55 protein-coding genes and 1 pseudogene (2 of these 56 cut by a window edge) are annotated in these 56758 nt (G+C 61.9%); 32 read left to right on the top strand and 24 right to left on the bottom strand.

Annotation, left to right across the window (positions count from 1 at the left end; translation table 11 throughout):
- The 7 genes and pseudogenes from RL_RS12555 to RL_RS12530 all read left to right on the top strand — a co-directional run.
- Positions 1–140 carry the final stretch of a multicopper oxidase family protein gene (locus tag RL_RS12555; RefSeq protein WP_011652002.1) on the top strand. Its footprint begins 1207 nt before the window's first position, so 140 of the gene's 1347 nt are visible here — the last part of the coding sequence; its start codon lies beyond the left edge, outside the window; the stop codon is at positions 138–140.
- A gap of 32 nt (positions 141–172) precedes the next feature.
- Positions 173–652, top strand: coding sequence for a cupredoxin domain-containing protein (locus tag RL_RS12550; protein ID WP_011652001.1), 480 nt, complete (start codon positions 173–175; stop codon positions 650–652).
- Between the two features lie 22 nt (positions 653–674).
- A complete protein-coding gene (locus RL_RS12545) occupies positions 675–962 on the top strand; it encodes a copper-binding protein (RefSeq protein WP_011652000.1) in 288 nt (95 codons plus the stop codon).
- Between the two features lie 55 nt (positions 963–1017).
- Positions 1018–1476, top strand: a complete 459-nt coding sequence (locus RL_RS12540; protein WP_011651999.1) for a DUF411 domain-containing protein — start codon at positions 1018–1020, stop codon at positions 1474–1476.
- Positions 1477–1550: 74 nt separating this feature from the next.
- Positions 1551–1651: pseudogene (locus RL_RS39075) on the top strand (AhpC/TSA family protein); the annotation flags it as partial.
- A gap of 87 nt (positions 1652–1738) precedes the next feature.
- Positions 1739–2068: a hypothetical protein gene (locus RL_RS12535; RefSeq protein ID WP_011651998.1), complete on the top strand. Its 330-nt coding sequence runs from the start codon at positions 1739–1741 to the stop codon at positions 2066–2068.
- 277 nt (positions 2069–2345) lie between these two features.
- Positions 2346–2879, top strand: a complete 534-nt coding sequence (locus RL_RS12530; RefSeq protein ID WP_028744401.1) for a YidB family protein — start codon at positions 2346–2348, stop codon at positions 2877–2879.
- Positions 2880–2905: 26 nt separating this feature from the next.
- Here RL_RS12530 and RL_RS12525 read toward each other — a convergent pair whose 3' ends face one another.
- Positions 2906–4414 carry a winged helix-turn-helix domain-containing tetratricopeptide repeat protein gene (locus RL_RS12525; protein WP_011651996.1) on the bottom strand — a complete coding sequence of 503 codons (1509 nt, stop codon included), beginning with the start codon at positions 4412–4414 and terminating at the stop codon, positions 2906–2908.
- A gap of 159 nt (positions 4415–4573) precedes the next feature.
- Here RL_RS12525 and plsY point away from each other — a divergent pair, with 159 nt between their 5' ends.
- Positions 4574–5233 carry a glycerol-3-phosphate 1-O-acyltransferase PlsY gene (gene plsY / locus RL_RS12520; RefSeq protein WP_011651995.1) on the top strand — a complete coding sequence of 220 codons (660 nt, stop codon included), beginning with the start codon at positions 4574–4576 and terminating at the stop codon, positions 5231–5233.
- A 51-nt stretch (positions 5234–5284) separates the two neighbouring features.
- On the opposite strand, the gene RL_RS12515 is transcribed toward plsY, so the two are convergent.
- Complete coding sequence (locus RL_RS12515) at positions 5285–6196, bottom strand: agmatinase (RefSeq protein ID WP_011651994.1); 912 nt, start codon at positions 6194–6196, stop codon at positions 5285–5287.
- A 200-nt stretch (positions 6197–6396) separates the two neighbouring features.
- Here RL_RS12515 and RL_RS12510 point away from each other — a divergent pair, with 200 nt between their 5' ends.
- The 3 genes from RL_RS12510 (at position 6397) to RL_RS12500 (ending at position 8890) form a co-directional block, all read left to right on the top strand.
- On the top strand, positions 6397–7605 hold the full coding sequence (locus RL_RS12510; RefSeq protein WP_049778376.1) for an MFS transporter: 1209 nt from the start codon (positions 6397–6399) through the stop codon (positions 7603–7605).
- A gap of 116 nt (positions 7606–7721) precedes the next feature.
- On the top strand, positions 7722–8213 hold the full coding sequence (locus RL_RS12505) for a MarR family winged helix-turn-helix transcriptional regulator (RefSeq protein ID WP_011651992.1): 492 nt from the start codon (positions 7722–7724) through the stop codon (positions 8211–8213).
- Positions 8210–8890, top strand: coding sequence for a GNAT family N-acetyltransferase (locus RL_RS12500; RefSeq protein ID WP_011651991.1), 681 nt, complete (start codon positions 8210–8212; stop codon positions 8888–8890). Before RL_RS12505 ends, RL_RS12500 begins: the two co-directional genes overlap by 4 nt.
- A 14-nt stretch (positions 8891–8904) precedes the next feature.
- On the opposite strand, the gene RL_RS12495 is transcribed toward RL_RS12500, so the two are convergent.
- Positions 8905–11823 (bottom strand): M16 family metallopeptidase, encoded by a 2919-nt coding sequence (locus RL_RS12495; protein ID WP_011651990.1) that lies wholly within the window; start codon positions 11821–11823, stop codon positions 8905–8907.
- A 229-nt stretch (positions 11824–12052) separates the two neighbouring features.
- Here RL_RS12495 and RL_RS12490 point away from each other — a divergent pair, with 229 nt between their 5' ends.
- Positions 12053–13033: a substrate-binding domain-containing protein gene (locus RL_RS12490; protein ID WP_011651989.1), complete on the top strand. Its 981-nt coding sequence runs from the start codon at positions 12053–12055 to the stop codon at positions 13031–13033.
- A 71-nt stretch (positions 13034–13104) separates the two neighbouring features.
- On the opposite strand, the gene RL_RS12485 is transcribed toward RL_RS12490, so the two are convergent.
- The 6 genes from RL_RS12485 to RL_RS12460 form a co-directional block, all read right to left on the bottom strand.
- Positions 13105–14370 carry an ABC transporter substrate-binding protein gene (locus RL_RS12485; RefSeq protein ID WP_011651988.1) on the bottom strand — a complete coding sequence of 422 codons (1266 nt, stop codon included), beginning with the start codon at positions 14368–14370 and terminating at the stop codon, positions 13105–13107.
- A gap of 26 nt (positions 14371–14396) precedes the next feature.
- A complete protein-coding gene (locus RL_RS12480) occupies positions 14397–15233 on the bottom strand; it encodes a carbohydrate ABC transporter permease (RefSeq protein WP_011651987.1) in 837 nt (278 codons plus the stop codon).
- Complete coding sequence (locus RL_RS12475; RefSeq protein WP_011651986.1) at positions 15230–16153, bottom strand: carbohydrate ABC transporter permease; 924 nt, start codon at positions 16151–16153, stop codon at positions 15230–15232. Before RL_RS12475 ends, RL_RS12480 begins: the two co-directional genes overlap by 4 nt.
- A complete protein-coding gene (locus tag RL_RS12470) occupies positions 16146–17372 on the bottom strand; it encodes an ABC transporter ATP-binding protein (RefSeq protein WP_011651985.1) in 1227 nt (408 codons plus the stop codon). Before RL_RS12470 ends, RL_RS12475 begins: the two co-directional genes overlap by 8 nt.
- On the bottom strand, positions 17369–18199 hold the full coding sequence (locus tag RL_RS12465; protein ID WP_011651984.1) for a metallophosphoesterase family protein: 831 nt from the start codon (positions 18197–18199) through the stop codon (positions 17369–17371). Before RL_RS12465 ends, RL_RS12470 begins: the two co-directional genes overlap by 4 nt.
- A gap of 220 nt (positions 18200–18419) precedes the next feature.
- Complete coding sequence (locus tag RL_RS12460) at positions 18420–18815, bottom strand: hypothetical protein (RefSeq protein ID WP_011651983.1); 396 nt, start codon at positions 18813–18815, stop codon at positions 18420–18422.
- 156 nt (positions 18816–18971) lie between these two features.
- On the opposite strand from RL_RS12460, the gene RL_RS12455 reads away from it, so the two are divergent.
- Both RL_RS12455 and RL_RS12450 read left to right on the top strand, forming a co-directional pair.
- Positions 18972–19274 (top strand): hypothetical protein, encoded by a 303-nt coding sequence (locus RL_RS12455; protein ID WP_011651982.1) that lies wholly within the window; start codon positions 18972–18974, stop codon positions 19272–19274.
- Between the two features lie 152 nt (positions 19275–19426).
- Complete coding sequence (locus RL_RS12450; RefSeq protein ID WP_003539671.1) at positions 19427–19615, top strand: hypothetical protein; 189 nt, start codon at positions 19427–19429, stop codon at positions 19613–19615.
- Between the two features lie 14 nt (positions 19616–19629).
- Here RL_RS12450 and RL_RS12445 read toward each other — a convergent pair whose 3' ends face one another.
- Positions 19630–22002: an alpha-amylase family glycosyl hydrolase gene (locus RL_RS12445; RefSeq protein WP_011651980.1), complete on the bottom strand. Its 2373-nt coding sequence runs from the start codon at positions 22000–22002 to the stop codon at positions 19630–19632.
- Between the two features lie 257 nt (positions 22003–22259).
- Here RL_RS12445 and RL_RS12440 point away from each other — a divergent pair, with 257 nt between their 5' ends.
- The 5 genes from RL_RS12440 (at position 22260) to RL_RS12420 (ending at position 26928) form a co-directional block, all read left to right on the top strand.
- Positions 22260–24122 (top strand): calcium-binding protein, encoded by a 1863-nt coding sequence (locus RL_RS12440; RefSeq protein ID WP_011651979.1) that lies wholly within the window; start codon positions 22260–22262, stop codon positions 24120–24122.
- Between the two features lie 129 nt (positions 24123–24251).
- Positions 24252–24554 (top strand): membrane protein, encoded by a 303-nt coding sequence (locus RL_RS12435; protein ID WP_011651978.1) that lies wholly within the window; start codon positions 24252–24254, stop codon positions 24552–24554.
- A gap of 78 nt (positions 24555–24632) precedes the next feature.
- Complete coding sequence (locus RL_RS12430) at positions 24633–25139, top strand: winged helix-turn-helix transcriptional regulator (protein WP_011651977.1); 507 nt, start codon at positions 24633–24635, stop codon at positions 25137–25139.
- 13 nt (positions 25140–25152) lie between these two features.
- Entirely contained in the window at positions 25153–26418 is a 1266-nt protein-coding gene (gene fabF, locus RL_RS12425; protein ID WP_011651976.1) for a beta-ketoacyl-ACP synthase II, read from the top strand.
- Positions 26419–26499: 81 nt separating this feature from the next.
- Complete coding sequence (locus tag RL_RS12420) at positions 26500–26928, top strand: DUF4864 domain-containing protein (protein WP_011651975.1); 429 nt, start codon at positions 26500–26502, stop codon at positions 26926–26928.
- 31 nt (positions 26929–26959) lie between these two features.
- On the opposite strand, the gene tgt is transcribed toward RL_RS12420, so the two are convergent.
- The 5 genes from tgt to coaD form a co-directional block, all read right to left on the bottom strand.
- A complete protein-coding gene (tgt, locus tag RL_RS12415) occupies positions 26960–28090 on the bottom strand; it encodes a tRNA guanosine(34) transglycosylase Tgt (protein ID WP_011651974.1) in 1131 nt (376 codons plus the stop codon).
- Entirely contained in the window at positions 28087–29172 is a 1086-nt protein-coding gene (queA, locus tag RL_RS12410) for a tRNA preQ1(34) S-adenosylmethionine ribosyltransferase-isomerase QueA (protein WP_011651973.1), read from the bottom strand. Before queA ends, tgt begins: the two co-directional genes overlap by 4 nt.
- Before the next feature lie 75 nt (positions 29173–29247).
- A complete protein-coding gene (locus RL_RS12405) occupies positions 29248–29757 on the bottom strand; it encodes a peptidylprolyl isomerase (protein ID WP_003539661.1) in 510 nt (169 codons plus the stop codon).
- 29 nt (positions 29758–29786) lie between these two features.
- Complete coding sequence (locus RL_RS12400) at positions 29787–30359, bottom strand: peptidylprolyl isomerase (RefSeq protein ID WP_011651972.1); 573 nt, start codon at positions 30357–30359, stop codon at positions 29787–29789.
- A gap of 42 nt (positions 30360–30401) precedes the next feature.
- Positions 30402–30896, bottom strand: a complete 495-nt coding sequence (gene coaD, locus RL_RS12395; protein WP_011651971.1) for a pantetheine-phosphate adenylyltransferase — start codon at positions 30894–30896, stop codon at positions 30402–30404.
- Between the two features lie 406 nt (positions 30897–31302).
- Between coaD and RL_RS41135 the strand changes: the two genes are divergently transcribed.
- The 3 genes from RL_RS41135 to RL_RS41005 all read left to right on the top strand — a co-directional run bounded on the left by RL_RS41135 (position 31303) and on the right by RL_RS41005 (position 32042).
- On the top strand, positions 31303–31581 hold the full coding sequence (locus tag RL_RS41135; RefSeq protein ID WP_028744078.1) for a hypothetical protein: 279 nt from the start codon (positions 31303–31305) through the stop codon (positions 31579–31581).
- A gap of 134 nt (positions 31582–31715) precedes the next feature.
- Positions 31716–31871 (top strand): hypothetical protein, encoded by a 156-nt coding sequence (locus RL_RS40145; protein ID WP_003539654.1) that lies wholly within the window; start codon positions 31716–31718, stop codon positions 31869–31871.
- A 36-nt stretch (positions 31872–31907) separates the two neighbouring features.
- The gene (locus tag RL_RS41005) at positions 31908–32042 is read left to right on the top strand and encodes a hypothetical protein (protein WP_018445350.1); all 135 of its coding nucleotides are present in this window, start codon (positions 31908–31910) and stop codon (positions 32040–32042) included.
- Positions 32043–32225: 183 nt separating this feature from the next.
- Here RL_RS41005 and gyrA read toward each other — a convergent pair whose 3' ends face one another.
- The gene (gyrA, locus tag RL_RS12385; protein WP_011651969.1) at positions 32226–35063 is read right to left on the bottom strand and encodes a DNA gyrase subunit A; all 2838 of its coding nucleotides are present in this window, start codon (positions 35061–35063) and stop codon (positions 32226–32228) included.
- Positions 35056–35238, bottom strand: a complete 183-nt coding sequence (locus tag RL_RS39700) for a hypothetical protein (protein WP_129557794.1) — start codon at positions 35236–35238, stop codon at positions 35056–35058. Before RL_RS39700 ends, gyrA begins: the two co-directional genes overlap by 8 nt.
- Before the next feature lie 61 nt (positions 35239–35299).
- Here RL_RS39700 and RL_RS12380 point away from each other — a divergent pair, with 61 nt between their 5' ends.
- A complete protein-coding gene (locus RL_RS12380; RefSeq protein ID WP_011651968.1) occupies positions 35300–35947 on the top strand; it encodes a MarC family protein in 648 nt (215 codons plus the stop codon).
- Positions 35948–36071: 124 nt separating this feature from the next.
- Here the strand turns inward: RL_RS12380 and RL_RS12375 are convergent, their stop codons facing one another.
- Complete coding sequence (locus RL_RS12375) at positions 36072–36581, bottom strand: single-stranded DNA-binding protein (protein ID WP_011651967.1); 510 nt, start codon at positions 36579–36581, stop codon at positions 36072–36074.
- 262 nt (positions 36582–36843) lie between these two features.
- On the opposite strand from RL_RS12375, the gene uvrA reads away from it, so the two are divergent.
- Genes uvrA through RL_RS12360 form a run of 3 tightly spaced genes read left to right on the top strand, consistent with a single transcriptional unit; the run spans position 36844 to position 41054 of the window.
- Positions 36844–39765 carry an excinuclease ABC subunit UvrA gene (gene uvrA / locus RL_RS12370; protein ID WP_011651966.1) on the top strand — a complete coding sequence of 974 codons (2922 nt, stop codon included), beginning with the start codon at positions 36844–36846 and terminating at the stop codon, positions 39763–39765.
- The gene (locus RL_RS12365; protein ID WP_011651965.1) at positions 39762–40223 is read left to right on the top strand and encodes a GNAT family N-acetyltransferase; all 462 of its coding nucleotides are present in this window, start codon (positions 39762–39764) and stop codon (positions 40221–40223) included. The genes uvrA and RL_RS12365 overlap by 4 nt, the downstream gene beginning before the upstream one ends.
- A 24-nt stretch (positions 40224–40247) precedes the next feature.
- On the top strand, positions 40248–41054 hold the full coding sequence (locus RL_RS12360) for a DUF72 domain-containing protein (protein ID WP_011651964.1): 807 nt from the start codon (positions 40248–40250) through the stop codon (positions 41052–41054).
- A gap of 30 nt (positions 41055–41084) precedes the next feature.
- Here RL_RS12360 and RL_RS12355 read toward each other — a convergent pair whose 3' ends face one another.
- Both RL_RS12355 and RL_RS12350 read right to left on the bottom strand, forming a co-directional pair.
- Positions 41085–42101: a DUF808 domain-containing protein gene (locus RL_RS12355; protein WP_011651963.1), complete on the bottom strand. Its 1017-nt coding sequence runs from the start codon at positions 42099–42101 to the stop codon at positions 41085–41087.
- Between the two features lie 313 nt (positions 42102–42414).
- Entirely contained in the window at positions 42415–43887 is a 1473-nt protein-coding gene (locus RL_RS12350; protein ID WP_011651962.1) for a bifunctional ADP-dependent NAD(P)H-hydrate dehydratase/NAD(P)H-hydrate epimerase, read from the bottom strand.
- Between the two features lie 343 nt (positions 43888–44230).
- Between RL_RS12350 and RL_RS12345 the strand changes: the two genes are divergently transcribed.
- The 3 genes from RL_RS12345 (at position 44231) to hspQ (ending at position 46646) form a co-directional block, all read left to right on the top strand.
- Positions 44231–44569: a P-II family nitrogen regulator gene (locus tag RL_RS12345; RefSeq protein WP_003539626.1), complete on the top strand. Its 339-nt coding sequence runs from the start codon at positions 44231–44233 to the stop codon at positions 44567–44569.
- Positions 44570–44647: 78 nt separating this feature from the next.
- Complete coding sequence (glnA, locus tag RL_RS12340) at positions 44648–46057, top strand: type I glutamate--ammonia ligase (RefSeq protein WP_011651961.1); 1410 nt, start codon at positions 44648–44650, stop codon at positions 46055–46057.
- A gap of 259 nt (positions 46058–46316) precedes the next feature.
- Complete coding sequence (hspQ, locus tag RL_RS12335) at positions 46317–46646, top strand: heat shock protein HspQ (protein ID WP_003539613.1); 330 nt, start codon at positions 46317–46319, stop codon at positions 46644–46646.
- A gap of 113 nt (positions 46647–46759) precedes the next feature.
- On the opposite strand, the gene RL_RS12330 is transcribed toward hspQ, so the two are convergent.
- A complete protein-coding gene (locus RL_RS12330) occupies positions 46760–47425 on the bottom strand; it encodes an invasion associated locus B family protein (protein ID WP_011651960.1) in 666 nt (221 codons plus the stop codon).
- A gap of 316 nt (positions 47426–47741) precedes the next feature.
- Here RL_RS12330 and RL_RS12325 point away from each other — a divergent pair, with 316 nt between their 5' ends.
- A complete protein-coding gene (locus RL_RS12325; RefSeq protein WP_011651959.1) occupies positions 47742–49544 on the top strand; it encodes an extracellular solute-binding protein in 1803 nt (600 codons plus the stop codon).
- 66 nt (positions 49545–49610) lie between these two features.
- On the top strand, positions 49611–50282 hold the full coding sequence (locus RL_RS12320; RefSeq protein ID WP_011651958.1) for a DsbA family oxidoreductase: 672 nt from the start codon (positions 49611–49613) through the stop codon (positions 50280–50282).
- A 17-nt stretch (positions 50283–50299) separates the two neighbouring features.
- On the opposite strand, the gene RL_RS12315 is transcribed toward RL_RS12320, so the two are convergent.
- The 3 genes from RL_RS12315 to RL_RS12305 all read right to left on the bottom strand — a co-directional run bounded on the left by RL_RS12315 (position 50300) and on the right by RL_RS12305 (position 54634).
- Positions 50300–50767: an OsmC family protein gene (locus RL_RS12315; RefSeq protein WP_011651957.1), complete on the bottom strand. Its 468-nt coding sequence runs from the start codon at positions 50765–50767 to the stop codon at positions 50300–50302.
- A 64-nt stretch (positions 50768–50831) separates the two neighbouring features.
- Entirely contained in the window at positions 50832–54332 is a 3501-nt protein-coding gene (gene mfd, locus RL_RS12310; protein WP_011651956.1) for a transcription-repair coupling factor, read from the bottom strand.
- Positions 54329–54634, bottom strand: coding sequence for a succinate dehydrogenase assembly factor 2 (locus tag RL_RS12305; protein WP_011651955.1), 306 nt, complete (start codon positions 54632–54634; stop codon positions 54329–54331). The genes mfd and RL_RS12305 overlap by 4 nt, the downstream gene beginning before the upstream one ends.
- A gap of 92 nt (positions 54635–54726) precedes the next feature.
- Here RL_RS12305 and recG point away from each other — a divergent pair, with 92 nt between their 5' ends.
- Positions 54727–56758, top strand: partial view of an ATP-dependent DNA helicase RecG gene (gene recG, locus RL_RS12300; protein ID WP_011651954.1) — the 5' portion only. Its footprint extends 74 nt past the window's final position; 2032 of the gene's 2106 nt are visible here — the first part of the coding sequence; its start codon is at positions 54727–54729; the stop codon falls past the right edge of the window.

The raw sequence follows: 56758 nt of genomic DNA, 5'->3' as shown, positions 1-56758 counted from the left end.
CGGCGGACGATTACTCAGATCCTGGCTGGTACGAAAACCCGCCCGGAACGCAGGCCTTCGAGTGGACCGGAGAACTTCCGGACGCGACCAAGGCCAAAGACGCAAAAACGCAAATCACGCCGAAGCCGACAAACGGCTGAGGTCCAATCTCAACATCGAAAAGGAATTACGGATGAAGCATTATCTCATGGCACTGGCCCTCGCAGCACTCGCGTCGCCAGCACTTGCCTCCGGCAATCATGCCGGTGGGCACGGCGAGAAGATGGCTATCGGAGAACCCGGCGACAAGGCCAAGGCGACACAGACCATCCGCGTCACGATGAAGGAAACCGAAGACGGAAAGATGCTGTTTACTCCCGCAACCTTCGACGTCCGCAAAGGGCAGACGGTCAAGATCGCGATCAAGAACGCCGGAACCGTCGACCACGAATTCGTGCTCGATCAGGAAGACAAGATCCTGGAGCACAAGAAGGTCATGGAGAAGTTCCCGGAAATGGAACATGCCGACGCCAACTCCATCCGTCTTCCGGCCGGCCAATCCGGGGAGATCGTCTGGAAGTTCACCACCGACGGCGAGTTCAAGTTCGCCTGCCTGATCCCCGGGCACTACGAAGCCGGCATGCATGGCGACGTCACCGTCGCTGGCAAGTAACCCGCAAAAAGGAGCCAAAAGCATGAAAACCGCAATGATCAAAATCGGCGTAGCCGCCCTGCTTTCCGCCAGTGCGGCCTTCGGTGCGTTCGCTGAGGAATTCACCAAGGGCGTCGTCAACAAGGTCGACGCCAAGGCAAAGAAGGTCACCATCAAGCATGAGGACCTGAAGAACCTCGACATGCCGGCGATGACGATGGTCTTCCGGGTCGAAAACCCGGCTCTGCTCGAAAGACTGAAGGAAGGTTCGAACGTCGAGTTCGTTGCCGAACGCGTGAATGGCAAGTTGACCGTCACCGAAGTAAAATAGTGGCCTCCCGCCGCCCGGACGGGTCTGGGCGGCGGGACATCGAGGAGTGGAGACGATGCACAGGAGAAGCTTCATCGCGTTGGCGGCATCAGCCTTGGCTTTCCTTGGCGCAGGAGCCCGCGCCGCCCCGGCGAAGATGACCGTCTACAAGGATCCGAACTGCGGCTGCTGTCATGAATGGTCGAAGGCGATGGCCGCGGCAGGATTTTCCGTCGACGCCCGCGACACCGACGACCTTGCCGCGGTCAAGGCACGGCTGGGCGTACCTGCCGACTTGGAGGGGTGCCACACCGCCGTCGTCGAGGAATACTACATCGAGGGACACGTTCCGCTCGATGCCGTCCAGCGACTGCTCCGAGAGCGGCCGCCGGTCCGAGGGCTGGCCGTGCCGGGCATGCCGCCCGGCTCGTTGGGAATGGGCAACGACCCGCAGGCGTCCTATGACGTGTATGCGATCCCCTCGGGAGCCGGCGAGCCATACGTATTCCTGGAGGTCCGTCCCCGGAAGGGCTGACGTCGCGATCGATCAGCCTAGAGCCGGTGCGGCCGCTCAGGAAACCAGAGCAGGCCCCCTCCGCCGGACTGAGACTGATCGACCGGGACGGCGTCGTGCGCTGGTGTTTCACGGAAGTCGAGGAGGTCCCGCCCCGCGGGAAGTGATGTCGGCCGCGTCGAACATGGCTGTTTGATGCGTCCGCGTCGACTCCTCCCGCCTTGCGGAACAAAACTCTCATGTCGATGTTGTCATTGTGATGGCATAGCCATGGGAGGTACTCATGCGGAAATCTCTTCAGTTCATACTGGTCGGCTTGGCGGCCATGACCGGGTTGACGATCTCGCCGACGATCGCGGCCGCCCAGGATATGGAGTTGCGGATCGGCCCCGGTGGAGTCGGCGTTTACGAACGTGATCGATATGAAAGATATGATCGGCGCGGACCACGCGGCTGCGATCCGGACGATGCTCTCGACATCGCACGCAGCGAAGGACTTCGCAGGGCACAGATCGTCCGCATGTCCCCGCGCAGCATCGTCGTCCATGGGATGACGCGCCGCGGACCGGAACGAATGGTCTTTGCGAACCGGCGCGGCTGCCCGGAAATCTGACCGCGGCGTGAGCTGGCGGACGCCCGGGCATCGAGATCGCGAACGAATGCGGCCGTGGGCTTATTTCGACCCGGTGCGGAACCTTTTGGCACTCTGGGCATTGCTGGCAGGTAGCCCGGTGCCCGGCCGTGGGATTGCGTGCGTCCGACGGCATAATTCCTTGGATAAGAGTTAATTCAAGGAGCAGATTATGCAGAAAATTCAAATCATTACAGCGTCTTTTTTACACGTCTTGAAAGACACGCGGCGCTGTAGACACACCATGGGAGGATTTATGATGATGAGCGGTCCAATGAAGGCGCTTCTCGCCGTTCTTGCCGTTGCCGGTTACCAGAATAGAGACAAGATCGGGGAACTGCTGCGCGGCATCCAGAACCCCCAGCAGGCCGGCGCGGGAAACCAGCAGCCGGGCGGGCTTGGGGGCCTTCTCGGTGGATTGGCCGGTTCGGGCGGACTTGGCGGCCTTCTCGGTGGCCTGACGTCCGGCGGCATCGTCAGCGGCGGTCTCGGCGATCTGCTGAAGACGTTTCAACAGAATGGTCACGGTGACAAGGCGGAGTCGTGGGTACAGCCCGGTCCGAATGCCGACATCGATGACGGCCAGCTCGCGGAAGCACTAGGTCCGGACGTTCTCGACGAGATCGCTGCCAATACCGGCCTTTCGCATCAAGAGATTCTTGGGCGACTGAAGCGCGATCTTCCCAAAGCGGTCGACGACCTGACACCAAACGGAAAACTGCCCACCGACGAAGAGGATTTTTTGTCTTCCGCGAGCCAGTTCACCACCTCCGCGCGGCCCGGCACCATCTAATCTCGGGCCGTCTAGGCACGCCGGCGTCACTCCGGAAGGCCAGCCTTGCGGTAGCCGTCGACGAAATGCTCAAGCGTCCGAGCGTCGCGGAATGGCTCGGTCGCCGCCCAGTGGCGGGTTGAAAAATGCGGGTTGGCGACGAGAAACAGTTCGGCCTCGGCGCGCGCCTCATCGAGCCGGCCGAGCTGGGCAAGGCTTGCCGCCAGGAAACGGCGTGAGCTTGTCCGATAGGTCTCGTCTCTCCGCAGCGTCTTGACGGCGGCTTCGTATTGGCCGGCGGCATATTGCGCCTGGCCGAGCGTCAGATAGTACCAGCTTGCCGGAAATGGGTTCAGCCGGAAGGCTTTGGCAATATGCTCAAGGCCCTCCCCGACCCGCCCGGCGAGGACCACGATGTCGGATAGCGCCGCAAAGGTGTCGGCCTCGTTCGCGTCGAGTTCGATCGCCTTGGCGAATTCCGCATCCGCCTCGGCGAAGCTGCGCTCATAGGCAAGCAAGTAAGCCAGGATCCAACGACAACCGGCGTCGTTGGGATCGATCACTACCGCTTTGCGCGCGAGTTGCAGAGCAATCTTGCGGGCGGGTTCCGTTGGTCCGCTGGAATGCACCTCTGCCATCCAATGGTTTATGGCAAGCCAGCGATAGGGCTCGGCATAATCAGGGTCGAGGGAAATCGCGCGCGTCAGCATCAGATGCGCTTCCCGCGCCGCCTGCGGCGAGTCATCCATCAACCTGCGCGCCCGCACGCAGAGATCGTAAGCCTCGAGATTTTTGGGCCGATTGAGCGATGGCGGTGCGCGCAGCCGGCCGAGCAGCGCTTCGACGATCTTGCCAGTCACCTCGTCCTGAACGGCAAAGATATCCTCCAGGCTGCGATCGAAGCGTTCGGCCCATAGATGATCGCCACTTGCCGCATCGACCAGTTGGGCGTTGATGCGCACCTGTCCCGCTACGCGTCTTGCGCTGCCCTGCAGCAGGTAGCGCACGCCGAGCTCCTCGGCGATCTCGCGCACATCCCTCGACTTGCCCTTGTAGGCGAAGGCCGAGTTGCGGGCGATGACGAACAGGCCCGGCATCCTGGAGAGGTCGGTGATCAGGTCTTCTGTCAGCCCGTCTGCGAAGGATTCCTGCTCGAGATCATTGCTGATATTCACGAATGGAAGCACCGCTATCGATGGTTTGTCAGGCAGCGGCAGAGGTTTTCGCCTCACGCCGCCAAGCTGATTGATGGCCCCTGTGAAGCGGTAGCCGACCCGCGGCACCGTGGAGATCCATTCACCGCCGTCGGCCGCCGGACCGAGCAGCTTGCGCAGCTGGGCGATCTGAACGGTCAGGTTGCCCTCCTCGACTGATATGCCCGGCCACGCCGCGTCCATCAACTCGGCTTTGCCGAGAATTTCGCCGGGTCGTTCGACGAGTGCTGCAAGCAGCTTGACCCCGCGGTGGCCAATGGCAACGGGATCATCGTTCCGAAGGAGCGTTCCAGCCCCCGGATCAAGCACGAACGGACCAAAGGCAAAACGCGATCCCTGCATGGGGCGCATCCTAGAGTCTTTAAAGCTTGGATGGAACTGTTCGTCCGCTTAGGCCGCGTGGCATCGAGGACGTGAGCAGTGTAAATCGTGTTCCAGTGGCTGATGGCGGTGGCGACCAAATAATGACTGCCTGAAAAATAGAGCGTCGAGGTGACTCCCATGGTTTTCTGGATAGCGGGTGCGGTTGGATTGGCGATCGCTTATCTCCTCGGTTCCACACCCTCAGGCTATCTGGCGGGCAAACTGATCAGGGGCATCGATATCCGAGAGCATGGCTCCAAATCCACCGGAGCGACGAACGTATTGCGAACGCTCGGCAAATGGCCTGCATTGGTGGTGCTTCTGGTCGACGTCTTGAAAGGTGTGGGAGCAGTCGTCTTTGCCCGCTGGTTTTACTCTTGGTTCTCGACACTCTCATCGGGCATGCCACCGACAGCGCTTGACCTGCAAAGCTTAGAGCCTTGGGCTGTTTGCCTGACGGGACTCGCCGTGTTGTTAGGCCATGGCCGCTCGGTCTGGCTCAACTTTACGGGAGGCAAATCGGTTGCCGCGGGGCTCGGCGTGTTGCTGGCGATGTCATGGCCCGTAGGTTTAGGTGCTGCGATGGTTTTCGGTGTTGCGCTGGCTATCTCCAGGATTGTTTCCCTGAGTTCGATGCTGGCAGCGTTGACGGCCATCGCTCTCGTCTGCGGCTTGGAACAACCGCTGCCCTATCGGCTGCTGGTGATCGCAGGCGGCATCTACGTGATTGCCCGCCATCGCACCAACATTCGGCGCCTACTGGCAGGGACGGAGCCTCGTCTGGGCAAGGTCGCCTAGAAACGAAAACGCACCGCACATGCACTGCTTGCTGCCAGAGGACGCGGGACTTCAGTCTTGCCGGACGATGGCGCCGACTGCATTGACGAGAAGGCGCGCGGCGGTCAGGGCCGACAGGCCGTCAATATCAGCGGGAGGATAGAGCTCGACAAGGTCGAATCCTGCAATCCTGGCCCGCCTGCCGAGGCCCGCGATCAGGTCAATCACCTCAGTATAGGTGAGGCCGCCGGGCGTGCGCGCCGCCACACCCGGCATGATGCCGGGATCCACGCTGTCGCAGTCGAGGGTGACGACGACCCACGCTCCTTCCGGAATATGCCGGAGAGCGGCTTCGACCCCCTCGGCGTGAATCTCGCGGGCGGTCACGAAACGGCTGCCGTAGGCCCGCGCCGATTCGATATCGGCGAGGCGTGCGCTGCCGACGCTGCGGAGGCCGACCTGGACCATGCCGGCGACATGCGGCATCTCGCTCGCCCGACGCATCGGGCTCGAATAGCCGTGGCGCTCGCCATGTACCTCGTCGCGCCAATCGATATGGGCGTCGATCTGCAGGATCCAGACCGGCTCGTGGTCCGCAAAGCCAGCGAGGAAGGGAATAGTCACGGAACAATCGCCGCCGAGCAGGATCGGCACTGCGGGCATTGACAGGACCTCGCGCGTCCTCGCCTCGATCCGGGCTCGATTGCCGGCATTGTCATGAAGGATGGTTGGAACGTCGCCAGCGTCAATGCAGCAGACTGGGTTGTGGTCAAACAGCGGACCGCCGAGATCGAAATCCCAGTGCTCGACGAGCGCGGCATCATCCTGGCTCGCAGCGCGGATGGCACCGGCGGCCAAGACATAGCCGCTGCCGTCCTTGCCGGGATAGGTGCTGCCGTGAGCGGCTGCGAAGATCACCGCTCGGGGCAAGCGACCATCGGCGAGGCGATCGGGAAGGCCAAGAAAGGAAGGTGAGGCGGTCATTTCCTGATGGTCCTGATGATGTCCGGCTGAAATTGCTGTGGTGAGGACTTTTGAGAATTCGATGCTGACCTGTTTAGTCTGTTTGGACGTTTTTGAGAACTTTTTGGGAAAGCTTAAGTACGACGCTCACCCTGTCCTGCAGAATTCGTCCTCTTTCAGGTGAAAGGCCTCCGGCCCTTCAAACCCTATGGAGGTTGCTTGTGAACGATATTTCCTCCGTGGAGCCGGCGGACGTGTCGGATCGACACTTGCACGGCACGACATCGCCGCGAGCGGATCGGATCCCATGGGCCGCGATGGCGGGCATCATCGCGACCGTCACGGTATTTGCCGTGGCGCAGGGGCTGACCTATCCGCTGCTTAGCTTCATCCTGGAGCGGCAAGGGACGACATCAGGCCTGATCGGCCTGTCGGCGGCGATGACGCCGCTCGGTTTCATTCTATCGGCGCCCTTCATTCCTGCGCTTTCACGGCGCGTGGGTGGGGCGCGGTTGACGATCCTATGTTCGATCCTGGCCGCGCTCACCCTAATGACGATTGCCTGGGCGCAGGACGTCTGGGCCTGGATGCCGCTGCGCTTCCTGCTCGGCGTCTTCGCCAATCCGCTTTACGTGATCAGCGAAACGTGGCTGATCTCGATCACGCCGGCGCCACGCCGGGGCCGGATCATGGGTCTCTATTCATCGATCGTTTCGGGCGGCTTCGCCATCGGCCCGCTGTCGCTCTGGCTCACCGGCACGGAGGGTTGGCCGCCCTTCGCGATCGGCATTGCGGCCTTCCTCCTCTGCGGCCTGATCGTGCTTGCGGTCGTCCCACGCCTGCCCGACATGCCTGGTGAAGGCGAGGCAACAACAGTGGGCCGCTTCTTCGCGCTGGCACCACTGCTGTTGTTTGCCGTTTTTACCGCTGCCGCCTTCGAGCAGACTCTGCTTTCACTCTTCGCGGTCTATGGCGCAGCACTCGGCAGCGCCGAAGAGCGCATCGCTTCGCTCATCACCTGTTTCATCGCCGGCAATGCCGTGCTGCAGATTTTGCTCGGGCGCTTGGCCGAACGGCTCAGCTCGACGCGGATGATGCTATTCTGCGTCCTGGCTTGCCTCGCCAGCTGCCTGCTGCTGGCGTCGGCCTTCAATTCGTGGCTTATCTGGCCGCTCGTTTTCGTCTGGGGCGGGGTCTCGTTCGGGATCTACACCCTGTCGCTGATCCAGCTCGGCGAGCGTTTCACCGGTCAGGCCCTGATCGCCGGAAATGCGACCTTCGCCTTGGTATGGGGCATCGGCGGCATCGTCGGCTCGCCCGCGACAGGACTGGCGATGCAACTGATCGGACATCAGGGTCTGCCATTGTCCCTTGGCCTGCTCAGCTCTGTGCTGGCGGCGTTGATGATGGCCAGGAGACGGCGGGGCTGATCGAGGCACTTGCTCGTGCCGCCCTGCCCCGGCTTAACCCGCCGGCCCTTTGCGCAGAAGAATTGCCATTTAATGTATAACATGTTATATAACTTCCCATACAAATGGAGATCGGCATGGTCGAGGATGTGGTCCGAACGCTCGGGTTTCTCTGCATGGGCAGCCGGCTGCGGCGCATCGGAGAGAGGCTGCAGGCCGATACGCAGCAGGTCATCGACGAGGCCGGTCTCAGCATCCAGGCGGGCCAATATCCATTCCTTGCAGCGATCGACCGGTCTGGGCCATTGACGATCGGCGAGCTGGCGCAGGCGGTAGGCATCACCCAGCCCGGCGCAACCCGTACCATCGGCCAGCTTCTCGAACTCGGTTACGTCGACATGCAGCCGGCCCCGGACGATCAGCGCCGCAGACTGGTCTCGCTGACCGACAAGGGAGAGGACCTCGTCGATCATTCGAAAAAGGTGATCTGGCCGCGCATCGCCGCCGCCGTTGCGGATCTCTGCGGCGATCTCGACGGGCCGATCCTCGAACAGCTCGCGGCCATCGAGGACAGGCTTGCGGCTGTTCCGCTTGCCCGTCGCAGCGCCGCCAAGGAGGAAAACTCATGACCCATATCCTCGACCGGCCGATCTGGAGCGCATTGGAGACCGCCCATGCCAATCTTGCCGAAGGCGGCAAGTCCGCGCGGCGATACCCACCCTCTATCGTTCCTTTCGCGGCGTCCGCCGACGATGCGCCGGAGAGCCTCGACGCCCTGGAGAACCTGCCTTCGCGGGAGGAGAGCATGATTCTCGTCGAATCCGGGCCGATCGCCATTCCACCGGGTCTTGCCGTCGCAACGGAGGCATCGGTGGTCCAGATGATTGCCGAGCGGCCTCATGAGCGAATTTCCGATCCTCGCATCCAGCCGCTGACGGAATCCGATGCCGCCGACATGCTTGATTTGGCGACACTGACCAAACCCGGGCCGTTCACGTTGCGAGCCCAGAGCCTCGGCAGCTTTTGGGGGATCAAGAGCGAAGGCCGGTTGGTGGCGATGGCCGGGCAGCGGATGCGGCAGCCAGGCTTCATCGAGCTCAGCGGGCTTTGCACCCATCCCAATTTCCAGGGACGCGGCCTCGGCACCCTGCTCTTCCGCTTCGTTGCCGGCGAAATCGCATCGAGCGGCGACACAGCCTATCTCCACGCCTATGCGGCGAACACATCGGCCATTTCGCTCTACAAGACACACGGCTTTGCGCTTCGCTCGGAGATGAACATGCGCGTGGTCAAACGCCGCTCCTGAGCAGTGCCCACGACCTATCGCACCGCCGGCGGCAGCACCTCGAATTTCCAGAATTTTTCCGGGCTGAAATAGGTCGTGGCAAACGCGCGGATATCTGCGGCGGCGGCCTTGTCGTAGCCGCTGAGATTGTCGCGTATCCTGTCTAAGCCACGCGAATCCGTCTGAGCGCCGCGCAGATATTCAATCCAATATTCGTTACCCTGCTGCTGATGCTTCAATGTCTCGATAATGGGTTCACGGGCGCGCGTGAGTTCGTCCGGGGAGACATCATGCGACCGCAGATCCTTGGCGATCTCGTTGACGAGTGCGTAGAAGCGCGCGACCTTTGCCGGGTCTGTCTCGACGTAGAAATATGCGTAGCCGTAGCCAGGGAGCTCACTTGACAGGTCAGCATCGCCCTCCAGCACATAGCTTGCTCCTTCTGCGATGCGAAACTGATCGACCAGCCTGTTTTGGAAAATCTGGGTGGCGAGATTGGCGGTGAAGGACCGCGGCAGATCGGAAAGCAAATCGCCAATCGGAGCCCCTACCGCGGCGGCGGCGTTATCCGCCCTGCCCTTATGGGCCACCACAACGGGCTTCTCGTTCGTCGCCGGAAAACGCACGTCGTTCCGATCGTCGCTCGACATCGTCTCCGGGCGCGGCGGCAAGGCGCCAAAGGTTTCAGCTGTCAGCCGAATCGCGTCGTCCACCGTCACGTCGCCGACGATGGTGATATCGATCGGGCCGTTGGAGACCATGGGCCGGAACAGCGCCTCGAAATCGTCTGGATGAGCGGCCGACAACTGTGCGCGATCGGGAAAGGTCCAGCGCGGGTCGCCCGAATGGACGAGACCTGGGAAATCGCGGCTGACAACGCCGCCGGGCGTCGCCTCATACTGATCGATACCGCTCAAATAGGCTTGCTGCACACGCTTGAACGCCTCGGGACGGTAGGCGGGATCGGAGGTGTATGCGGTCATGAGCTGCAGTTGCGTCGCAAGATCTTCAGTCCTTGTGTGACCGTCGAACCTGAAGGAGCTGTCCGTTACCGAGAAATCGATGCTGACGATGTTGGCGGTCAGCGCTTTCTGGATATCCTGGTAATCCATGGCCTTCACGCCGGACAGCACGACGGCCGGCGATGCCCAGATAGGGGCGGAACGGTCGTGCGGCAGGGCCAGCCGACCGCCGCCGATATCTTCACGCACCAGCACTTCGTTGGCACGCAGCTTGGTTGGCTTGACGGTAAGCCGCACGCCGTTGGAAAAGCGCACCATGGTCAAGTCGAGATCGTCGACGGCGCGGCGTTCGACCACAGCGCCCGGCGCGCCGAAATGGGCGTAGGGCCAGGCGACGTCGGCTGCACTGGATAGTGCCGAGACGGCAACGGCATTTGACGCATCGTAGACTTGCCGAACCGCGTCGGCTCCGCCCTCAGGTGATTGGGCCGTCTGTAGCACGACCTGCGGACCGTTGCCGGAGAAGGCACGCTGCAGGGCCTGATTGACCTCGGCCGCCGTGACGCCGTTCGTCATCGTCTCGAACAGCGAGAGGTCTTCGCTAGGCGAGGTGAAGACCTGATCGTCATCGACGCTGCTCGCCAGCATGGAAGCGACGTCGGTGTTCGTGCGCGTCGCGGCTCCGGCCGCAGCAGCCTGCAGGGCTGAGCGATAGTCGAGGATTTCGCGATCGATCTCCGCCTGCGTAGCGCCGAACTCCTGGATACGACGCCGTTCCTGGTCAATGGCCGTGAGCGCCGCCTGCCATTTGTCCGGCTCGGAGTTCGCCGCAATCAGCACGACATGAGCGGAATCGACGATATCCTGAGAGCCGACGCCCGCACTGATGAATGGGGCATCCGCCTTGCCGGCGATGGTGCTCACCCGGCGATTGAGCACCATGAGACCGAGATTTTCAACAATCTCGGCGCGGCGCTTGGCAAAAGTGTCAGGCGCCGCGTCATAGAGACGCGTCCAGGCGACCTGTACGCTCGTCATGCCGCCGGGAACAACGATGAGGTCGGCGCTTTCGCCTTTCGTCACCAGCGTGCCGAGATCCGGTTTTGCCGGCGACGGATCGACGACCTTCCAGTCGTCGAAGCGCTGCCGGATTTCCGTTTCCATGGCGGCGGGGTCGATATCACCCACCACCATCAGCGTTGCCCGATCGGGTCGGTAGTTGGCCCGGTAATAATCACGGACAAGGGCCACAGGCGCATTGCTGATGATGTCGGCTTTGCCGATCGGCGTCCGCATGGTCACGCGCTTGCCGGCGAGCAACGAATTCATGATTTCGAGCGCCGCACGATACTGCGGCGTGTCGCGCAGCCGCTCTTCCGACAGGATGACGCCGCGTTCGCGATCGAAGGCGCCGGCGTCGAGGGTCAGCTCGCTCGCCGTTTCTCGCATCAGCATCAGCCCCGTCGAAACCGTGTCTGCATCGACCTCGGGCAGATCGAGTGCATAGACAGTCTCGTCATAAGAGGTATGGGCGTTGGTGTCGGGCCCGAAGGCCAAACCCTTGCGCTGCAAGATACGGATCATCTCCCCTTCGGCGACATGTGTCGAACCCTTGAAGGCCATGTGTTCGAGAACATGCGCCAGACCCTGCTGGTTGTCGTTTTCGTCGAGCGAACCGGAGCCGATGCGAAAGCGGATCGCCGCCTGTCCGGGCGGCGTGACATTACGCATGATCGCAAACCGCATGCCGTTGGCGAGCATGCCGAAACGCACATGGGGATCGGCCTGGATGTCGCTTTGCGTTTGTGGCCAGGGCACGGACGGGCTGTCCGCATAGGCTGGCGACGTGAAGTTTGCGACGAGGGAGACCGTCGCGAGAAACCACCACACCGTGGAGCATTCCATTTTTTTGTGAGACATTCTTGTCCAGGTGATGAGAATGAAGAGGGTAGATGGCGCCAACCTGACTATTCCACAGGTTGCATTCGCCATCAACTTCCATTTTTGTAATGAATAAGAAGTAGATAACTCTGCCGAGAACAGGATGATTTCAGGTCCGGTCGGCCTAAAATCTGAATCCTGTTCTCCATTAAAGAGTTAGAGCATGATGTCGTCCGAAAACTGCTCACACTTTTCGGCATCATGCTGTGGGTGTCAGACCAATGTCATCGAACCCGCCTAAGGGATTGCGCCTCGATATTGTCAGCAGGAGGCGTTTTCGATGGCGACATTGGAGCAGGTCGCGTTCCGGGCAGGATGCTCGCTGGCGACCGCGAGCAGGGTTCTCAACCGCAACGGACCGGCCAGCGACCTGATGGTGCGCAAGGTGCGCCGTGCGGCCGCCGAACTCGGCTATCGCCCGGCCGGCTCGTCCGCCGGCCGGCTCGGGCACAGGCCTGTGGTCGGCGTGCTGATCCCGAGCATCACCAATCCGGTCTTTGCCTCGTCGCTGTCGAGCATCCAGAACCGCATGCTGGTGGCCGGCCATGGCGTCTTGATCGCCCAGTCGAATTACGATCCGGCGCGCGAGGCCGATGCCGTCGCGGCACTTTTGAACGACCGACCGACCGGACTGATCCTCACCGTCTGCGACCCATCCACCAGCAAGGCGCTGCTTGCGAAGCTCCCGCCGACCGTGCTGCTCAACAACCTGCCGACGGCGCAGTTTCCGGCGGCCGTCACCGCCAACAATCGCGGCGCCGGCCGCGAGATCACGACATTCCTGATCGGCATGGGCCATCGCCGCATTCTGTTTCTCTCCGGCAATTTTGCCGCCTCCGACCGCGCCCGCCTTCGCTACCGCGGTTATCTCGACGCCATGGCCGAGAACGGGCTGACACCCCTCGATGCCGTGCAGATCCCGTTCGTCAGCGGCTATGACCAGCTCGATCTTGGCGTCGCGATGACTTCGCTTGCGCCGACGGCGATCATCGCCTCCAACGATCTCCTGGCGCTCGGCGTCATCGGCGCGCTGAAGCGCGAGGGGCTGTCGGTGCCTGGGGATGTTTCGGTCGCCGGCTTCGACGGCATCGCCATCGGCCGGCTGATCGATCCACCGCTGACGACCATCGAAATGCCGGATGCCAGCATGGGGGCGACGGCCGCCTCGCTGCTGCTCGACATGGCGGAGAATGCCGCCCCTGCCCGCCATCTCGATGTCGCCTATACGCTTCGCCGCGGCGGCACCGTGCGCGCCATCTGACGCTTGCGAAACAACAAGGCCGCCACGCGCTCGGCGTGGCGGCCCTGCCCTGTTCCCGATTGGGAAGCCGATCAGCTGCGCGGCAGCATGCCCTCGACATCGGCGGCTGCGTCATCGAGCGCTTCCTTCGGCTCGGCCGACTGGTCGACGATGCGCGAGAGGTTGTCGACGATGGTCTGCGTGACCTTGACGCCGTTCGAGCCTGGGAAGGCATACCAGGGGATCATCACCGGCATCTGGCTGAGGCCTGCCTGGAACAGCGGGTTCTGCTTGTAGAAATCGCCGAGATAATCGGCCGACTTCGCGGCAAGCTCGTTGTTCGGGACATAACCGGTGCCGGGCACGACGACGGAAGCGCCATAAGGGCCAGCGGCGAATTTGGCGAATTTCCAGGCGGCATCCTGCTTGGCGGCGTCATGCGTCAGGATGACGACGGCGTTGCCGCCAGTCGGCAGGCGGCCGTTCACCGGATCGATCAGCGGGATCTTGGCTGTGCGCAGATCGAACTTGTTGCCGACATTCTTGATCGTGTTGCGCAGCGCGCCTGTTGTCTGGAACTCGAAACCGACCTTGCCGGCTGCGAAAGCCTGTTCGCCGGCGGCCTTGGTGAACACAGGCATGCCGCCTTCGGTCACCAGACGATGCAGGACCTCGACGGCCTTCTGACCTTCCGGGCCGTTGAAGGCAACCTTGCTTTCGTCGTCGCTCAGCATCTTGCCGCCGGCGCCGAAGAGCAGGGCCGAAAACATCCAGTCGTCGCCCTGCCAGCGGTAATCGATCCCGTCGACGCCATTGCCGAGCGCCCTGATCTTGCCGCCGAGCGCGATGACCTCATCCCAGGTCTTCGGCGGATTTTCAGGGTCGCCGCCGGCCGCCTTCACGAGATCGGCGTTGTAATACATGATCGGGTTGGAGGTCGCGAAAGCGAGGCCCACCTGCTTGCCCTTGACCTGGGCGAGCTTGAGGATCGTGTCGGAAAAGCCCTGCTCGGCCATGTTGCCGTCCTTCTGGACGAGCGGACCGAGGTCGACGGCGACGTCGCGTTCGTCGAGCATGCGCAGGCGATTGAGGCCGATGAAGGTGATATCGGGCATTTCGCTGGTGCCGACCTGGCGAAGGATCGTTTGGATGCCTTCTTCGTAGGTCGCCGACGGGCTGGCGAACTGGATCTTGATATCGGGATTTTCTTCCGTGAACTTCTTCGAGATCGTGTCCATCACGTCCTTGAAGAAGCCCGGCATCGGGTAGTGAACCGTCAGCGTCGTCTCGGCATGCGCGGGAAGCGCGATTGCCATCGATACGGCCGCTGCGGCGAGAAGCTGGGTGATATGTTTCATCGCTCGTTCTCCTGGGTTGAAACCGGTCAGCCTTTGAGACCGGTCATGGTGATGCCCTCGACGAAGCGCTTCTGCGCAAGCAGGAAGGCGATGACGAGGGGAAGGGTAATGATGAGGGTCGCCGCCATCAGCGCGCCGTAGTCGTCGCCGGCCTCGGCGGCGCGGAAATACATCAGGCCAAGCGGCGGCGTGGCATAGTCCTGCTTGCTGATGACGATCAGCGGCCAGTAGAGATCGTTCCAATGGGCGACGACAGAGAAGATGGCGAAGGCGGTGACTGCCGGCCAGGCATTCGGCACGATGACGCGGGCGACGATACCGAGTTCCGACATGCCATCGAGACGCGCGGCATGGATGAGGTCATCAGGCATGGCGCGGAAGAACTGCAGGAACATGAAGATCGCGAAGACCGAAATGGTGAAGGGCGCGACCAGAGCGGCATAGCTGTTGAGCAGCGAGGCGCGGTCGAAAGCGACATAGAGCGGCAGCGCGGTCGCATGGATCGGCACCAGCAGGCCGAGCATGACAAGCACCATCAAGGCGCGGGCGGCGCCGAAGCGCAGCTTTGCCATGGCGTAGGCGCAGGGGATTGCCACCAGCACCTGGAAAAAGAAGATCAGCCCGCAGACGACGACGCCGTTCCACAACAGCTGCGCCATCGGTACCCGGCTCAAGGCCTTGGCGAAATTTTCGGCATAGGTGAAGTGCGCCGGGATCAACGACAGCGACGAGGTGAAGATGTCGCTCTGGGCCTTGCCTGCCGTCGAGATCATGAAGATGTAGGGCGACAGGAAGATGATTGCGCCGAGCGAAAGCAGCGTCAGGCGGATGATCCTGCCGAGGGGAAAAGCGTTCGTCATCATGTGTAATGCACCCGGCGATCGAGAACGCGGTACTGCAGGAACATCAGCACTACCAGGATCAGCAGAAAGACCACCGTCATTGCCGAGGCATAACCGACGCGCAGGTAGACGAAGCCCTCCTGGTAGATCGTGAAGAGCAGCACCTCCGACGCCTTGTTCGGGCCGCCCTCGGTCAGCGTCTTCACTGTCTCGAAGACCTTGACTGAATTGGTGATGCTGATGGTGATGACGAAGAGCGTCGTCGGACCGAGCATCGGCCAGGTGACGAGCAGGAAACGGTCGAGGGAGGATCTGGCGCCGTCCACCTCGGCGGCCGCATAAAGCTCGCGCGGGATTGCCGTCAGCCCGGCCAGGAACAGCACCATATTGAAGCCGGCCGATTGCCAGACGCCGATGATCGAGAGGCTGTAAAGCACCGTGCCGGAGCTGCCGAGCCAGTTCGGGCCGGGAAGCCCGACGAGGGCGAGCAGCGCGTTGAGCGGGCCGATTGTGGGGTGGAACATATATTGCCAGACGGTCGCCATGGCGACGATAAGCGAGGCGACCGGGAGGAAATAGGCAGTGCGGAAGAAGCTGCGCGCCTTCGTCTCGCTCTCGATCAGTATGGCGATGCCGAGGCCGAGAAGGATCGAGATGGGTGCGACGATCGCAGTATAGACCGTCGTATTCCACAGCGACTTGCGAAACGTGCGGTCGGTGACCAGATGCGCGTAATTCTCGAAGCCGACGAAACGGAACTTGCCGTAGCCGAGTTCGAAATTGGTAAAGCCGAGCACGATGACTGATGCAACCGGCAAAAGCACGAAGAGAAACAGCAGGGTCATTGCCGGCATCACCAGCATCCAGGCGATGCGGGCCTCGCTGCGCCGATGCGCAACGGCGGCATCCTGCGGCACGGCCATGGAGACGATGCTAGCCATGCGCCCTCTCCCGCTGGGCATCGCTATTAGCGAGCCCGGCATCGCTATTAGCGAGCACGGCATCGCTTGCAGCGAGCCCGGCATCACCAGCAGCAACGCCGCCAGGCAGCCGGCTGCCGTCCTCGGCAAAGATCAGCGTGCGGCCGGGCGAAAGCCGCAGGCCGACCGGATCGCCGGCAACAAGGCCGGAGGCTTCGGCCGGTTGAACCTTGGCGACGATAGTCTCGCCGATCGCCTCGAGCCGGCAATGGAGGATGACTTCGGAGCCCAGGAATTCGACGCGTTCGATCCGGGCGGCAAGGCCGTCATGCCGGCTCTTGGAGACAAAGACGAATTCCGGGCGAATGGCGAGCGTGACCGGCATCTTGCCGCCGGGCGCATTCTCAAGCGCCAGGCGCAGGCCGCCGCAGAGAATGACGCCGCCTTCGGCAAAGGCCGGCAGCAGATTGATGCGCGGCTGGCCGATGAAGCGGGCGACCTCGATATGGGCGGGATCGTCGTAGATGACCTCGGGGCTGGCGATCTGCAGCAACTTTCCGCCCATCATCACGGCGACGCGGTCGGCCATGGAAAGCGCTTCCGCCTGGTCGTGGGTGACATAGAGCGTCGGCACGCCGGCGCGGCGATGCAGGTCGACGATTTCGCCGCGGGCGTGAACGCGCAGATTGGCATCGAGATTGGAGAGCGGTTCGTCCATGAGGAAGATGCTCGGCTGGCGCACCATGGCGCGGGCCAGCGCCACGCGCTGACGCTGGCCGCCCGACATCTGGCCGGGCTTGCGGTCGAGCAGGTGATCGATCTTCAGCGACGTCGCCATATCCCTGACGTCGCGGGCGATCGCCCTGCGGGTGGCGCGCTGGCCCGGCATCAACGACCCGATGAAGGGCAGCCGCTGCATCCTCGACAGCCGGCGCATCGCCAAAGGCACGGCGATATTCTCAGAGGCCGTCAGATGCGGATAAAGCGCGTAGGACTGAAAGACCATGGCGATGTTGCGGTCGGCGGCCGCAACTCCGGACATGTCCTGCCCGCCGATCAGGATCTCGCCGCGATCGGCATGGTCGAGGCCGGCAAGGACGCGCAACAGCGTGCTCTTGCCGCAGCCGGAAGGGCCGACGAGCGCGATGAATTCGCCGGCGGCGACATCCAGGCTGACGCCATCAAGGATCTGGTTGCCGCCGAACGCCTTGGTGATGCCGCGAAGCGAGAGCGCGCTCATTCGACCGGTTCCCGCGGCTTGACCGCCTGGGGGTAGACTTCGTGCACGACATCGTCGAGCACATACGCGGTCATGCCGGGAACGGCGACGATCCTGCTTTCGACACCACTATCGAACTCGTGGACGACCGCGCCGATCAGGCGCTCGCCCGGCATCGCGCGCTCCATCTTGTCGATGATGAAGGCGGCCGACGGACCCCATGTCAGTTGGGTATTGTCGAAGCGCCCCTGCCAGGCCCAATGGAGATGGCCGCTCGCAAACAGCGCCACGTCATGGGCAGCGATCAGATCATAGAGCCGCCGGCGCTGAGCCGGGCGAACGCTCCAATATCCGGTATCGCCTTCGTCGGGTTCATCGACGAAAAGCGGCTTGTGCGCGAACAGCGCCACCCGCCGCCCTGCCCTGTCGGACAGCGCCTGGTGGAGCCATTCGAACTGCGCCTCTTCCTCGTCATCCTCATGACCGAGAAGCAGCGAGTTCAATCCGATGAAGCGCCAGCCGGCCGCATCCTCCAGCCAGCGGTCATCGCCGGCAAGGCTGCGCCAGCGGGACAGCCGCTCGGCATTGACGGGCTGATCCGATCCATTGAGGTGGCCGACATCGTGGTTGCCGGGGACGATCAGCATCGGGATCGACACCTGACGCATCAGATCCATGGAAAAGGTGATATCCACGTCCTTGTCGGCGCCATCGACGGTGAGATCGCCGGTATGGACGATCAGGTCGGCGCCGGTCGCTTCGATCCAGCTCAGAAGCGGCGCCCAGTTGCCGTTGAAATGCGGCTTGCCGGGGCTGAAATGGGTGTCGGTGATCTGAATGATTTTCATGGGGGCGCGTCTCCGAGACGTCGGCAGCGCCTCACGGGCGCTCCCTTCTCGTGCCCTCTCTAGAAGGCTCCCATGTCAATCACACAGCTGAGGTTTTCATCAGTTTCTCAGTTTTGACATCAATCTGTCATGCAGGCCAAGGCCGCCCGCCGGAACCCGGGCAGCCTTAGTCTGTATTTGGAACCAAGAACACGCGGGCGTTTGCAACATTGCGCTGCAATCAGTGCCGTGGCGCGTTGGCGGGAATGGACGATACCGTTGCCGAGACAGGGTCGCTTGCAGGAAAGCTGTCCTCGAGGCCTTCATCGAGTTCCTCTTCCAGCGTTTGCCTGTCGCCGGCCGAACGCGCACTCGGCTGGCCGATCAAGCCCTTGCTGCCTTCGTTGAAATTGCCGTTGCTCAAGGCATCGTAGCGGTTGATGCTGCCGTCTCGTTCGCTGCCGGCAAAGGCGGCCAGCTGAACCATCATGACCTTGGCGTGATCGACTGCCGTCGTGTCGTCGAGTTCGCCATGGGAGTTGTCGATTTTGACGGAAATCGATTCCCCTCCCTCGCCCAGGAATTCGACGGTGAAGATGTCGCCGGCCTGTGTTACCCGAGTATCGATCAGTTGCATGAAAACCTCCTGTGTTCATGCACCCCAACGGCCATCCAAGTCCGGAGTTCCACGGCAACGCCATTTCGAGGTAAGGCGGCAGGCCCTGGGACAATGGGCAAGCTCGGAACAAAAAGCGGCTATGCGAGTTCACCGGCAGTTCAATAGGTCGCATCCATGCCGAAATTGCCGCAGTCGCCTTCCGAGAAACGTTCGTTCTCCACTATTCCCGCAGACCAGAAACTCGCTTTGATATCGAGCTATTCGGAGGCGCTGCGTAAGCTCGCCAGATCGACCGAGGCGGTCGGACGGGCCGATATGCTGCCGAAGCTGATCCAGGTGGCCGACGGACTGGACAGTATGGCAACCGCGATTGCCGAGACGGAGGCCGGAGCCGAGGTGATGGCGCGCACGGCGCGGCTGATCCGGGCGACCGAGGGGATGCTGGCCTCGATGTCCTCGTCATCAATCGTCCACTAACTAAATGTCATCCCTTGCGAAACTGACGGCATGGAGGTGCGGCGACGCTCCTTGCCCTTAAACCTTATGGTTAATTTATTAATAATTCGGGGTTTATAAACGGAACCAGACGGCCTTTCCGAGTGTTGATGGTGCGCCGTGGAGGAACCCTGATGATCCTGAAAATCCTTGCCCCCAAGATCGACGCAGATTGCCATGACACCGGCACCTGGCCCGATGGGATCTTCGCCGAAAACCGCATCGATCTTTCCGCTCGCCGCGATGGCCGTCGTCGCTCGCCGCATGAGCGCGACTACGGCAATGACCGAAAAGTGGAAAATCTGCCGCTCGGCTTTGCCTGACCGTTCCGCATGCGTCACAGCTTACGAAAGACCAGAACGCCTGATGCCGGCAACACGGCATTCAGCACTCCCGCCGTGGCTCTGATTCTTCCGCCGCCATTACCGACGTTCCAGCCGCCATATATCTGAGCATCGGTATTGAAGATCTCCTCCCAGAGGTCATCGCCCAGACGTTCGCTGTACAGCCGATAGCCGTGTTCGAAGGGAGCGTCGTTCAGCGACCCCACAACGAGGAAATCCTCGCCGTCGTTCCATCGATGAAACGCGATCACCCGATTTTCATCGTGAACCAGGGGAATGGCGATGTTGCGGGAGCGAATGGCATCCTGTTGGACGCTCAGCGCGATCAGATCGCGATAACAGCTGATCATCGCTGCCCCGCTGCCATCAGCTTCGCCGAGAATATTCTCCCGGTTGTCGAGGAAATCATTGTAGCGATAGGGTTTCTGGGCGCCGATTTCCTCGCCCATGAAAAACATCGGCGTGCCCGGGGATAGCAGCGTCATCGCCGCCGCGAATCGGGATCTCGCCTCTGCCCATGCCCTGGTCTCGCCGACAACAGGCGCGAAATTGACCGCGATAACAGTGGTTCGTGCCGATCCTTCACGATTGCCGCAATCGTCATGCGACTGGTTGTAAACCACCTTGGATCGCGCGCTTGTCTGCAATGCGCCGGCAAGAGACGACATGGTCAGCGCCCGCTTGTCCCCGAAACCGGCATTCTTCAACAGCTGCGCCTGCGCGCCACGGTGATATTCGACGAGGTTGTGATGAAAATCGCCGTACCAGGTCGCATCGAAGCCGAGCCCGTCGCCGGTCAGGCTTGGCTCCGTCATCGCCGACCAGTCCGAATAGTCCTCGGCCGTCAGGAAAAGCTGCGGCTTGATCAGCCGCATCGTGCGGGTCCACTGCTTTAGGAATTTGGCGCCTGATGCAGCCGCCCGATCGGCGCGCCGGCCATCGGCATGCACGACCGGATATTGATGGATCGAACTTGTCTGATCGAGCCGGAAACCATCGATATGGCAGACCGAGACAAGAAATGCCGCGCTCGAGATGAAAAGCTGGCGCACGGCTTCCTCATGGAAGCGAGGCGCCCATCCCGTCGAGATGTTGTCGATATAGCCGCCTGTCGGGTCGGCGTAATCGCCGGGGCGTCCCTCGTACCAATAATAGATATTGCGGGTGTGATCGTTGGAATCATAGGCCCATTGCGCCCGTTCGCCGTCCGGATCGAAGTGGTTGTAGCAAACATCGAGGATGACGGCGATGCCGCGCCGGTGGCAGGCCTTGACGAACATCTTCAGCCGGTCGGTGCCGCCAGCCCCCTGATCGGCGGCAAAGAAATGCGACGTGCCGTAACCCCAGTTGGCCCGCGTCTCGAATTCGGCAATCGGCAGCAGTTCCACGGCGTTGACGCCGAGCGCCGACAGATGCTCGACGAAGGCAATGGCATCATCAAGCGTGCCGGGCGTGGCCTTGCCGAAACCGAGTGCGCCGACGTGCAATTCGTAGATCACCAGATCCTCGAGCCGCTCCGGAAGTGTTCGGCCGCCAACGAATTCGTCAGCCCAGAACGTCTCGGCGGCAACCTCCTCCCCGGACGGCAGCACCACCCGCTTCGGGTCGCAGACCACCGAACAGCTTTGTGGTCCGTCCAATGCCGCCGGCGGTCCGTGATAGGCGGCTCCGTCGGGATCGAAGTCTCCCGCGCCGATCTGCATGAGGGACCAGATATCCGTGCGGTAGGCGAGCGATCCATCGTCCCTGGTGATGCGGTACATATAGGGCGTGCCGACCATGCTGTCGAAATCGGCAAGGTCGTGGTCCTCGCCGGTTTCAACGCTCCAGAATCCATCAACGGTCCTTCGCATCCCGATGGTTGCGATCGTTCCGGTGCCGTCATCGGCGATGTAACCGACGGCGGGATCGGCGAGCACGAGTGAAACGGCCCTGGCGTTTGGCGCCCAGACCGAAAAGCGGATGCCGTCGGCACTGTTGCGCTTCTCAACCCGGTTCGCCCCCAGACGGCCGATCCATGTTAGATAATAGGTCTGCGGCCCGATCCCCTGCTGGAGATCGAAGGAGCATTCGCGGCGCGAGGAGGCCTCATCGTCCAATTCAGCGGCGATCGCCCATAGGTCTGGAATGCCCGGCCGATCGAGTTCGATCCCCCAGCGAAAATGCGTACCGATCTCGCCATCGGGAAAGGGCACGCGGGCGACAAAAACATCATAGCCATCCTCGTCACGAGAGCGCTGCATCGGATGAGACGTCCACCCGTTCGCGGGATGGCCTTGCTCGTCCCAACTGCCGCGGAGACGGACATTGTCGAAGGCCATTAATGGCAAACCGCTGCGAAACCGAAATTGAACGTTGACGGTCATCGGATCCTCCAGGCCGTGTCGGATTTCGCGGGACCCCGCTCATGCGGCCGCCTCACTCGGCATGATCGGCCGGCTGAATGCAAAAATGCAAGCACAGATTCGGCATTCAATGCGATCCGGTACGGGCCACATTCAGGACAATATATCATGGTTAACGGGCAACACTGCGTAGCCCTCCTCCTGTATTAAATCGAATCGGCGTCAGAAATGGGGATAATTCCCATCGCCAATTCCCTCACGAACTGGGAGAAAAAATTTTGGCTCAAGCCGTTAGAATAAACGATATTATTCGTTCCTTTGGAATTGATACGCATATCGACTACACCGACGGAAAATATTCCAATGTCGGAGAAGTTGTTAAGGCTCTCGACTATCTTGGCCTTGATACCGTCCGCGATCATGCTCCCAACTCCGCTTCCGACCCCAACGGCCAAGCGCATCTCGGCGATGCGGCCGAGGCCGGCGTGCAATTCGTCTTCAGCGCCCAGCGGGAAGTCGACCCCGCCACCGTCGCCCAGCGGCTGCATACCTTCGTGCAGGCCCATCCCGGATCGGTCGTCGGCATCGAAGGTCCGAACGAAGTCAATAACTGGCCGGTCAGCTACCATGGCCTGAGCGGCCAGGCCGCAGCGGTCGCCTATCAGAAGGACCTGTCTGCCGCCGTCAACGCCGATCCCTTGCTGAAGAATATCCCCGTCCTCGGCTTTACCGGATATACGGTCGCGTCGGCCTCCGACTACACGACGATCCACACCTATGCGAAGGATGGCGACCAGCCATTCTCGTGGCTTTCCCGAGAATCCGGCGTTCAGCGCGCTGCCGATCCGGGCAAGCCACTGGCGATCACCGAAACCGGTTACCACACCTCGCTCACCGCCGACACCAATGGCGGTTGGGAAGGCGTCAGCGAAGCGACGCAGGCAAAGCTCCTGCTCAATACGCTGATGGACGGTGCGGCCCTCGGCTCGAAAAACACATTCATCTACGAGCTGCTGGACGCCTATTCCGATCCGCAGGGCACCAACCAGGAGCGGCATTTCGGTCTCTTTCATCTCGACTATTCAGCCAAACCGGCTGCAACGGCGATCCATAACCTCACCGAAATCCTTGCGGACGACGGCGCAACGAAGGCGAGCTTCAGCGCGGGAACACTCAATTATTCGATCGACGGCATGCCGTCGTCGGCCCGCAGCCTGCTGACGGAAAAATCGGATGGGAGCTACCAGATCATCCTCTGGAACGAGCCAGATATCTGGAACCAGTCCTCGGACACAGCCATTCAGGCCGCGACAACAGCCGTCAAAGTCAATCTCGGGGCCTCGTTCGGCTTTGTGAAGGTCTTCGACCCGGTGACCGGGACGACGGCGATCAAAAGCCTCAGCAACGTGTCGTCGCTGACGCTCGATGTCACCGATCATCCCTTGATCATCGAGGTAGCAGGCAGCGGCGCCAGCACGCCGCCGGCCACCAACCATCTCTATGGCGGCGTCGGCAACGACACCTTCACCGTGACCAATGCGAACCAGATCGTCGACGAAAGCCGGGGCGGCGGTACGGACACCGTCAAGGCTTCTATCTCCTTCAGCCTGGCCGATCAGAAGCATGCGGTCGGAATGATCGAAAACCTCACCTTGACCGGGACGGCCAATCTCAGCGCAACAGGCAATAATACGGCCAACATTCTCACGGGCAACGGCGGAAACAATTCCCTCAACGGCGGGAAAGGGAACGACCGATTGGTCGGCGGGCTCGGAAACGACAAGCTGATCGGCAAGGCCGGTGCTGATGTTCTCACCGGCGGAGGCGGAGCCGATTCCTTCGTCTTCGATGTCAAGCCCAGCAATACCAGCGTCGACAAGATCGTGGATTTCTCCACAGCCGCAGGCGATAGGCTGGTGTTCGACGATGCGATCTTCACCGGGCTCAAGCCATCCGGATTTTCGGCCGAGAATTTCGTTCTCGGAACAAAAGCGCTCGAGGCTGATGATAAGCTGATCTATGACAAAGCCAGCGGCATTCTATCCTATGACGCGGATGGAAGCGCAGCGGGCGCGGCGATCCACGTCGCCGATTTCGACAATTCCGCAGCACTTCACTTCAAAGATTTCCTGCTTGTCTGACCCGGTCGGCCCGCCTCCCTCCGGGGCGGGCCTCCAGCGTCACGGGGAGTCGCGTCTCCTCCTCTTGCCGGTACGAAAATCCCGGCCACATTCTCCGTTGACGCCACTCACGCAGGTCAGGAGAAGCCTTTGCCGTGGATCGCCTATATCGCCCATTTCATCGCCGCGGCATTTCTGACCAACGGCATCCCACATTTCGTCAACGGCGTCAGCGGCAGGCCGTTCCGCATTCCCTTCGCGCCAGGGGCAAAGCTTGGCTCGCCGACGGCGAATGTCGTCTGGGGCTGGGCGAACTTCCTCATCGCCTTCCTGCTCTTTGCCAATATCGGGCCGCTCTATATCGGCACGCCGGGTGACACGATCTTCGTGGCAGCGGGCATGCTCGTTGCCGGCATCCTGCTCGCCCGGATTTTCGACGGTGACTCGATCTAAAAACGTGTCGCGCAAAAGTGTGCGGCGGTTTTGGAAGTAACTTGCATGATAATAGTCACTGCTGTAGTGACATCAGCCATGCAGCGAACGAGCTTCAGCGATTTCAAATGCCCGGCGGCGCGCGCGCTCGACAGCGTCGGCGACTGGTGGAGCATGCTGATCCTGCGCGATGCCTTTCAGGGGCTTTCGCGCTTCGACGAATTCCAGAAAAGCCTCGGCGTGGCGCCGAACATCCTGACGCGGCGATTGAAACATCTGACGGAAAAGGGGCTGTTCGAACGGCGGCTCTACCATCAGCGCCCTGCCCGCTACGAATATCTGCTGACGGACAAGGGCCGTGATTTCTTTCCTGTTCTGATGACGCTGTTTTCCTGGGGAAGCCGGCACATGCCGGAAGAGGACCTCGCCTTTCTCTTGGGCGATGCCGCTTCCGGCAGAGAGCGCGAGACGATGCTGGTCGATGCGCGGACCGGCGAAGAAGTGACACCCGAGAACACCAGCCTGCTTGCAGGCCCCGCCGCCGATGACGAAGTGCATGAGCGGATCGCCCGCATGCGCGCCTGGTATCTCGGCATCGACGCATAGAAAGGACAAAAGAATGGATCGCATCGTTGTCACCGGTATGGGACTTGTCTCGCCACTCGGCACCGGCGTCGAGCCTGCCTGGAACCGTCTTCTCGATGGCGGTTCGGGGCTGAGGATGCTGGCGGAGGATATCGTCGGCGAACTCTCGGCCAAGGTCGGCGGCATCGTTCCCGGTATCGCGGAAGATGCTGAGGCTGGTTTCGATCCCGGCCTTTATATCCCGCCGAAGGACCAGAAGAAGATGGACCGCTTCATCCATTTCGCCATGGCGGCAACGGAGGAAGCGGTGAGGCAGGCCGGCTGGATGCCCACTGACGAAGGCGAGCGCGAGCGCACGGCAACGATCATCGCGTCGGGCGTCGGCGGCTTTCCGGCGATCGCCGAAGCGGTGAGGATCGGCGAAACGCGCGGCGTGCGGCGGCTGTCGCCCTTCACCGTGCCCTCCTTCCTCGTCAACCTCGCCGCCGGCCAGGTCAGCATCCGCTACGGCTTCAAGGGGCCGCTCGGGGCTCCGGTGACGGCCTGTGCGGCCAGCGTCCAGGCAATCGGCGATGCGGCGCGGCTGATCCGCTCCGGCGAAGCGGATGTGGCGATCTGCGGCGGCGCCGAGGCCTGTATCGATAAGGTGAGCCTCGGCGGCTTTGCCGCCGCACGTGCGCTTTCCACCGGTTTCAACGAGACGCCGGAGCTGGCGTCTCGCCCCTTCGACACGGCGCGCGATGGTTTCGTCATGGGCGAAGGCGCAGGCATGCTGGTGATCGAGACACTGGAGCACGCGCTTGCCCGCGGTGCGACGCCGCTCGCCGAACTCGTCGGCTACGGCACGGCTGCGGACGCCTACCACATGACCTCAGGACCCGAAGACGGCAACGGCGCGCGCCGGGCGATGGAAGCAGCACTCAGACAGGCGAAGATCCCGGCTTCGGAGGTCAGGCATCTGAACGCGCATGCGACCTCGACACCGGTCGGTGACAGAGGCGAGATCGCGGCGATCGGCACGGTCTTCGGCCGCAATGGCGATATTGCCGTCAGCGCGACGAAATCGGCGACCGGCCACCTGCTTGGCGCCGCCGGCGGCCTGGAGGCGATCTTCACCATTCTTGCGCTGCGCGACCAGATCGCACCGCCGACCCGCAACCTCGATGAGGCTGATCCTGATGCCGACGGAATCGATATCGTCGGCAAGACGCCGCGGCCGCTAGCGATGAACTATGCGATCACCAACGGATTCGGCTTCGGCGGGGTGAATGCCAGCGCCCTGTTCCGCCGCTGGTCGTAAAGTCCACTTTCCTTGCGCTGAAAATCGCTTACACTTCTGCTCTATCGGCGATCCTTTCTCCGATAGAGCCGGAGATACCCCATGCGCGCCTTCTTCGCAGTTCTTATTCTGTGTGCCGCGTCCTTTCTCTCCCCTGTCACGGCCCGCGCCGAAGATCCGATCGACACGACGCGGACGATGATCGAGGACCAGATCAAGGCCTTCCTCAAGGACGATGCCGAGACCGCCTATTCCTTCGCCGCTCCCGGCATCCGGGCGCTGTATCCCGACAAGAACCTGTTCTTCGCCATGGTGAAGAAGAGCTACGAGCCGGTCTATCACCCCGGCAATTACGCCTTCGGGCGCAGCCGCTCGATCGACAACGGCGCGCTGATCTATCACGAGGTGCTGATTTCGGGCCGGGACGGCAAGGACTGGACAGCGATCTACCAGATCACGCGTCAGCCGGACGGCAGCTACAGGATCAACGGCGTGCAGATCATGCCGGACGCGGACAGCAAGGGCATTTGATCCCGATCTGATCAAACTTCGTCTGATTGGCTTAAACCGGTTCGAGATCGCCCCTCGCCCATTCCTCCTGCGTTTCCGCCATGAAATCAGCGAAGCGGCCTTCGGCGATCGCCTTGCGGATGCCCTGCATCAGTTCCTGGTAATAAGCGAGATTGTGCCAGGAGAGCAGCATGCCGCCGAGCGCCTCGTTTGAGCGGACGAGGTGGTGCAGATAGGCACGCGAATAGTCGCGCGAGGCAGGGCAGTTAGACTGTTCGTCGAGCGGGCGCATATCCTCGGCATGGCGGGCATTGCGGATGTTGACCTTGCCACGGCGGGTGAAGGCAAGGCCATGGCGGCCGGAACGGGTCGGCATAACGCAATCGAACATGTCGATGCCGCGGGCGACCGATTTCAGGATATCATCAGGCGTGCCGACACCCATGAGGTAACGCGGCTTTTCCAGCGGAAGCACGGGCAGCGTCGTTTCCAGCATCTGCAGCATGACATCCTGCGGCTCGCCGACGGCAAGGCCGCCGATCGCATAACCCTTGAGATCGAGCTGGGCCAGCGCCTCAGCCGAGCGGATGCGCAGCGCCGGGATATCGCCGCCCTGGACGATGCCGAACATCGCCTTGCCGGGCTGCTCCCCGAAGGCGACCCTGCAGCGCTCGGCCCAGCGCAGCGACATTTCCATGGCGCGCTCGATCTCCTTCGGTTCAGCCGGCAGCGCCACGCATTCATCGAGCTGCATCTGGATATCGGAGCCGAGAAGCCCCTGGATTTCGATGGAGCGCTCCGGCGACATATGGTGGAGACTGCCATCAACATGCGACTTGAAGGTGACGCCCTGCTCGTCGAGCTTGCGCAGACCTGACAGCGACATCACCTGGAAGCCGCCGGAATCGGTCAGGATCGGGTGCTCCCAGCGAATGAGCTTATGCAGGCCGCCGAGACGGGCGACGCGCTCGGCCGTCGGGCGCAGCATCAGGTGATAGGTATTGCCGAGGATGATGTCGGCGCCGGTCTCGCGCACCTGGTCGAGATACATCGCCTTGACCGTGCCGACGGTACCAACAGGCATGAAGGCCGGCGTGCGGATCTCGCCGCGCGGCATGGAAATTTGGCCTAGGCGTGCGCCGGCATCGGTCTTGTCAAGGGTGAATTGGAAATTGTCTGTCATCTGTCTTTCCGGAAAAGAAGGCTCGCGTCGCCGTAAGAGTAGAAGCGGTAGCCCGTCGAAATGGCGTGTTTATAAGCCGCGTGCATGGTCTCGAAGCCGGCAAAGGCCGAGACCAGCATGAACAGCGTCGAGCGCGGCAGGTGGAAATTGGTCATCAGCATGTCGACCGCCTTGAAGCGGTAACCCGGCGTGATGAAGATGCCGGTAGCGCCGGCCCAGGGCATGATCTCTCCGCTTTCCTCGGCTGCACTCTCGATGAGCCGCAACGAGGTCGTGCCGACACAGACGATGCGCCCGCCTCTTTCCCGCACGGCATTCAACCGGGCGGCGATCTCGGCGCTGACATAGCCGCTTTCGAGATGCATCTTGTGATCGGCGGTATCGTCGGCCTTGACCGGCAGGAAAGTGCCGGCACCGACATGCAGCGTGACGAAATGGCGTTCGATGCCGGCCCTGTCGAGCGCTTCGAACAGGCCCGGTGTGAAATGCAGGCCGGCGGTGGGGGCGGCAACGGCGCCCTCCTCGCGAGCATAGATCGTCTGGTAATCCGCGCGGTCGCGTTCGTCCTCGGGACGCTTGGCGGCGATATAGGGTGGCAGCGGGATATGGCCGACGGCGGCGATCGCCTCGTCGAGCGCCGGGCCCGAGAGATCAAACAGCAGCGTGACCTCGCCGGCCTCGCCCTTTTCCTCGACGGTGGCATCGAGCGAACCGAGGAAACAGCTTTCGCCGGAATGGCCGAAGGAGATGCGGTCGCCCTGCTTGATGCGCTTGCCGGGCTTGGCGAAGGCCTTCCAGCGGCTGGGGCTGGTGCGCATGTGCAGCGTTGCCGACACCTGCTGGCCGCCGGCGCCGTCGCGATGGCGGATACCCTCGAGCTGGGCGGGAATGACCTTGGTATCGTTGAAGACCAGCGCGTCGCCTGCCCGCAGGAAGGACGTGAGATCGCCGACGCGATGGTCCGACAGGCTGTTTTCCGCATTCGGATCGATGACGAGCAGGCGCGCGCTGTCGCGCGGCTCGGCGGGCCGCAACGCTATGCGTTCGTCGGGCAGATCGAAATCGAAAAGGTCTACGCGCATCAGAGCACTTTCAGGCAAAGCGAAACCCGCCCCCGCGCAGCTATGCGCAAGGGCGGGTTTCAGCAGAAATCACAATCAGACGTCGGCGGCAACCCGCATGGAGACGATCGAGTCCGGATCGGAAACCGGCTCGCCGCGCTTGATCTTGTCGACGTTGTCCATGCCTTCGATGACCTGGCCCCAGACCGAATACTGCTTGTTCAGCCAGGGCGCGTCGGTGAAGCAGATGAAGAACTGCGAATTGGCCGAGTTCGGGTTCTGCGAACGGGCCATCGAGCAGGTGCCGCGCGTATGCGTGGTCGCGGAGAATTCAGCCTTCAGATCCGGCTTCGAGGAGCCGCCCATGCCGGCGCGGCTGGGATTGAAGGTTTCCGAGCCCTTCTTGCCGAATTCGACATCGCCCGTCTGGGCCATGAAATCCTGGATGACGCGGTGGAAAACGACGCCGTCATAGGCCTTCTCACGGGCGAGTTCCTTGATGCGGGCGACATGCTCCGGGGCGACCTGCGGCAAAAGCTGAATGACAACCTTGCCCTTGGTGGTTTCCAGAATGACGGTGTTTTCGGGATCCTTGATCTCGGCCATTAGCCTTCTCCTCTTGTTTCTGTCGTAACTTACTTCTTGCCCAGGGTGACCTTGATCATCCGGTCGGGACTTTTGACTTCGCCGTTCTGGCCTTCGCCCTTCTTGATCTTGTCGACGTTCTCCATGCCGGAGACGACCTTGCCAACGACGGTGTACTGGCCGTTCAGGAAGGAACCGTCGGCGAACATGATAAAGAACTGCGAATTGGCGGAGTTCGGATCCTGCGAGCGGGCCATGCCGACCGTGCCGCGCACGAACGGAGTCTTGGAGAATTCAGCCGGGATGTCAGGCATATCCGAGGAGCCGGTGCCGGCAAGGCTCGCGTCGAAGCCCTTTTCCATGTTGCCGTATTTGACGTCGCCGGTCTGAGCCATGAAGCCATCGATGACGCGATGGAAGGCGACGTTGTCGTATTCGCCCTTCTTGGCCAGCGCCTCGATCTGGGCGACATGCTTCGGCGCCACCTCAGGCATGAGCTGGATGACAACAGGGCCATCCTTCAGCTGGATGGTGAGATAATGATCGGCCGACTGGGCGAAGGCATCCCCCGCGAAGGAGGCGAGATACAACACGCCGGCAAATGCGAGATAAAAGAGTTTCATATGAGCTCCATTGCGGCGGGTTCCGCCTAGTCTTTGCGCTTGCTAGTTTGGGCGCTTGGATGTGAGGGCTTGCAAGACGGCGGCCGGCACGAAAGCGCTGACATCGCCGCCCATGGCGGCGATCTGGCGGACCAATGTGGCGGTAATGGGCCGCGAGGCCGTGCCCGCCGGCAAAAAGATGGTCTGGATATCGGGCGCCATCGTCCGGTTCATGCCGGCCATCTGCATTTCGTAATCGAGATCGGTGCCGTCGCGAAGGCCGCGGATCAACAGCGTGGCGCCATGAGTGCGGGCGGCATCGACGACCAGATTGTCGAAGGCGACGACTGATATGTCGCCGGTCTTGCCGGGCAGCGCTTCAGCCAGAGAACGGCGGATCAGCTCAGCCCTCTCTTCGAAGGAAAAGAGCGGCGCCTTGCCGGGATGGATGCCGATCGCGACGATCACCTTTTCGGCGACGTTGAGCGCCTGGACCAGAACATCCACATGCCCATTGGTGATCGGGTCGAAGGACCCCGGATAGAAAGCTGTCGTCATGTGGCCCGACCGTTGGTTTGACGCCTTTTGTCACGGATGACGCCTTCTCGCAAGTGATTTGCCCGCCTCCGGCTAGAGCCTTTCCGGGTTAGATTGAAGCATTCTGTTGGCTCAAACGGAGTCGGATGGTCGACCGGCCGGCGCGCGTCGTAGCCCAGTTCTACGGCCAAACCGGCCGGTCGATCAGGCGGCCCGTTTCAGCCAACCCGAAGGGCCGGGCATCTTTGCGCCAGGGCAGTGGCGATCGGCTCGGACGTACCAAGGGGTATGCCCGTCGCCAATCGCCTTTGCCCTGACGAAAACCTGCTCCGGCAGAATGCTGCAATCTAACCCGGAAAGGCTCTACAGCGCCGCGCGTCTTTTCAGACGCGTAAAGGCCGTTATGCGCCGGGCGGTTAAACGGCGAATGAATGGCCCGTTCAAGACTGTTTCAGACAGGATCTGCTTAACTCCGATCATCAAAGCAGCCGATGCCATTCCGGCATCCGGCGCTCCCCGAAAGACCAGGTCCATGCTGATCGTGCTCGTTGCACTTGCCGTCGTTTCCTCCCTCGCCGCCGAGATGGCCTATGGCTATTTCGTCGATCGATACGAGATGAGCTGGGTGCGGCCGGAGCTTGTCGAGCATGCGGCGATCGTGCGCGCTCAGGGCCGGCTGCGTGAAAAAAAAGAGCTTCGAATCTGAATGCCAGATGAACGAGACATTCAAGGTCGCTTCAGATCGGCATTGGTAAACACCCGATCAACATCCGGCGGAACCATTTACAGACGGATGCGTTCATTCAACCGATACATAGATGCGGCGCGGAAGGAATAAAAATGCCCGGCAAGATTACGATGATTAACGTGCTCTGGATGGTAATGGTCACGGGCATGCTGACCGCAACTGTCGCTCTCTATGATCAGAAGGTCGATACGTCCAAGGTTTATGGTCCCTATGCTTCGGCCCGCACGGCCGTACTGGGCCAGTACTGAGGGGCGAGAACGCAACTCCCCAGGAAAGGAATGCCTATGTTCACGATCTTGACAGTGCTCACCGCCCTCATCAGCGTCATGTTCATCGTGTCTGTGGCCTCGACGATTTCAGCGCTTCGGCGCGAAGGCGAAGAGGTGAAGGCTCTGAACGAAAAACATAGAGCGTTCTGACGTTCCTTTCTCTCCTCTTCCCGCCCTTGAGCGGCACCCTTCCGTCGCCAGGGCCATTCAAAGCCGGATGCACCCAGCGTCCGGTTTTTTCTTTTGGTGTCGTCCTCAACGATCATCCGGTTTGAAAAGAAAAACGGCGGCTTGAACAGAAAAGGGCGGCTCGAAGCCGCCCCGTTCATTTGATCATTCCTCCGCAGGCCCGGCCGGATCGCCATCGGCAATCGGCGCCTCGTCGCCGCCACCTTCGCCGGCAGCACCCTCATCGGTAGCGGGGGCGCCTTCGGCGACCTCGACAGCCTCTTCCGTCTCATCCTCCTCCGGCTCGCTGATGCGCTCGACCGAGACGACCTTCTCGTCCTTGGCCGTCGAGAAGATGGTGACGCCCTTGGTGGCGCGGCTGGCGATGCGGATGCCGCCGACCGGCACGCGGATCAGCTGACCGCCATCGGAGACCAGCATGATCTGGTCGCCGTCATCGACAGGGAATGCCGCGACCAGTTCGCCGATCTCGCCGGTCTTTGATGTATCGGTGGCGCGGATGCCCTTGCCGCCGCGGCCGGAGATACGGAAGTCATAGGAGGACGAACGCTTGCCGAAGCCCTTTTGGGAGACGGTGAGCACGAATTGTTCGCGTGCTCTCAACTCGTCATAGCGCTCGTCGGAGAGCTGTCCCTCCTCGGTGACTTCTTCACCGACCAGCGCAATATCCTCTTCGTCCACGCCCGTCGCCCGGCGTTCGGTGGCGGAACGCTTGAGATAGGCAGCACGCTCCCACGGCTCGGCATCGACATGACCAACGATCGTCATGGAGATGATGCGGTCGCTATCGCCGAGATTGATGCCGCGCACGCCGATCGAGTTGCGGCCGGCAAAGACCCGGACGTCGTCGACGGAGAAGCGGATGCACTGGCCGAGCGCCGTCGTCAGAAGCACGTCGTCATCTTCCGTGCAGGTCTCGACGGAGAGGATTTCATCGCCCTCCTCTTCGAGCTTCATGGCGATCTTGCCGTTGCGATTGACCTGGACGAAGTCCGACAGCTTGTTGCGGCGAACCGTGCCGCGCGTCGTCGAGAACATGACGTCGAGATTGTCCCAGCTCGTCTCGTCCTCGGGCAATGGCAGGATCGTCGTGATGCGCTCGCCGGGTGCGAGTGGCAGCATGTTGATCAGCGCCTTGCCACGCGAGGTCGGCGTGCCGATCGGCAGGCGCCAGACCTTCTCCTTGTAGACGATGCCGCGCGATGAGAAGAACAGCACCGGCGTATGGGTGTTGACGACAAATAGCCGACTAACGAAATCCTCGTCGCGGGTGGTCATGCCCGAGCGACCTTTGCCGCCACGCCGCTGGGCGCGGTAAGTGGTGAGCGGCACGCGCTTGATATAACCGAGATGCGAGACGGTGACGACCATGTCCTCGCGGGCGATCAGATCCTCGTCATCCATTTCGAGACCGCCATCGACGATCTCGGTGCGGCGCGGCGTGCCGAACTCGTCGCGGACGGCGATGAGTTCATCCTTGACGATGGTCTGGATGCGGACGCGCGAGGAGAGAATATCGAGATAATCCTTGATTTCCTCGCCGATCTTGTTGAGTTCGTCGCCGATTTCGTCGCGGCCAAGCGCCGTCAGACGGGCAAGGCGCAGTTCGAGGATGGCGCGCGCCTGCTCTTCCGACAGATTGTAGGTGAGATCGTCATTGATGCGATGGCGCGGATCGTCGATCAGACGGATCAGGCTTTCGACATCTTCCGCCGGCCAGCGGCGGGTCATCAGCTCTTCGCGGGCCGACTGCGGATCGGGCGCCTGACGGATGACGCGGATGACCTCGTCGATATTGGCGACGGCAATGGCGAGACCGACCAACACATGGGCCCGGTCACGCGCCTTGCGCAGCAGGAATTTCGTTCTCCGGCTAACGACTTCTTCGCGGAAGGAGACGAAAGCGCGCAGCATGTCGAGCAGCGTCAGCTGTTCGGGCTTGCCGCCGTTCAGCGCCACCATGTTGCAGCCGAAGGAGGTCTGCAGCGGCGTATAGCGATAGAGCTGGTTGAGGATGACCTCGGCATTGGCATCGCGCTTCAGCTCGACGACAACGCGATAACCCTGGCGGTCGGATTCGTCGCGCAGGTCGGAGATGCCTTCGATGCGCTTGTCGCGCACCAGCTCGGCCATCTTCTCGATCATCGTCGCCTTGTTCACCTGGTAGGGAATCTCGGTGATGATGATCTGCTCGCGGTCACCGCGCATCGGCTCGATGGCAGCGACACCGCGCATGATGACGGAGCCGCGGCCGGTCTCGTAGGCCGAGCGGATGCCGGCACGGCCGAGGATCTTCGCACCCGTCGGGAAATCGGGACCGGGAATGATCTGCATCAGTTCCGGCAGCTCGATGGCCGGATCGTCGATCAGCGCGACGCAGCCGTCGATGACTTCGGAGAGATTGTGCGGCGGGATGTTGGTCGCCATGCCGACGGCGATGCCGCCGGCGCCGTTGACGAGCAGGTTCGGGAACTTGGCAGGCACCACGACCGGCTCGGAGAGCGTGCCGTCGTAGTTGTCGCGGAAATCGACGGTTTCCTTGTCGAGATCGTCGAGCAGCGAGTGGGCAGCCTTTTCGAGGCGGCATTCGGTGTAACGTTCGGCCGCCGGCGGATCACCATCGACCGAGCCGAAATTGCCCTGACCATCGATCAGCGGCAGACGCAGCGACCAGGGCTGCGCCATGCGGGCGAGCGCATCATAGATCGCGGAATTGCCGTGCGGATGGAATTTACCCATCACGTCACCGGTGACGCGGGCGCATTTGACGTATTTCTTGTTCCAGTCGATGCCGAGCTCGGACATGCCGTAGAGGATGCGCCGGTGCACGGGCTTCAGGCCGTCGCGCACGTCTGGCAGCGCGCGGCTGACGATGACGCTCATGGCGTAATCGAGATACGACCGCTGCATTTCCTCCATGATGGAGATGGGCTCGATGCCTGGCGGGAGCTTCCCGCCGCCGGGGGGTGTTTGCTCAGTCAAAACAGATCACGATCTCTTCTAGAATCACTTGAAGATTTATAGCGGAAAGCCTGTTGCCGCGCCAATTTCCCAGCGCGTTTTGAACAGGCTTTTGCGGCTTAAAGAGGGTAAAACATGCAAGTTGCGCGGCCGGACCGGACAAATCCGCCGCGGCCCGCCGCGGGATATTTGCCAAATCGAAATCCCCGCTTCACAATCATAAAAACCACGCACCCATATGGGGTTCCGGAGAGCCGATGGCAAGCGCCGACCAATTGATCAACGCCTTCACGACGCTGCTCGTCACCATCGACCCACCGGGGCTCGCGCCGATCTTTCTGGGGCTGACGACAGGCATGAGCCGAACCGAGCGCAAGCAGGTGGCGCTGCGCGGCTCGGTCATCGCCTTCATCATCCTCGCCGTCTTCGCGCTGTTTGGCGCAGGCGTTCTCGGCGTGCTCGGGATTTCGATCGGCGCCTTCCGCATCGCCGGCGGGCTGCTGCTGTTCTGGATCGCCTTCGAGATGGTGTTCGAGAGGCGGCAGCAGCGCAAAGAGAAGGCGACCGAGGCGGCGATCACCAAGGATCATATCGAGAATATCGCCGTCTTCCCCCTCGCCTTGCCGCTGATTGCCGGCCCGGGTGCGATCTCGGCGACAATCCTGCTGGCCGGCACGCTGGCCACCTCGATCGGGAAAGCGCAACTGATCGGCGTCATTGCCGCCAATCTGCTGCTGACCTTCCTCATGCTGCTCATCGCCGAAAGGCTGGACCGTTTCCTCGGCGTCACCGGCCGGGCCATCCTGACGCGACTCCTCGGCGTCATCCTCGCCGCCCTTGCCGCACAGTTCGTCGTCGACGGGGCGAAATCGGCGTTCAATCTGATCAGCGCGACACCGCACTGAAAGCGGCCGTAGACGATTGAGGCCCGGTCTGAACGATCTGCCGCGAAATCAAAGAAAAAGAGCATGACGCCATCCAAGGCATCATGCTCTCTCAAGTCTTTCACCAGCCAGGAAAGGCTACCGATCAGAACGGGATGTCATCATCGAGATCCCGCGAGAAGTTGCCGCCGCCGCCACCGCCGCGGCTCGGCGATGAGGCGGGAGCCGGGGCGCCGTAATCGTCGCCATAATCGTTGCCGCCACCGGCACTGCCACGGCCGCCGCTCGCACCGCCACCTTCACCGCGGCCGTCGAGCATCGTAAGCGTCGAGCCGAAACCCTGCAGCACCACTTCCGTGCTGTAGCGATCCTGGCCCTGCTGGTCCTGCCATTTGCGGGTCTGCAGCTGGCCTTCGATATAGAGCTTGGCGCCCTTCTTCACATATTGCTCGACGACCTTGCAGAGGCCCTCGTTGAAGACGACGACAGTGTGCCATTCAGTCTTTTCACGGCGCTCGCCGGAATTGCGGTCGCGCCAAGTCTCCGAGGTCGCGATACGAAGATTGGCGATCGGCCGGCCATCCTGAGTGCGGCGGATTTCGGGGTCCGCACCGACGTTTCCAATCAGAATTACCTTATTCACGCTACCAGCCATGCTTCTCACCCTGCCTGCCGCCCTGCCCGGCGGCGTTTAATCGATCGGCGCACCTTAAACCATCACGGACCGCCGATGCGCATGGGCGGCATTTAATCCACATCTTTATCCATCAGGAATTTTGTTCTTTATTTGTTCTAGTTTATCCGTATGATCCTGTCAACAGAATCGAAAACCTTGTGCCCTTGCGGATATTCAGCCTCGACTCGCCCGTCGGCATCACTAAATAAGGGCTGTTATCCAGAAAACCAAAGCAGAGACGATGAGCGAACTGAAGACGATCTCCATCCGCGGCGCGCGCGAGCATAATCTCAAGAGCATCGATCTCGATCTGCCGCGTAACAAGCTGATCGTCATGACCGGGCTTTCGGGTTCAGGCAAATCCTCGCTTGCCTTCGACACGATCTATGCCGAGGGCCAGCGGCGCTATGTCGAGAGCCTGTCGGCCTATGCCCGCCAGTTTCTCGAGATGATGCAGAAGCCCGACGTCGACCAGATCGACGGGCTGTCGCCGGCGATCTCCATCGAGCAGAAGACCACCTCGCGCAATCCGCGCTCGACGGTCGGCACCGTCACCGAGATCTACGACTATATGCGCCTGCTCTTTGCCCGCGTCGGCGTTCCCTATTCGCCGGCGACCGGCCTGCCGATCGAAAGCCAGACCGTCAGCCAGATGGTCGACCGAATCCTCGATTTCGGCGAGGGCACCCGTCTCTATATCCTCGCGCCGCTCGTGCGCGGGCGCAAGGGCGAATACAAGAAGGAACTGGCGGAGCTGATGAAAAAAGGCTTCCAGCGCGTCAAGGTCGACGGGCAGTTCTACGAGATCGCCGAGGCGCCGGTGCTCGACAAGAAATACAAGCACGACATCGACGTGGTGGTCGACCGCATCGTCGTGCGCTCGGATGTCTCGGCGCGCCTGGCCGACAGCCTGGAGACCTGCCTGAAGCTTGCCGACGGGCTGGCGGTCGCCGAATTCGCCGACAAGCCGCTGCCGCCGGAAGAGACGTCGGCCGGCGGCTCGGCCAACAAGTCGCTGAACGAGACGCATGAACGCGTGCTGTTTTCGGAGAAGTTTGCCTGCCCGGTCTCGGGCTTCACGATTCCGGAGATCGAACCCAGGCTCTTCTCCTTCAACAATCCCTTCGGCGCCTGCCCGACCTGCGACGGCCTCGGCGCCCAGCAGAAGATCGATCCGGATCTGATCGTGCCCGAGCCCGAGCGGACGCTGCGCGACGGGGCGATCGCGCCCTGGGCCAAGTCGACCTCGCCCTATTACAATCAGACGCTGGAAGCGCTCGGCAAACATTACGGCTTCAAGCTCGGCACCCGCTGGAACGATCTGTCCGACGAGGCCAAGAACGTCATCCTCAACGGCACCAACGACAAGATCGAATTCCACTATGCCGACGGCGCCCGCTCGTACACGACGCAGAAGAATTTCGAAGGAATCATCACCAATCTCGAGCGCCGCTGGAAAGAGACCGATTCCGCCTGGGCGCGCGAGGATATCGAGCGCTTCATGTCGGCCGCCCCCTGCCCTTCCTGCAACGGCTTCCGCCTGAAGCCCGAGGCCCTAGCGGTGAAGATCGACACGCTGCATATCGGCGAAGTTACCGGTATGTCGATCCGCGTCGCCCGCGACTGGTTCGAGACGCTGCCGGCAAGCTTCAATGCCAAGCAGAACGAGATCGCCGTGCGCATCCTCAAGGAGATCCGCGACCGGCTGCGCTTCCTCAACGATGTCGGTCTGGAATATCTCAGCCTGTCGCGCAATTCCGGCACGTTGTCGGGCGGCGAGAGCCAGCGCATCCGGCTCGCCTCGCAGATCGGTTCGGGGCTGACGGGCGTGCTTTACGTGCTCGACGAACCGTCGATCGGCCTGCATCAGCGCGATAATGCCCGGCTGCTCGACACGCTGAAGCACCTGCGCGACATCGGCAACACCGTCATTGTCGTCGAACATGACGAGGATGCGATCCTGTCGGCCGACGACGTGGTCGATATCGGCCCGGCCGCCGGCATTCACGGCGGCCAGGTCATCGCCCATGGCACGCCGCAGGATATCATGGCCAATCCGAAGTCGCTGACCGGCAAATATCTCTCCGGCGAACTCGGCGTTCCCGTTCCCGACGAACGCCGCAAGCCGAAGAAAGGCCGCGAGATCAAGGTGGTCGGCGCGCGCGGCAACAATCTGAAGAACGTCACGGCGTCGATTCCGCTCGGCGTGTTCACGGCGGTGACCGGCGTTTCCGGCGGCGGCAAATCCACCTTCCTGATCGAAACGCTCTATAAATCGGCAGCACGCCGCGTCATGGGCGCGCGTGAAAACCCGGCCGATCACGACCGCATCGACGGCTTCGAGCATATCGACAAGGTGATCGACATCGATCAATCGCCGATCGGCCGCACGCCGCGCTCGAACCCGGCAACCTATACCGGCGCCTTCACGCCGATCCGCGACTGGTTCGCCGGCCTGCCGGAGGCAAAGGCCCGCGGCTACCAGCCGGGCCGTTTCTCCTTCAACGTCAAGGGCGGGCGCTGCGAGGCCTGCCAGGGCGACGGCGTCATCAAGATCGAGATGCACTTCCTGCCCGATGTCTACGTCACCTGCGACGTCTGCCACGGCAAGCGCTACAATCGCGAGACACTCAACGTCACCTTCAAACAGAGGTCAATCGCCGACGTGCTCGACATGACGGTGGAGGAAGGCGTCGATTTCTTCGCGGCGGTGCCTGCGGTGCGCGACAAGCTGCAAGCGCTGAAGGATGTCGGTCTCGGTTATATCAAGGTCGGCCAGCAGGCGAATACGCTCTCGGGCGGCGAGGCGCAGCGCGTCAAGCTTGCCAAGGAGCTGTCGAAACGCTCGACCGGACGCACGCTCTACATTCTCGACGAACCGACGACCGGCCTGCATTTCCACGACGTCGCCAAACTGCTCGAAATGCTGCACGAACTGGTCAACCAGGGCAATTCGGTGGTGGTGATCGAGCATAATCTCGAAGTCATCAAGACGGCCGATTGGGTGCTCGATTTCGGCCCCGAAGGCGGCGACGGCGGCGGTGAGATCGTCGCAACCGGCACGCCCGAAGCGATCGTCAAGGAGAAGCGGTCCTATACCGGGCAGTTCCTGAAAGAATTGCTGGAACGGCGGCCGGCGAAGAAGGCGGTGGCGGCGGAATGACGATGAGGCCAGCGTCGCCCGATGATCTGGAAACGATCGCGACGCTGACAACAGCCGCTTATCGGCCCTATAGCGAGCTCTTCGGCGCTCCGCCGATGCCGGTGACGGAGGATTACACGCCGCGGATCGAACGCGGCGAGGTTTGGCTGCGCGAGATCGGCGGGCAAACGGCCGGCCTGGTGGTCGCCGAGCAGCATTCCGATCACCTCATGCTGTTCAGCATCGCGGTCTCGCCGGCGTTTCAGGGTGCCGGCCATGGACTGGCGATGCTGCGTTGGCTGGAAGGCAAGGCGCGGGAATTGGCCGTGCCGGAGATCCGCCTCTACACGAATGCGCGGATGGAGCGGAATATCGCGCTCTACTGCGCCTTCGGGTTTCAGGAAACGGGTCGCCGGCCAAACCCTTATCGGCCAGGATGGACACTCGTCGACATGACGAAAGAGATCGATGCGGCCTGAGCGGCTGCGAACTGGGAGGACGACATGACGAAATCCGGCACTATCCGCACCGGCGTCGGCGGCTGGACCTTCGAGCCCTGGCGCGGGCATTTCTTTCCCGAGAGCCTGAAGCAGAAGGACGAGCTGAATTATGCCAGCCGCCAGCTGAAGGTCATCGAGGTCAACGGCACCTATTACAGCACGCAGAAGCCTGCGGTCTTTGCCAAATGGGCGGCTGACGTGCCCGACGGTTTCATCTTCTCGCTGAAGGCGACACGTTTCGTCACCAATCGGCGGGTGCTTGCCGAAGCCGGTGAATCGATGGAGCGGTTTCTGTCATCGGGCATCAGCGAACTCGGCGATCATCTCGGGCCGCTGCTGTGGCAGTTCGCACCGACGAAGAGGTTCGATGCGCAAGATTTCGAAGCCTTCCTGAAGCTGCTGCCGGCAAAACAGGATGGGTTGGCGCTCCGCCACGTGGTCGAGGTGCGGCACGATTCCTTCAAGGTGCCGGAGTTCGTGGCGCTGCTTTCGAAATACGGCGTAGCGCCTGTTTGCGCTGAACATTTCGAATATCCGATGATCGCCGACGTGACGGCCGATTTCGTCTATGCCAGGCTGCAGAAGGGCTCGGACGATATCCCGACCTGCTACCCGGAAAAGGACCTGAAGGCCTGGGCAGACCGGCTGGAGACCTGGGCCGAGGGCAAGGTTCCTGATGATCTGCCGCTGATCGATGGAGATCGCAAGGTGAAGACCGAGCCGCGCGACGTCTTCGCCTTCATGATCCACGAGGGCAAGGTCAATGCGCCGCACGGGGCGATCGCCCTGCAGCAGGCGCTGGCGAAATAGGGCGGGCTGGCCCGCCGATAACGGCAGGCTTCATTTCTTCTCGTTCGCCAGCGCCTCTTTCCGGTGCGGCAGGAGCGATTTGAGGTACCGCCATAGCGGCGAGACGGCGTAGCCTGCGACCGGAATTGCGATCAAGCCGGCGACGATCCCGACGATGCCAGCTCCTGCGGCCTCGACGATCCAGCGCAGCACGGATGCCAGAACGGGAATGGCATGCGCCGTCGCCTCGCCGGCATCATGGATCAGATGCGCAAGGCCACTGACGCCATAGGCTTCGAGGCCGTGAACGATGATGCCGCCACCGACCCAGATCATGGCGGCCGTTCCGACAATGCCGAGCACTTTCAGAAAATAAGGCATGCCTGTAACAAGCCCCTTTCCGATCGAGCGCAAGAAGGCGCCCATCGCCGATGCCGTCTGCACGCGCGCCAGCATCAGACCGAGATCATCGGCCTTCACGATAAGCGCCACGCCGCCATAGACCAAGACCGTGATGCCCAGTCCAACGACGGCAAGGATGAGGGCCTGCGTGAACATGCTGCCGGACGGCACCGCGGCGAGCGTAATCGCCATGATCTCGGCCGACAGGATGAAATCCGTCTTGATCGCACCGGCAACCTTCTCGTCTTCTATCGATTTGGCATCGAGGCTCGTCGCCTCGAGCGCCGATTCATGGGCGTGGGCCGCATGCGGCATCAACAGTTCGTAGACTTTTTCCACACCCTCGTAGCAGAGATAAAGCCCGCCGATCATCAGCAGCGGCGTGATCGCCTGCGGTGCGACAAGGCTCAGGATCAGTGCTGCCGGAAGCAGGATCAGCAGCTTGTTCTTCAGCGAGCCGAGCGTGATCTTGCCGATGATCGGCAATTCGCGCGCTGCCGAAAATCCAGTGACGTAGCGAGGTGTGACTGCAGCATCGTCAATGACGACGCCGGCCGCTTTCGCGCCTGCCTTGGCCGCCTGGCCGGCAATATCGTCAAGCGACGCCGCAGCCACCTTGGCCAATGCCGCGATATCATCAAGAAGGGCGATCAGGCCAACACTCATTCGAGCCTCCGTCGGGAAGACAAACTTACGCAGTAAAAAACGGAAATGCCCGTCAATGAGACGCGGAATCCTCCGCCGGGAAGATGCCACGCAAGGATCGCGACGACAATGGCCGTTATTCAACTGGTCCAGCGGAGGACAGACCTGCCGTTCCCGTTTCTGCGAAGCCCACGACAAATCGCTCTGCCGGTTCAAGAATTTGCGCTCCTCGTCGATGCGGATCAGCGTCTCCGCGCGTTCGACGGGGCAGAGAAGCGCCAGGATTGCAAGAGTTAGAGTGTCCTTTGTGCGTCCCAAAGGACACACGGCGGCGCTAAAGCGGCAATACCTCGGCTGCAAGCTCCTCCGCCGTCAGCCCCTTGCCGGCGCGTTGGCCGGCCTTGCCGTGCAGCCAGACGCCGGCAGCCGCGGCCTCGAAGGCCGGCAGGCCCTGAGCGAGCAAGCCGCCGATGATGCCTGCAAGCACGTCGCCGGAACCGGCGGTGGCAAGCCAGACGGGAGCATTGGTATTGATGAGCGCACGGCCGTCGGGTGCTGCGATGACGGTATCGGCGCCTTTGTAAATGATCGCGGCATTGGCGCGGCGGGCGGCGGCCACAGCCTTATCCACCTTGCCGAGGCCATCGTCGCCGCCGATATCGGGAAAGAGCCGCGCGAATTCGCCCTCGTGCGGTGTCAGCACCAGACGCGGCTCACCCCGGAAAAGATCGAACAGCTGTTGCGGATCGTCCTTGAACGAGGAGATGCCGTCGGCATCGAGTACCAGATGACGATCGGCAAGGGCCGAGACGAAGCCGCGCGCCCTGGCGCCGATGCCGAAACCGGGGCCGAGGACGAAGGTCTGCAGCCGCTTGTCGGAGAGCCAGTCGCCGAGGTCGGCCTCGTCGTCGATGGCATGCAGCATGACGGCGGTCAGATGCGCGGCATTGGCGGCTATCGCCGCGCGGGGGGCGGCGATCGTCACCAGGCCGGCGCCGGCTTTCAGGCCCGAGATCGCTGACATGCGCGCCGCACCCGTCTTGTCGGCCTCGCCGGAGAAGACGACCAGATGACCGCGCTTGTATTTGTGGGTTTCCAGCTGCCCGGCCGGCAGCGCACTCTTCCAGGCATCCGGCGTGTTCTCGGCGATGATACCGCCTGCCTCAGCCCTGACGATGCGGGCGGGGATACCGATGTCGAAGACCTCCAATTCACCGCAAAGCTCCCTGCCCGGCATCAGCAGATGGCCGGGCTTGCGGGTCATGAAGGTGATGGTGTTGCAGGCCCGGAAGGCGGCACCCAGCACCTTGCCGGTGCGACCATCGAGGCCGGAGGGCAGATCGATGGCGAGCACGGGAATAGCGGCCTCGGTGACGCGCTCGATCAGCGCGCGCACATCGGCCGACACCGCGCGGCCAAGCCCCGCCCCGAACAGGCCATCGACGACGACGTCGCCGGTTTCGGGCCGATAGAGGTCGAGCCCCTGTCCCTCCAATGCGCAGCCGATGCGGGCGCGGGCGGCATCACCCTTCAGCCGCATGGGATCGCCGAGGTGGAAGAGCGCCACCCTCGCCCCGCTCTCATGCAGATGACGGGCTGCGACATAGGCGTCGCCACCATTGTTGCCGGGTCCGCAGAGTATGACGAAACGCAACGCTCCGGGATGAAGGCGCAGAGCCGCAGCTGCGACCGAGGCACCTGCCTTCTCCATCAGGCCGAAGGAGTCGATGCCGGATGCGGCCGCAGCCGCGTCGACGGCGGCCATTTCGGCAGGCGTGAGAAGAAGGTCGAACAGATGTTTGCTCATCATCCCATTCAATCAAAAAACGCCTAAAAAACAACCGCCTGAAACAACAAAGAGACGGACTCTATTTAGGCATTTGCCTATATTTTCATCTCAGCGTGACGTGTATTCGCAGGTGCGAAAATACATGACTTTTTCCGTTTCGGATGTGATTTTGATCGGAGACAATGTTTTTCCACCTGTTCCACCACCAAAACCACATAGAATTCCCGACAAACGCGCCGCTTTTGGCAGAATCGACGTCTTTTTTCGATAAGATGGATTTCAAACTGGCACGATATCTGCATCATATCCGGCGAGCGGGAAAATTCCTGCCATAACAAGAGAAGCGGAGAGACATTTTCTCATGAAAAAGATCGAAGCGATCATTAAGCCTTTCAAGCTGGACGAAGTGAAGGAAGCCCTTCAGGAAGTTGGCCTGCAGGGTATCACGGTCACGGAAGCCAAGGGTTTCGGCCGTCAGAAGGGCCACACGGAACTCTACCGCGGAGCTGAATACGTCGTCGATTTCCTGCCGAAGGTCAAAGTCGAGGTCGTATTGGCCGACGAGAACGCGGAGGCCGTTATCGATGCGATCCGCAAGGCGGCGCAGACCGGCCGCATCGGCGACGGAAAGATCTTCGTCTCCAACGTCGAAGAGGTTATCCGCATCCGCACCGGCGAGACCGGCATCGATGCCATCTGACCACTTTGCCAATCGCGCAAAGTCCGTTACCGTCATCGCCGACCTACACCGTCATCGCAAATCGGAGGAAACTCATTAATGGCGACCGCAAGCGAAATTCTGAAGCAGATCAAGGAGAACGACGTAAAGTTCGTCGATCTGCGTTTCACCGACCCGAAGGGCAAGCTGCAGCATGTGACGATGGACGTTGTCTGCGTCGACGAAGACATGTTCGCTGACGGCGTGATGTTCGACGGCTCCTCGATCGGTGGCTGGAAGGCCATCAATGAGTCCGACATGGTGCTGATGCCCGATACCGAAACGGTGCATATGGACCCGTTCTTCGCTCAGTCGACCATGGTCATCGTCTGCGACATCCTCGATCCGGTCTCCGGCGAGGCCTATAACCGCGATCCGCGCGGCACCGCCAAGAAGGCCGAAGCCTACCTCAAGGCATCCGGCATCGGCGATACGGTCTTCGTCGGCCCTGAAGCCGAATTCTTCGTCTTCGACGACGTCAAGTACAAGGCCGATCCTTACAATACCGGCTTCAAGCTCGATTCGACCGAACTGCCGTCGAACGACGACACCGATTACGAGACCGGCAACCTCGGCCATCGCCCGCGCGTCAAGGGCGGCTATTTCCCGGTTCCCCCCGTCGACAGCGCTCAGGACATGCGTTCGGAAATGCTGACGGTGCTTTCCGAGATGGGCGTCGTTGTCGAAAAGCATCACCACGAAGTCGCTGCCGCCCAGCACGAACTCGGCATCAAGTTCGATACGCTGGTGCGCAACGCCGACAAGATGCAGATCTACAAATATGTCGTGCACCAGGTGGCCAACGCTTACGGCAAGACGGCGACCTTCATGCCGAAGCCGATCTTCGGCGACAATGGCTCGGGCATGCATGTGCACCAGTCGATCTGGAAGGGCGGCAAGCCGACCTTTGCCGGCGACGAATATGCAGGCCTTTCCGAGAGCTGCCTGTTTTACATCGGCGGCATCATCAAACATGCCAAGGCGATCAACGCCTTCACCAACCCGTCGACGAACTCCTACAAGCGTCTCGTTCCGGGTTACGAAGCCCCTGTGCTGCTGGCCTATTCGGCCCGCAACCGCTCGGCTTCCTGCCGCATTCCGTTCGGCTCCAACCCGAAGGCCAAGCGCGTCGAAGTCCGCTTCCCGGATCCGACCGCCAACCCCTATCTCGCCTTTGCCGCCATGCTGATGGCCGGCCTCGACGGCATCAAGAACAAGATCCATCCCGGCAAGGCCATGGACAAGGATCTCTACGACCTGCCGCCGAAGGAATTGAAGAAGATCCCGACCGTCTGCGGCTCGTTGCGCGAAGCACTCGAAAGCCTCGACAAGGACCGCAAGTTCCTGACAGCCGGCGGCGTCTTCGACGACGACCAGATCGATGCCTTCATCGAGCTGAAGATGGCTGAGGTGATGCGTTTCGAAATGACGCCGCATCCGGTCGAATACGACATGTACTATTCGGCCTGATCGGGCCTGAACACAGAAAGTCCCGGTCCGCCGGGGCTTTCGCCTCCCAGGTCATGGACGCCACTACAGCGCCGCACGTCTTTCAGACGCGCAAAGGACGCTGTAGAACTTGGAGTGCTGCATAATTTTGTCCTTAAATCGATTCCGATCTAAGGAATTGTGCAGAAGGAGGATATGACGTTCATGTGACGAACTCGCGCAAAAATCTTGATTTGCGCGACACCAATCACCAAATTTGGTGATGAAAGGAAGTCGTACCATGAAAGAAAGAGTAGCAAAGTTCAGTATCGGCGAAGTGGTTCGGCACAAGGTTTTTCCGTTTCGCGGCGTCATCTTCGACGTTGATCCGGAGTTCGCGAATACGGAGGAATGGTGGAATTCCATTCCCGCCGAGGTGCGCCCGAGCAGGGACCAGCCCTTCTATCACCTGCTCGCCGAGAATGACGAAAGCGAATATGTCGCTTATGTCTCCGAGCAGAACCTGATGAACGACGAAAGCGGCACGCCGCTTCGCAACCCGCAGATCTACCAGATTTTCGATCAGGCCCCGTCAGGGCAGTTCAAACCCAAGATGAGCTTCGCCCACTAACTCACTCGTGCCGATCGTTGAATCAAGGCCTCGCTTCTCCCGGCGAGGCCTTTTCTTTGCGCAACAAAAACCCGGCGCGAAGCCGGGTTTCTGTTTCAAAGAAAGTGGCAGGATTACTGCGCCTTGGCTGCCTTCTGGGCGTCTTCCAGCTTCTTGCGGGCTTCTTCGGCCTTCTTCTGCATGCCTTCCTGCAGGCTGCGCTGGCTTTCGGCAAGCTTATTTTCGGAAACCGGTTCGCCGTCATAGGCGCCGGTGAAGCCTTCGAGCGAGATCTTGATCGGATTTGGAGCGCGGCGGAAGTTGATCGAGGTGAAGATCACGTCGCTGCCCTTCTTGAGGCTGGCGATCATCGCGTCGGTCAGCGGAATTTCGGCGGTGCACTTGTCCGGCAGGCAGACGGCGTAGTCGAGCTTCTGGCCCTTGCCGCCGTCGATCTGCATCATGATGCCGGGAGGAACGAGGCGCGCTGTCGGAACCGAGACCTGCAAGAGCTTGCGGTTGATCTTGCCCGAGACCGAGATCAGGCCGACGGCCGTGACGAGCTGGCCGCCATTGGCGAGGATCAGGTTCTGGACAACACAGATGTCGTTGTCTTCCTGCTTGCTGCAGGTCTTGTACCAGCCGAGCTTCGGCGCTCCTGCGGCCTGCGCCGGGGCATCGGCCGGAGCCGGTGCCGCCGCACTCTGCGCGAAGGAGGAGACCGGAGCCGAGGCGGCGCCGAACATCACTGCCAGAACGGACAGTGCTGCCCGCATTTTCTTTTCAGACTTGAACATCATAACGAATTCCGTCTCCTGATATCCGTTCGGGGCAGCGGTTTGCCGCCCCAACCATCGGGTCGTTCGGCACTCCACCTCTTAAAAAAATAAGGCAAATGCATGACCCCGAAACTTCGGGTTCACCTGTTACATCGCAGCGTTCAAGATATCCAGCATTTCTTTGGCAATTTGAGGTGCATTTCGTCGCGATGCCAAAGAAATCGCCGTTCTGTGTTGGAATCAGTCGACCCCATGATAATCTTGGCGTGAATCATGCCCCGTTTTCACGGATCAAGGCGTGAATCATGCCCCGTTTTCACGGATCAAGGATTGCCGAATGCTCCGGATTGTCGTCCCCCTCTTCCTCTCGCTGCTGTGCGGCACTGTCGCTGCCGAGCCGCTGCACGGCATCGCGATGCACGGCGAGCCGGCTTTGCCGGCCGACTACAAGCACTTCCCTTACGTCAACCCCGACGTGAAAAAGGGCGGCAAGATCACCTATGGCGTCGTCGGCACCTTCGACAACCTCAACCCGTTCATCCTGAAGAGCATGCGCACGACGGCGCGCGGCATGTGGGATCCGGATTATGGCAATCTCGTCTACGAATCGCTGATGCAGCGCTCCAGGGACGAGCCCTTCACCCTCTACGGCCTGCTCGCCGAAACGGTCGAATGGGACGACGACAGGAGCTTCATCCAGTTCAACCTCAATCCGAAGGCGAAATGGGCCGATGGCCAGCCGGTGACGCCCGAGGATGTGATGTTCACCTTCGAGCTGATGCGCGACAAGGGTCGCGTGCCCTTCGCCAACCGCCTCAACGTCGTCGCCAAGATGGAGAAGGTCGGCGAGCGCGGCGTGCGCTTCACCTTCAACGACAAGGCCGACCGCGAGACGCCGCTGATCTTCGGCCTGTTCCCGGTGCTACCGAAACATGCGATCGATCCGGCAACCTTCGACCGTTCCTCGCTAACGCCCGCCGTCGGCTCCGGTCCCTATAAGGTGAAGACGGTGAAGCCCGGCGAGAGCATCACCTATGAGCGCGATCCGAATTACTGGGGCAAGGACATTCCCGCCAAGGTCGGCACCGACAATTACGACCAGATCACCGTCCAGTATTTCCTGCAGGACACGACGCTGTTCGAGGCCTTCAAGAAGGGCGATGTCGACATCTATCCCGACGGCAATCCCGGTCATTGGGCCAATGCCTATAATTTCCCCGCCGTCACCTCAGGGGCTGTGCTCAAGGACGTGTTCACACCGAAACTGCCAAGCGGCATGCTCGGATTCGTGTTCAACACGCGCCGGCCGATCTTTGCCGATCCCAAGGTGCGCGAAGGCCTGTCGCTGGTGTTCGATTTCGAATGGGCGAACAAGAACCTTTATTCCGGCGCCTACAAACGCACCCAGAGCTTCTGGCAGAATTCCGAGCTGTCGAGTTTCGGGGTTCCCGCCAATGCGGCCGAGCTTGCCCTGCTCGGGCCGATCAAGGACAAGATCGCGCCGGAGATTCTCGACGGCACCTACAAGCTGCCGGTCACCGACGGTTCCGGTCGCGACCGCAATGTGCTGAAACAGGCCGTCGAGCAGTTGAAACAGGGCGGCTATACGATCCAGGGCGGCAAGATGCTCGATGGCTCCGGCCGCCAACTCGCCTTCGAGATCATGACGCAGAATGCCGACCAGGAGAAACTCGCCGTCGCCTATCAGCGTTCGCTGCAGACCATTGGCATCGCCGTTTCGATCCGCACGGTCGACGATTCGCAGTATCAGAGCCGGACGAACAGCTTCGACTACGACATGATCATGAAGTCCTACACGTCCTCGCTATCGCCTGGAAACGAACAGCTCGGCCGCTGGTCTTCGGCCGCCAAGACCCGCGAGGGCAGCGACAGTTTCGCGGGCGCTGCCGACCCCGATCTCGATACGTTGATCGATCACCTGCTCCGGGCGCGGTCGGCAGAGGATTTCACCGCGGCGGTGCGCTCCTACGACCGGCTGCTGCTGTCCAGCCATTACGTGCTGCCGCTCTATCATATGGGCCAGCAATGGGTGGCGCGCAGCAAGCGCATCGGCCATCCCGACGCGGTGCCGCTCTATGGCTATCAGCTGCCGCTATGGTGGGATACCAGCGCCCAATAAGAAGCAGCCGAGCCGCCCCGGCTTGAATGTCTCCCTTGGAGACGCATGAGAATAAGGAAAATCATCATGGAGCGTATCACCATCGACGTCGTCTCGGATGTCGTCTGCCCCTGGTGCTATCTCGGCAAGGCGCGGCTGGAGCTCGCCATCGCCGAGGTGCAGGACGTAATCGGCGTCGACATCAACTGGCGGCCGTACCGGCTCAATCCCGACTATCCCAAGGAAGGCGTCGACCAGAAGACGGCGCTGGCGGAGAAGCTCGGCGGCGAGGAGCGCGTGGCGCAGGCGCATAAGATGCTCACCGATTACGGCCGCGAGGTCGGCATCGCCTTCGATTTCGAGGCGATCAAGATCGGCCCGAACACGCTCGATGCGCATCGGCTGATCCACTGGGCGATGATCGAAGGCCGCGAGAAGCAGGACAAGGTCGTTGCCGCGCTGTTCAAGGCGAATTTCGAGGAAGGCCGCAATGTCGGCGACCATGCGGTGCTGCTAGATATCGCCGAAGAGTCAGGCCTCGACCGCTCGGTCATCGCCTCGCTGCTTGCCTCCGATGCCGATCGCGATCTGATCGTCGCCGAGATCAAGGCGGCGCAGGAGATGGGCGTCAACGGCGTGCCGTTCTTCATCTTCGACCAGCAATATGCCGTCAGTGGCGCACAGACGCCTGACGTATTGGCGAACGCGCTGCGCGACATCGCCAAGGCGAAAGCCAAGGCGCGGTCGGGGCTGAACTAACGCCGACGACCCCGGGATCAGCCCAGAACCGGAACGCAGCGCACATCGGTCTTCACCGAATTGGCAATGAAGCATTCGTCGTGAGCGCGATGATGCAGGGCTTCGAGCTCGCTTGACGAGGGCTGTTTCTCACCGCTGAAGACGACATGCGGACGGAGGGTCACGACAGTCATGGCGAGACGGCCTTCGGCATTCTTCTCCATGATGCCCTCGGCGGCATCGGTGTAGCTGTCGACGCAAAAGCGCTGTTTGGCGGCGATCGACAGGAACCAGAGCATGTGGCAGCTGGAGAGCGAAGCGACGAAAGCCTCTTCCGGATCAACGGCATCCTCGGCCGAATAGGGCAGCGGCACGACATGGGCGGAAGAGGACGCCCTCACCTCGATGCCGCCGTCGAAGGTCCAGCGGTGGGCGCGGCTGTAGCGGTTGTCGGTGAAGGTCTCGCCGTTGCGCTGCCAGGCGATCGTTGCGCCGTATGTTGCCATCCTTGTCTCCTTTTTCCACGCAATTCCGGACGCAAAACCGGGGCACAGTTTTGCTGGAATTGCTCTATTTCGCGAATTCGGCCAGCTGCGTCATGATGACGGCAGCGCCCTGCAGGCGTTTTTCCGGCGTCGGCAGGTCGCGGGTCAGGAACAGGCTGTGATCGGGGCGGATCTTCGCCATCGTGCCCTGCTTGCCGATATAACCGACGAGGTTGGCCGGATTGGGGAATTCCTTGTTGCGGAACTGCACGACGACACCCTTCGGGCCGGCATCGAGCTTTTCGACATTGGCGGTGCGGCAGAGCGACTTGATGTAGACGATCTTCAGCAGATGCTGGACTTCGATCGGCATCGGCCCGAAGCGGTCGATCATCTCGGCGCCGAAGCCATCGATCTCCTTGAGCTCGGTAATTTCGCCAAGGCGGCGGTAGAGCGCCATGCGCAGGTGCAAATCGGGCACGTAGCCTTCCGGGATCATCACCGTCGTGCCGACCGAGATCTGCGGCGACCAGCCGGTGTCGTGGATCTCGTCGACACCCTTGACCTCGGCGACCGCCTCTTCCAGCATCTGCTGGTAGAGCTCGAAGCCGACCTCCTTGATATGGCCGGACTGCTCCTCGCCGAGCAGGTTGCCGGCGCCGCGGATATCGAGATCGTGGCTCGCCAGCTGGAAACCGGCGCCGAGCGTATCCAGCGACTGCAACACCTTGAGGCGACGCTCTGCGGTTGCCGTCAGCACCTTATTAACAGGCAGGGTGAAGAGCGCGAAGGCGCGCACCTTCGAACGGCCGACGCGGCCGCGCAGCTGATAGAGCTGGGCAAGGCCGAACATGTCGGCGCGGTGGACGATCAGCGTGTTGGCTGTGGGCACGTCGAGGCCGGATTCGACGATGGTGGTCGAGAGAAGCACGTCGTAGCGGCCTTCATAGAAGGCATTCATGATGTCTTCGAGTTCGCCGGCCGGCATCTGGCCATGGGCGACGGCGACCTTCAGTTCCGGCACATCCGACTGCAGGAAGGCATGCACGTCCTCGAGATCGGCAAGCCTGGGGCAGACATAGAAGCTCTGGCCGCCGCGATAATGCTCACGCATCAGCGTCTCGCGGATGACCAGACTGTCGAAGGGCGAGATGAAGGTGCGCACTGCCATGCGGTCGACCGGCGGCGTGGTGATCAGCGACAGTTCGCGCACGCCGGTCATGGCAAGCTGCAGCGTGCGCGGGATTGGCGTTGCCGACAGCGTCAGCACGTGCACGTCGCTCTTCAGCTCCTTCAGCCGCTCCTTGTGCTTGACGCCGAAATGCTGTTCCTCGTCGATGACCAGCAGACCGAGATTGGCGAATTTGATGCCGGCGCCGAGCAGCGCATGGGTGCCGACGACGATATCCGTCTTGCCTTCCGCCACTTCCTTCTTGGTCAGCGCCAGTTCCTTCGCGCCGACGAGGCGCGAGGCCTGCTGGATGCGCACCGGCAGACCACGGAAACGATCGGAGAAGGTCTTGAAATGCTGGCGGGAAAGCAGTGTCGTCGGCACGACGATCGCGACCTGGGCGCCGTTCATCGCTGCGACGAAGGCGGCGCGCAGCGCCACTTCGGTCTTGCCGAAGCCGACGTCGCCGCAGACGAGGCGATCCATCGGCCGGCCGGCACCGAGATCGGAACGCACCGCTTCGATGGCGTTTTCCTGATCCTCGGTCTCGTCATAGGGGAAGCGGGCGGCGAATTCGTCGTAGAGGCCTTCAGGCGTCGTCAGCATCGGCGCATGGCGCGTCAGGCGCTCGGCGGCAATGCGGATCAGCGCATCGGCCATGTCGAGCAGGCGCTTCTTGAGCTTGGCCTTGCGCATCTGCCAGGCGCCGCCGCCGAGCTTGTCGAGCTGGGCTTCGGTGCCCTCGCCGCCGTAACGCGAGAGAAGATCGATGTTTTCGACCGGCAGGAAGAGCTTGGCCTCGTCGGCATATTGCAGTTCGAGGCAGGCATGCGGCGCGCCTGCGGCCTCGATGGTCCTCAGCCCGATAAAGCGGCCGATGCCGTGTTCGGCGTGGACGACGATCGAGCCCTCGTCGAGGCCTGCCACCTCCGAGATGAAATCGGCGGCGCGCTTGCGGCGCTTGGAGCGGCGCACCATACGGTCGCCGAGGATATCCTGCTCGCCGATGACGACGAGATCGCCGGCCTCGAAGCCGGCTTCGAGACTGAGCACGGCAGCGGCCGCCTCGCCTCTCGCCAGCGAGCCGACATCTTTCAGCGCCTCGATCGGCTTGACCTTTTCCAGGCCGTGTTCGTTCAGCACCTGCAGCAGCCGCTCCAGCGAACCCTCGGTCCAGGCGGTGACGAGCACTTTGGCGCCAGCGGCGCGGCGGTCGGCGATATGCTTGACGACGACGTCGAAGATGTTGATGCGTTCTGCATCGCCGCCGCCTTCGGCATTCGCACGCGCCCAGCGCTGGCCCTGGCGGGCGTCGACATTGACGACCCGCCGCGCCTCGCCCTCATGCTCGTTGAAGGGGCTGATGCGGATCGCGCCGAGCGCGTCGAGGGTTTTTGCGAAAAGCTTGCTGTCGAGATAGAGCTGGCCCGGCGTCACCGGCTTGTAAGGCGTGCCCTGCGTCATCCCCTTGGCCGGCTGGCCGGAGTTCAGGCGGGCGTCGTAATAGTCGAGAACGAGCTTGGAGCGCTCTTCGGCTGCTTCACGCACCGTATGGTCGATGACGATCCGGAAGCCGCTGAGATAATCGAAGACGGTATCGAGCTTTTCGTAGAAAAGCGGCAGCCAGTGCTCCATGCCGGGATAACGGCGACCTTCGGAGACGGCGAGATAGAGCGCGTCGTCGCGGGTGGTCGCGCCGAAAGCGGAGAGGTAATTCTTGCGGAAGCGGCTGATCGTATCCGGGGTCAGCGTCACTTCGCTCATCGGGTTGAGATCGAGGGAGCGCACCTGTCCGATCGTGCGCTGGCTGGCCGGATCGAAGCTGCGGATGCTCTCCAGCGTGTCGCCGAAGAAATCCAGGCGGACCGGCTCTTCGGAACCCGGCACGAAGACATCGAGAATGCCGCCGCGCACGGCATATTCGCCGACCTCGCGAACGGTGGCAACCCGCTCGAAGCCGTTGCGCTCCAGGCGACCGGCGAGATCGTCCATGCGCAGCTGGTTGCCCGGACGAGCCGAAAAGCTCAGGCTTTCGATGACATCCTGCGGCGCCACCTTCTGCAGCATGGCATTGGCCGTGACGAGTACGATTGCCGCATGCGGCTTCTTGCGATGGGCGATGAGGCCGCCGAGTGCGGCCAGCCGGCGAGCCGAGGTGTCGGCGCTCGGCGAGACGCGGTCATAGGGCAGACAGTCCCAGGCCGGCAAGGTGAGAACCGGAATGTCGGGGGCGACGAAGCCCAGCATCTGTTCGAGATCGGCCATGCGGTGGCCGTCGGACATGACATAGGCGACCGGCTCTCCCGTTCGGGCGAGCTCGGCGAGCAGCAGCGTTTCAAGACCTGCCGGCACATTGCCGATCGTCAGCGGCTCGGCAATGGCCGCAAGCTTCTTCGCATCGAAACCAGGGATCATTCCGGCGTCCTGAGGGGCTTGTCAAAATCGGGCTTGTAGGCGGCGATGCGGGCAAACATCGGTGTGTGGAAACGCTCCGGCACCGGCCATGTTCCCATGATCCAGCGGACGAGATCATTGTCCTCTTCGGCCATGATCGTCTCGAACTCGTCGAGCTCGGCTTCCGACAGCATCGCGATCTCGGCCTCGGCGAACTGGCCGAAGACCAGATCCATTTCGCGCAGCCCGCGATGCCAACAGCGGAAAAGGATCCGGCGGCGGCGCGGGTCGAGACCGGCACTCGTGAGCGTGACACCTGTCATGGCATTACCTTCCTGTTGATGCGCCTCTATAGACCCTCGAAAGCGGCTTGTCAGCCTTGCCAAGGCCGCATTGTTCATCGCATTTTGGCCGCATGCGCCCCGCCATTCTCGATCCTCTGTTTTCCCCTATTTCGGGCCTTCCGGGCGTCGGCCCGAAGATCGCCGACCTGCTGGTCAAGCTGCTCGGGCGCGAGACGCTGGAAGATTGCCGGGTCATCGACCTGCTCTTCCACGCGCCCTTTTCGCTGATCGACCGGCGCAACCAGCCTGGAATCGCCCGCGCGCCGCAGGGCGCGATCGTGACGATCACGGCGCGCGTCGACCGCCACCAGGTGCCGCCGGGCGGCAAAAGCAATATCCCCTACCGCGTCTTCCTGCATGACGAGACCGGCGAGCTGACGCTCGTCTTCTTCCGCGGACAGGCGGCGTGGCTGGAAAAGCAGCTGCCTGTTGACGCGGAGGTGACGGTCAGCGGCAAGATCGACTGGTTCAACGGCCGCGCCTCGATGGTGCATCCCGACTATATCGTCAGGGCCGACGAGGCGGAGAGCCTGCCGCTGGTCGAGCCGATCTATCCGCTGACGGCGGGACTTTCGCCGAAGACGCTGCGCAAGATCATCGACGCCGGCCTGCCGCGTTTTCCCGAGCTGCCGGAATGGATCGATCTGGCGCTGACGGAGAAACAAGGCCTGCCGTCGATCCGCGACAGTTTCCACATGCTGCACGAGCCGCGCGATCCCAGCGATATCGACCCGCGGGCCCCTGCCCGGCGGCGGCTTGCCTATGACGAATTCCTCGCCGGCCAGCTGTCGCTGAGCCTGGTGCGGCAGAGGCTGCGCAAGGTGGCCGGCCAGCCGGTCACTGCGACCGGCGCCATCAGCAGCAAGATCCTGAAAACCTTGCCCTTCTCGCTGACCGGCAGCCAGAATGAGGCGATCGCCGAGGTTTTGAAGGATATGGCCGGCAACGAGCGCATGCTGCGGCTGCTGCAGGGCGATGTCGGTTCCGGCAAGACGCTGGTGGCGCTGATGGCGATGGCGGCGGTGATCGAGAGCGGCGGCCAGGCCGTGCTGATGGCGCCGACGGAAATCCTGGCGCGGCAGCACCACGCGACGATCTCGAAATTCGCCGCCTCTGCCGGGCTCGGCATCGAGGTGCTGACCGGGCGCACCAAGGGACGCGAACGGGAAGAAATCCTGGAGCGAATCGCCTCGGGTGCCGCCCAGATCGTCATCGGCACGCATGCGCTGTTCCAGGACAGCGTCGCCTACGCCAATCTGATGCTTGCCGTGGTCGACGAGCAGCACCGTTTCGGCGTGCATCAGCGGCTGCGGCTGACGGCCAAGGGCCTCTCGCCGCATATGCTGGTCATGACGGCGACGCCGATCCCGCGCACGCTGGTGCTCGCCGCCTTCGGCGATATGGACGTCTCCAAGCTCACCGAAAAACCAGCCGGCCGCAAGCCGATCCAGACGATCACCGTGCCGATGGAACGGACCGGCGAAATCGTCGGCCGGCTGCAAAGCGCGATCGCCGAGGGCAAGAAGGCCTACTGGATCTGCCCGCTGGTCGAGGAGTCCGAGGAACTCGACCTGATGTCGGCCGAGGAGCGGCATGCGACGCTGGTCTCAGCACTTGGTCCGGGCATCGGCCTCATCCACGGTCGCATGAGCGGGCCGGAAAAGGACGCGGCGATGATGGCGTTCAAGAATGGCGAGACCCGGCTGCTCGTCGCCACGACCGTCGTCGAGGTCGGTGTCGACGTGCCGGATGCGACGATCATGGTGATCGAACATGCCGAGCGCTTCGGCCTGGCGCAATTGCATCAGCTGCGCGGCCGCGTCGGGCGCGGCGACGAGGCCTCGACCTGCATCCTGCTCTACAAGGGGCCGCTCGGCGAGACCGGCCATGCCAGGCTCTCGATCATGCGCGAGACGGAGGATGGCTTCCGCATTGCCGAGGAGGACCTGAAGCTGCGCGGTGAAGGCGAATTGCTCGGCACACGGCAATCCGGCACGCCAGGCTTCCGCATCGCCAGCCTCGAGGCGCATGCCGATCTCTTGGAAATCGCCCGCACGGATGCGGCTTACCTCATCGAGCGCGATCCGGAGCTGACCACCGAGA

Source organism: Rhizobium johnstonii 3841, assembly GCF_000009265.1.
Lineage (GTDB): Bacteria > Pseudomonadota > Alphaproteobacteria > Rhizobiales > Rhizobiaceae > Rhizobium > Rhizobium acaciae.
Note: the sequence above shows the minus strand (reverse complement) of the source record. Positions and strands in the feature narration are given on the sequence as shown.

Bases quoted from the DNA above. Each gene is read 5' to 3' on its own strand.
- RL_RS12465 (WP_011651984.1), bottom strand. From the start codon at position 18,199: ATGAAAATCATTCAGATCACCGACACCCATTTCAGCCCCGGCAAGCCG.
- hspQ (WP_003539613.1), top strand. From the start codon at position 46,317: ATGAAAGAAAGAGTAGCAAAGTTCAGTATCGGCGAAGTGGTTCGGCAC.
- RL_RS12420 (WP_011651975.1), top strand. From the start codon at position 26,500: ATGCGCGCCTTCTTCGCAGTTCTTATTCTGTGTGCCGCGTCCTTTCTC.
- RL_RS12480 (WP_011651987.1), bottom strand. From the start codon at position 15,233: ATGATGACGAACGCTTTTCCCCTCGGCAGGATCATCCGCCTGACGCTG.
- RL_RS12380 (WP_011651968.1), top strand. From the start codon at position 35,300: ATGGCAAGCGCCGACCAATTGATCAACGCCTTCACGACGCTGCTCGTC.
- RL_RS40145 (WP_003539654.1), top strand. From the start codon at position 31,716: ATGCCCGGCAAGATTACGATGATTAACGTGCTCTGGATGGTAATGGTC.
- queA (WP_011651973.1), bottom strand. From the start codon at position 29,172: ATGCGCGTAGACCTTTTCGATTTCGATCTGCCCGACGAACGCATAGCG.
- RL_RS12345 (WP_003539626.1), top strand. From the start codon at position 44,231: ATGAAAAAGATCGAAGCGATCATTAAGCCTTTCAAGCTGGACGAAGTG.
- mfd (WP_011651956.1), bottom strand. From the start codon at position 54,332: ATGATCCCTGGTTTCGATGCGAAGAAGCTTGCGGCCATTGCCGAGCCG.
- RL_RS12535 (WP_011651998.1), top strand. From the start codon at position 1,739: ATGCGGAAATCTCTTCAGTTCATACTGGTCGGCTTGGCGGCCATGACC.
- RL_RS12315 (WP_011651957.1), bottom strand. From the start codon at position 50,767: ATGGCAACATACGGCGCAACGATCGCCTGGCAGCGCAACGGCGAGACC.
- RL_RS12500 (WP_011651991.1), top strand. From the start codon at position 8,210: ATGACCCATATCCTCGACCGGCCGATCTGGAGCGCATTGGAGACCGCC.
- RL_RS12325 (WP_011651959.1), top strand. From the start codon at position 47,742: ATGCTCCGGATTGTCGTCCCCCTCTTCCTCTCGCTGCTGTGCGGCACT.
- RL_RS12405 (WP_003539661.1), bottom strand. From the start codon at position 29,757: ATGGCCGAGATCAAGGATCCCGAAAACACCGTCATTCTGGAAACCACC.
- coaD (WP_011651971.1), bottom strand. From the start codon at position 30,896: ATGACGACAGCTTTCTATCCGGGGTCCTTCGACCCGATCACCAATGGG.
- RL_RS12375 (WP_011651967.1), bottom strand. From the start codon at position 36,581: ATGGCTGGTAGCGTGAATAAGGTAATTCTGATTGGAAACGTCGGTGCG.
- RL_RS12360 (WP_011651964.1), top strand. From the start codon at position 40,248: ATGACGAAATCCGGCACTATCCGCACCGGCGTCGGCGGCTGGACCTTC.
- RL_RS41135 (WP_028744078.1), top strand. From the start codon at position 31,303: ATGAATGGCCCGTTCAAGACTGTTTCAGACAGGATCTGCTTAACTCCG.
- fabF (WP_011651976.1), top strand. From the start codon at position 25,153: ATGGATCGCATCGTTGTCACCGGTATGGGACTTGTCTCGCCACTCGGC.
- RL_RS12490 (WP_011651989.1), top strand. From the start codon at position 12,053: ATGGCGACATTGGAGCAGGTCGCGTTCCGGGCAGGATGCTCGCTGGCG.
- RL_RS12430 (WP_011651977.1), top strand. From the start codon at position 24,633: ATGCAGCGAACGAGCTTCAGCGATTTCAAATGCCCGGCGGCGCGCGCG.
- glnA (WP_011651961.1), top strand. From the start codon at position 44,648: ATGGCGACCGCAAGCGAAATTCTGAAGCAGATCAAGGAGAACGACGTA.
- RL_RS12450 (WP_003539671.1), top strand. From the start codon at position 19,427: ATGATCCTGAAAATCCTTGCCCCCAAGATCGACGCAGATTGCCATGAC.
- RL_RS12550 (WP_011652001.1), top strand. From the start codon at position 173: ATGAAGCATTATCTCATGGCACTGGCCCTCGCAGCACTCGCGTCGCCA.
- RL_RS12365 (WP_011651965.1), top strand. From the start codon at position 39,762: ATGACGATGAGGCCAGCGTCGCCCGATGATCTGGAAACGATCGCGACG.
- RL_RS12540 (WP_011651999.1), top strand. From the start codon at position 1,018: ATGCACAGGAGAAGCTTCATCGCGTTGGCGGCATCAGCCTTGGCTTTC.
- tgt (WP_011651974.1), bottom strand. From the start codon at position 28,090: ATGACAGACAATTTCCAATTCACCCTTGACAAGACCGATGCCGGCGCA.
- RL_RS12505 (WP_011651992.1), top strand. From the start codon at position 7,722: ATGGTCGAGGATGTGGTCCGAACGCTCGGGTTTCTCTGCATGGGCAGC.
- RL_RS12400 (WP_011651972.1), bottom strand. From the start codon at position 30,359: ATGAAACTCTTTTATCTCGCATTTGCCGGCGTGTTGTATCTCGCCTCC.
- RL_RS12495 (WP_011651990.1), bottom strand. From the start codon at position 11,823: ATGGCGAATGCAACCTGTGGAATAGTCAGGTTGGCGCCATCTACCCTC.
- RL_RS41005 (WP_018445350.1), top strand. From the start codon at position 31,908: ATGTTCACGATCTTGACAGTGCTCACCGCCCTCATCAGCGTCATGTTC.
- RL_RS12485 (WP_011651988.1), bottom strand. From the start codon at position 14,370: ATGAAACATATCACCCAGCTTCTCGCCGCAGCGGCCGTATCGATGGCA.
- RL_RS12455 (WP_011651982.1), top strand. From the start codon at position 18,972: ATGCCGAAATTGCCGCAGTCGCCTTCCGAGAAACGTTCGTTCTCCACT.
- RL_RS12350 (WP_011651962.1), bottom strand. From the start codon at position 43,887: ATGAGCAAACATCTGTTCGACCTTCTTCTCACGCCTGCCGAAATGGCC.
- RL_RS12525 (WP_011651996.1), bottom strand. From the start codon at position 4,414: ATGCAGGGATCGCGTTTTGCCTTTGGTCCGTTCGTGCTTGATCCGGGG.
- uvrA (WP_011651966.1), top strand. From the start codon at position 36,844: ATGAGCGAACTGAAGACGATCTCCATCCGCGGCGCGCGCGAGCATAAT.
- RL_RS12470 (WP_011651985.1), bottom strand. From the start codon at position 17,372: ATGAGCGCGCTCTCGCTTCGCGGCATCACCAAGGCGTTCGGCGGCAAC.
- RL_RS12305 (WP_011651955.1), bottom strand. From the start codon at position 54,634: ATGACAGGTGTCACGCTCACGAGTGCCGGTCTCGACCCGCGCCGCCGC.
- RL_RS12530 (WP_028744401.1), top strand. From the start codon at position 2,346: ATGATGAGCGGTCCAATGAAGGCGCTTCTCGCCGTTCTTGCCGTTGCC.
- plsY (WP_011651995.1), top strand. From the start codon at position 4,574: ATGGTTTTCTGGATAGCGGGTGCGGTTGGATTGGCGATCGCTTATCTC.
- RL_RS12515 (WP_011651994.1), bottom strand. From the start codon at position 6,196: ATGACCGCCTCACCTTCCTTTCTTGGCCTTCCCGATCGCCTCGCCGAT.
- RL_RS12545 (WP_011652000.1), top strand. From the start codon at position 675: ATGAAAACCGCAATGATCAAAATCGGCGTAGCCGCCCTGCTTTCCGCC.
- RL_RS12460 (WP_011651983.1), bottom strand. From the start codon at position 18,815: ATGCAACTGATCGATACTCGGGTAACACAGGCCGGCGACATCTTCACC.
- RL_RS12475 (WP_011651986.1), bottom strand. From the start codon at position 16,153: ATGGCTAGCATCGTCTCCATGGCCGTGCCGCAGGATGCCGCCGTTGCG.
- RL_RS12445 (WP_011651980.1), bottom strand. From the start codon at position 22,002: ATGACCGTCAACGTTCAATTTCGGTTTCGCAGCGGTTTGCCATTAATG.
- RL_RS12320 (WP_011651958.1), top strand. From the start codon at position 49,611: ATGGAGCGTATCACCATCGACGTCGTCTCGGATGTCGTCTGCCCCTGG.
- RL_RS12355 (WP_011651963.1), bottom strand. From the start codon at position 42,101: ATGAGTGTTGGCCTGATCGCCCTTCTTGATGATATCGCGGCATTGGCC.
- RL_RS12330 (WP_011651960.1), bottom strand. From the start codon at position 47,425: ATGATGTTCAAGTCTGAAAAGAAAATGCGGGCAGCACTGTCCGTTCTG.